At 55.4% G+C, this 57,671-nt stretch carries 49 protein-coding genes (1 of these 49 running past the window's edge); 22 read left to right on the forward strand and 27 right to left on the reverse strand.

Annotated elements, in window-relative coordinates; translation table 11 throughout:
* From AQ1_RS01915 to AQ1_RS01935, 5 genes are all read left to right on the forward strand, one after another.
* Window positions 1-1,170 (forward strand): TRAP transporter substrate-binding protein (locus AQ1_RS01915; protein WP_462686905.1); only part of this gene is annotated, 1,170 nt, incomplete at its 5' end.
* Between the two features lie 11 nt (window positions 1,171-1,181).
* On the forward strand, window positions 1,182-1,727 hold the full coding sequence (locus AQ1_RS01920; RefSeq protein WP_161760381.1) for a TRAP transporter small permease subunit: 546 nt from the start codon (window positions 1,182-1,184) through the stop codon (window positions 1,725-1,727).
* On the forward strand, window positions 1,727-3,286 hold the full coding sequence (locus AQ1_RS01925; protein WP_042083686.1) for a TRAP transporter large permease: 1,560 nt from the start codon (window positions 1,727-1,729) through the stop codon (window positions 3,284-3,286). The genes AQ1_RS01920 and AQ1_RS01925 overlap by 1 nt, the downstream gene beginning before the upstream one ends.
* 120 nt (window positions 3,287-3,406) lie before the next feature.
* A complete protein-coding gene (locus tag AQ1_RS01930; protein WP_150007174.1) occupies window positions 3,407-3,604 on the forward strand; it encodes a hypothetical protein in 198 nt (65 codons plus the stop codon).
* A 36-nt stretch (window positions 3,605-3,640) separates the two neighbouring features.
* Window positions 3,641-4,435 carry an SAM hydrolase/SAM-dependent halogenase family protein gene (locus AQ1_RS01935; RefSeq protein WP_462686906.1) on the forward strand — a complete coding sequence of 265 codons (795 nt, stop codon included), beginning with the start codon at window positions 3,641-3,643 and terminating at the stop codon, window positions 4,433-4,435.
* 26 nt (window positions 4,436-4,461) lie between these two features.
* On the opposite strand, the gene parC is transcribed toward AQ1_RS01935, so the two are convergent.
* The 11 genes from parC to AQ1_RS01990 form a co-directional block, all read right to left on the reverse strand.
* A complete protein-coding gene (gene parC, locus AQ1_RS01940) occupies window positions 4,462-6,711 on the reverse strand; it encodes a DNA topoisomerase IV subunit A (protein WP_042083549.1) in 2,250 nt (749 codons plus the stop codon).
* 65 nt (window positions 6,712-6,776) lie between these two features.
* A complete protein-coding gene (locus AQ1_RS01945; protein ID WP_042083551.1) occupies window positions 6,777-7,643 on the reverse strand; it encodes a phytoene/squalene synthase family protein in 867 nt (288 codons plus the stop codon).
* Window positions 7,640-8,194, reverse strand: a complete 555-nt coding sequence (locus AQ1_RS01950) for a gamma carbonic anhydrase family protein (protein ID WP_042083557.1) — start codon at window positions 8,192-8,194, stop codon at window positions 7,640-7,642. Before AQ1_RS01950 ends, AQ1_RS01945 begins: the two co-directional genes overlap by 4 nt.
* A 38-nt stretch (window positions 8,195-8,232) precedes the next feature.
* Complete coding sequence (gene argC / locus AQ1_RS01955; protein ID WP_042083559.1) at window positions 8,233-9,357, reverse strand: N-acetyl-gamma-glutamyl-phosphate reductase; 1,125 nt, start codon at window positions 9,355-9,357, stop codon at window positions 8,233-8,235.
* Window positions 9,358-9,427: 70 nt separating this feature from the next.
* On the reverse strand, window positions 9,428-10,300 hold the full coding sequence (gene motA, locus AQ1_RS01960) for a flagellar motor stator protein MotA (RefSeq protein WP_042083561.1): 873 nt from the start codon (window positions 10,298-10,300) through the stop codon (window positions 9,428-9,430).
* A 332-nt stretch (window positions 10,301-10,632) separates the two neighbouring features.
* Window positions 10,633-11,868 (reverse strand): methyl-accepting chemotaxis protein, encoded by a 1,236-nt coding sequence (locus tag AQ1_RS01965; protein WP_052370770.1) that lies wholly within the window; start codon window positions 11,866-11,868, stop codon window positions 10,633-10,635.
* Window positions 11,865-12,392 carry a PAS domain-containing protein gene (locus tag AQ1_RS01970; protein ID WP_042083564.1) on the reverse strand — a complete coding sequence of 176 codons (528 nt, stop codon included), beginning with the start codon at window positions 12,390-12,392 and terminating at the stop codon, window positions 11,865-11,867. Before AQ1_RS01970 ends, AQ1_RS01965 begins: the two co-directional genes overlap by 4 nt.
* A gap of 202 nt (window positions 12,393-12,594) precedes the next feature.
* A complete protein-coding gene (locus AQ1_RS01975) occupies window positions 12,595-13,245 on the reverse strand; it encodes a redoxin domain-containing protein (RefSeq protein ID WP_313981325.1) in 651 nt (216 codons plus the stop codon).
* Window positions 13,246-13,334: 89 nt separating this feature from the next.
* Entirely contained in the window at window positions 13,335-15,491 is a 2,157-nt protein-coding gene (locus AQ1_RS01980) for a protein-disulfide reductase DsbD family protein (RefSeq protein WP_081837003.1), read from the reverse strand.
* Between the two features lie 414 nt (window positions 15,492-15,905).
* Complete coding sequence (locus AQ1_RS01985; protein ID WP_042083567.1) at window positions 15,906-16,970, reverse strand: 1,9-bis(guanidino)-5-aza-nonane synthase; 1,065 nt, start codon at window positions 16,968-16,970, stop codon at window positions 15,906-15,908.
* Window positions 16,971-16,988: 18 nt separating this feature from the next.
* Window positions 16,989-18,233, reverse strand: coding sequence for a type III PLP-dependent enzyme (locus tag AQ1_RS01990; protein ID WP_081837004.1), 1,245 nt, complete (start codon window positions 18,231-18,233; stop codon window positions 16,989-16,991).
* A 758-nt stretch (window positions 18,234-18,991) separates the two neighbouring features.
* Between AQ1_RS01990 and AQ1_RS01995 the strand changes: the two genes are divergently transcribed.
* A complete protein-coding gene (locus AQ1_RS01995; RefSeq protein ID WP_042083700.1) occupies window positions 18,992-19,984 on the forward strand; it encodes an isoaspartyl peptidase/L-asparaginase family protein in 993 nt (330 codons plus the stop codon).
* A gap of 49 nt (window positions 19,985-20,033) precedes the next feature.
* Here AQ1_RS01995 and AQ1_RS02000 read toward each other — a convergent pair whose 3' ends face one another.
* The 7 genes from AQ1_RS02000 to AQ1_RS15040 all read right to left on the reverse strand — a co-directional run bounded on the left by AQ1_RS02000 (window position 20,034) and on the right by AQ1_RS15040 (window position 28,016).
* A complete protein-coding gene (locus AQ1_RS02000) occupies window positions 20,034-21,191 on the reverse strand; it encodes an osmoprotectant NAGGN system M42 family peptidase (RefSeq protein WP_042083570.1) in 1,158 nt (385 codons plus the stop codon).
* A complete protein-coding gene (ngg, locus tag AQ1_RS02005) occupies window positions 21,188-23,044 on the reverse strand; it encodes an N-acetylglutaminylglutamine synthetase (RefSeq protein ID WP_081837006.1) in 1,857 nt (618 codons plus the stop codon). The genes AQ1_RS02000 and ngg overlap by 4 nt, the downstream gene beginning before the upstream one ends.
* Window positions 23,045-23,049: 5 nt before the next feature.
* Window positions 23,050-24,855 carry an N-acetylglutaminylglutamine amidotransferase gene (locus AQ1_RS02010; RefSeq protein WP_042083704.1) on the reverse strand — a complete coding sequence of 602 codons (1,806 nt, stop codon included), beginning with the start codon at window positions 24,853-24,855 and terminating at the stop codon, window positions 23,050-23,052.
* Between the two features lie 126 nt (window positions 24,856-24,981).
* The gene (locus AQ1_RS02015) at window positions 24,982-26,289 is read right to left on the reverse strand and encodes an MFS transporter (RefSeq protein ID WP_052370775.1); all 1,308 of its coding nucleotides are present in this window, start codon (window positions 26,287-26,289) and stop codon (window positions 24,982-24,984) included.
* A 165-nt stretch (window positions 26,290-26,454) separates the two neighbouring features.
* Complete coding sequence (locus AQ1_RS02020; protein ID WP_042083571.1) at window positions 26,455-26,949, reverse strand: sigma-70 family RNA polymerase sigma factor; 495 nt, start codon at window positions 26,947-26,949, stop codon at window positions 26,455-26,457.
* A gap of 232 nt (window positions 26,950-27,181) precedes the next feature.
* The gene (locus AQ1_RS02025) at window positions 27,182-27,721 is read right to left on the reverse strand and encodes a superoxide dismutase (protein ID WP_313981292.1); all 540 of its coding nucleotides are present in this window, start codon (window positions 27,719-27,721) and stop codon (window positions 27,182-27,184) included.
* Between the two features lie 43 nt (window positions 27,722-27,764).
* On the reverse strand, window positions 27,765-28,016 hold the full coding sequence (locus AQ1_RS15040) for a hypothetical protein (protein WP_150007166.1): 252 nt from the start codon (window positions 28,014-28,016) through the stop codon (window positions 27,765-27,767).
* Window positions 28,017-28,106: 90 nt separating this feature from the next.
* Between AQ1_RS15040 and AQ1_RS02035 the strand changes: the two genes are divergently transcribed.
* Both AQ1_RS02035 and AQ1_RS02040 read left to right on the forward strand, forming a co-directional pair.
* Window positions 28,107-28,391 (forward strand): ElaB/YgaM/YqjD family protein, encoded by a 285-nt coding sequence (locus tag AQ1_RS02035; protein WP_042083577.1) that lies wholly within the window; start codon window positions 28,107-28,109, stop codon window positions 28,389-28,391.
* A gap of 2 nt (window positions 28,392-28,393) precedes the next feature.
* Window positions 28,394-28,879 carry a phage holin family protein gene (locus AQ1_RS02040; protein ID WP_042083580.1) on the forward strand — a complete coding sequence of 162 codons (486 nt, stop codon included), beginning with the start codon at window positions 28,394-28,396 and terminating at the stop codon, window positions 28,877-28,879.
* Window positions 28,880-28,926: 47 nt separating this feature from the next.
* Here AQ1_RS02040 and AQ1_RS02045 read toward each other — a convergent pair whose 3' ends face one another.
* Window positions 28,927-29,679: a M48 family metallopeptidase gene (locus AQ1_RS02045; RefSeq protein WP_042083582.1), complete on the reverse strand. Its 753-nt coding sequence runs from the start codon at window positions 29,677-29,679 to the stop codon at window positions 28,927-28,929.
* A 96-nt stretch (window positions 29,680-29,775) separates the two neighbouring features.
* Window positions 29,776-30,297 (reverse strand): 2-amino-4-hydroxy-6-hydroxymethyldihydropteridine diphosphokinase, encoded by a 522-nt coding sequence (folK, locus tag AQ1_RS02050; protein ID WP_042083583.1) that lies wholly within the window; start codon window positions 30,295-30,297, stop codon window positions 29,776-29,778.
* A gap of 131 nt (window positions 30,298-30,428) precedes the next feature.
* On the opposite strand from folK, the gene AQ1_RS02055 reads away from it, so the two are divergent.
* Window positions 30,429-31,058: a LabA-like NYN domain-containing protein gene (locus tag AQ1_RS02055; RefSeq protein WP_042083586.1), complete on the forward strand. Its 630-nt coding sequence runs from the start codon at window positions 30,429-30,431 to the stop codon at window positions 31,056-31,058.
* Between the two features lie 93 nt (window positions 31,059-31,151).
* Window positions 31,152-31,742, forward strand: a complete 591-nt coding sequence (locus AQ1_RS02060; RefSeq protein ID WP_313981281.1) for a uracil-DNA glycosylase — start codon at window positions 31,152-31,154, stop codon at window positions 31,740-31,742.
* A 31-nt stretch (window positions 31,743-31,773) separates the two neighbouring features.
* Here the strand turns inward: AQ1_RS02060 and AQ1_RS02065 are convergent, their stop codons facing one another.
* The 3 genes from AQ1_RS02065 to proB form a co-directional block, all read right to left on the reverse strand.
* Entirely contained in the window at window positions 31,774-32,973 is a 1,200-nt protein-coding gene (locus tag AQ1_RS02065; protein ID WP_042083593.1) for an LL-diaminopimelate aminotransferase, read from the reverse strand.
* A 94-nt stretch (window positions 32,974-33,067) separates the two neighbouring features.
* A complete protein-coding gene (locus AQ1_RS02070) occupies window positions 33,068-34,306 on the reverse strand; it encodes a glutamate-5-semialdehyde dehydrogenase (RefSeq protein WP_042083596.1) in 1,239 nt (412 codons plus the stop codon).
* A gap of 38 nt (window positions 34,307-34,344) precedes the next feature.
* Complete coding sequence (gene proB, locus AQ1_RS02075; protein ID WP_462686907.1) at window positions 34,345-35,517, reverse strand: glutamate 5-kinase; 1,173 nt, start codon at window positions 35,515-35,517, stop codon at window positions 34,345-34,347.
* A 340-nt stretch (window positions 35,518-35,857) separates the two neighbouring features.
* Between proB and ilvD the strand changes: the two genes are divergently transcribed.
* From ilvD to AQ1_RS02120, 8 genes are all read left to right on the forward strand, one after another.
* Window positions 35,858-37,555, forward strand: coding sequence for a dihydroxy-acid dehydratase (ilvD, locus tag AQ1_RS02080; RefSeq protein WP_042083713.1), 1,698 nt, complete (start codon window positions 35,858-35,860; stop codon window positions 37,553-37,555).
* The gene (gene ilvC, locus AQ1_RS02085; protein WP_042083598.1) at window positions 37,552-38,553 is read left to right on the forward strand and encodes a ketol-acid reductoisomerase; all 1,002 of its coding nucleotides are present in this window, start codon (window positions 37,552-37,554) and stop codon (window positions 38,551-38,553) included. Before ilvD ends, ilvC begins: the two co-directional genes overlap by 4 nt.
* Window positions 38,554-38,832: 279 nt before the next feature.
* Window positions 38,833-39,024: a hypothetical protein gene (locus tag AQ1_RS02095; RefSeq protein WP_042083602.1), complete on the forward strand. Its 192-nt coding sequence runs from the start codon at window positions 38,833-38,835 to the stop codon at window positions 39,022-39,024.
* Complete coding sequence (locus AQ1_RS02100) at window positions 39,021-40,598, forward strand: 2-isopropylmalate synthase (RefSeq protein ID WP_042083604.1); 1,578 nt, start codon at window positions 39,021-39,023, stop codon at window positions 40,596-40,598. The genes AQ1_RS02095 and AQ1_RS02100 overlap by 4 nt, the downstream gene beginning before the upstream one ends.
* 12 nt (window positions 40,599-40,610) lie before the next feature.
* Complete coding sequence (locus tag AQ1_RS02105) at window positions 40,611-41,570, forward strand: branched-chain amino acid transaminase (RefSeq protein WP_150007165.1); 960 nt, start codon at window positions 40,611-40,613, stop codon at window positions 41,568-41,570.
* Between the two features lie 45 nt (window positions 41,571-41,615).
* A complete protein-coding gene (gene leuB, locus AQ1_RS02110; protein WP_042083607.1) occupies window positions 41,616-42,680 on the forward strand; it encodes a 3-isopropylmalate dehydrogenase in 1,065 nt (354 codons plus the stop codon).
* A 49-nt stretch (window positions 42,681-42,729) separates the two neighbouring features.
* A complete protein-coding gene (locus tag AQ1_RS02115; protein WP_042083611.1) occupies window positions 42,730-44,070 on the forward strand; it encodes a homoserine dehydrogenase in 1,341 nt (446 codons plus the stop codon).
* Between the two features lie 88 nt (window positions 44,071-44,158).
* Window positions 44,159-44,725, forward strand: a complete 567-nt coding sequence (locus AQ1_RS02120) for a lipid-binding SYLF domain-containing protein (RefSeq protein ID WP_081837017.1) — start codon at window positions 44,159-44,161, stop codon at window positions 44,723-44,725.
* 27 nt (window positions 44,726-44,752) lie between these two features.
* Here the strand turns inward: AQ1_RS02120 and AQ1_RS02125 are convergent, their stop codons facing one another.
* Window positions 44,753-45,646, reverse strand: a complete 894-nt coding sequence (locus tag AQ1_RS02125; RefSeq protein WP_042083613.1) for an HAD family acid phosphatase — start codon at window positions 45,644-45,646, stop codon at window positions 44,753-44,755.
* Window positions 45,647-45,774: 128 nt separating this feature from the next.
* Window positions 45,775-49,161, reverse strand: coding sequence for a TonB-dependent receptor (locus AQ1_RS02130; RefSeq protein WP_042083615.1), 3,387 nt, complete (start codon window positions 49,159-49,161; stop codon window positions 45,775-45,777).
* A gap of 584 nt (window positions 49,162-49,745) precedes the next feature.
* Here AQ1_RS02130 and AQ1_RS02140 point away from each other — a divergent pair.
* Complete coding sequence (locus AQ1_RS02140; protein ID WP_161760384.1) at window positions 49,746-50,801, forward strand: alkaline phosphatase D family protein; 1,056 nt, start codon at window positions 49,746-49,748, stop codon at window positions 50,799-50,801.
* A 61-nt stretch (window positions 50,802-50,862) separates the two neighbouring features.
* Here AQ1_RS02140 and AQ1_RS02145 read toward each other — a convergent pair whose 3' ends face one another.
* The gene (locus AQ1_RS02145) at window positions 50,863-51,501 is read right to left on the reverse strand and encodes a TetR family transcriptional regulator C-terminal domain-containing protein (RefSeq protein WP_081837007.1); all 639 of its coding nucleotides are present in this window, start codon (window positions 51,499-51,501) and stop codon (window positions 50,863-50,865) included.
* A gap of 256 nt (window positions 51,502-51,757) precedes the next feature.
* Window positions 51,758-54,085 carry a TonB-dependent receptor gene (locus AQ1_RS02150; RefSeq protein ID WP_081837008.1) on the reverse strand — a complete coding sequence of 776 codons (2,328 nt, stop codon included), beginning with the start codon at window positions 54,083-54,085 and terminating at the stop codon, window positions 51,758-51,760.
* Between the two features lie 378 nt (window positions 54,086-54,463).
* Here AQ1_RS02150 and AQ1_RS02155 point away from each other — a divergent pair, with 378 nt between their 5' ends.
* The 3 genes in view from AQ1_RS02155 to aptA are tightly spaced (each overlapping or abutting the next) and all read left to right on the forward strand, a layout consistent with a single transcriptional unit that may run on beyond the window.
* Complete coding sequence (locus AQ1_RS02155; protein ID WP_042083723.1) at window positions 54,464-55,849, forward strand: NAD(P)-dependent oxidoreductase; 1,386 nt, start codon at window positions 54,464-54,466, stop codon at window positions 55,847-55,849.
* Window positions 55,849-57,135: an NAD-dependent dihydropyrimidine dehydrogenase subunit PreA gene (gene preA, locus AQ1_RS02160; protein ID WP_042083625.1), complete on the forward strand. Its 1,287-nt coding sequence runs from the start codon at window positions 55,849-55,851 to the stop codon at window positions 57,133-57,135. Before AQ1_RS02155 ends, preA begins: the two co-directional genes overlap by 1 nt.
* Window positions 57,135-57,671 carry the 5' end (the start) of an omega-aminotransferase AptA gene (gene aptA, locus AQ1_RS02165; RefSeq protein WP_042083626.1) on the forward strand. 798 nt of this gene lie beyond the right edge of the window, so the window shows 537 of its 1,335 coding nt (coding positions 1-537); its start codon is at window positions 57,135-57,137; the stop codon falls past the right edge of the window. The genes preA and aptA overlap by 1 nt, the downstream gene beginning before the upstream one ends.

A 57,671-nucleotide genomic window follows, 5' to 3' on the forward strand; every position in this document is an offset into this window, starting at 1 on the left:
TCCCCCCGCCCGCCCATCAGCCGACGCATGGCCCTCAAGGGTGCTGGCATTTTGGGGGCAGCCGCCACCGGCACCGCGCTGGCGGCAGGTATTATCAGCCACCCCCCCAACAGCAGCTTGGGGCAAACAGGCCCGGCAATCATCGGCAAGGCCCATCGGCGCTTACGGATGGTGACCACCTGGCCGAAGAATTTTCCCGGCCTTGGAACCGGAGCCGCCCGCCTTGGTCAGAGGATCACAGAGGCCAGCGGCGGATCATTCGACATCAAGGTTTATGCGGCGGGTGAACTGGTGCCCGCCTTGTCTGCTTTTGATGCCGTCTCCCAGGGCAATGCCGAGCTTTATCATGGGGCGGAATATTATTGGCAGGGGCTATCGCCTGCCTTCACATTTTTTACCGCCGTGCCTATGGGTTTGACCGCCCATGAAATGGAAGCCTGGATTCGCTTTGGCGGCGGCCAGGCTTTATGGGATGAATTGAGCGCCCGTTATAATGTTAAGCCCCTGATCGCTGGCAATACCGGGGTGCAGATGGGGGGATGGTTCAAACGCCCGGTTCATAAACTGGCCGATTTCAAGGGTTTGAAGATCAGAATGCCCGGCCTTGGGGGCGAGGTGATGAAAAGGCTGGGAGCCACCCCGGTGACCAAGGCAGGCGGTGAGCTTTTCCAGGCCCTTGATCAGGGCAATATCGATGCCACGGAATGGGTTGGCCCCTGGAATGATATGGCCTTTGCCTTTCATACCATTGCCAAATCCTATTATTATCCCGGCATCCATGAACCGGGGGCCACCCTTTCTTTGGGGGTCAATCTCGATCTATGGAACGACTTTTCGCCGCAGGAACGCGCCATCGTCGAAAATTGCTGTGCCGCCGAATCGCTGGTGATGCGGTCGGAATTCGAGCATCATAATGCCCTGGCGCTAGAACGGCTGATCAAGGATACCGATGTCACCTTGCGACGTTTTTCCGATGAAATATTAGAGCGCATGGCCCAGATCAGCGAAGATGTTTTAAGCGAAGTCGCCCAAACCGATGATCTGACCGCCCGGGTTTATGAAAGCTTCAAAGCAGCCCGCATCCGTGGCGCGCGCTGGGGCGAAATATCTGAACGCGCTTTCGATCATGCCCGTGGATTTTCCCCCGGCATTCCGAAAAATCTGCCCTGATGGTTATGCCCATGCCTATGTCGCCTTCCACAGCCACATGCCCCACCCGCCCCGGCTTCATTCATTTCCTTGAACGGATGAATGAAGGGCTTGGTCGCTTTCTGGGTCTGGCGGCTTTGCTTTTAGTGATCGTGCAATTCAGTCTGGTCCTTTTGGGGGCGATTTTTTCCTATGGCTCGATTTGGCTGCAAGAATCCCGGCTTTATCTCAATGCCCTGATTTTTATGGGCGGGGCGGGCTATACGCTTTTGCATGATGGGCATGTGCGGGTGGATCTGTTTTATGGCAGCGCCGACACCCAGGCCCAAAGCTGGGTTGATCTGCTTGGCGGCCTCATTTTTTTGCTGCCCTTTCTGTTTCTGATCGGCTGGGCCGGATTTCCTTATATTTTCGCAAGCGTCATGAATCTCGAAGGCTCGACGGAAACCGGGGGCATCCCTTTTGTTTATGGGTTGAAAGCACTGATCGCGGTTTTTGCCATCAGCCTTGGGCTTCAGGCTGTGGCGATGATCGGGCGCAGCTTGGCAATCATCTTGAATTCTGAAGAATCCTCATGATGGGATTGCCCGCCCTTTTTGTGGGCCTGATGTTTCTGGCCTTGCTGGGCTTTTTGCTCACCGGCTTTCCCGTTGCTTTTGTGCTGGCCGGTGTTGCCCTGATTTTTGCAATCCTTGGGATGAGCCTTGGGCTTTTGGAGCCCGGCTTCATTCTTTTGCTGCCGGATCGCATCTATGGGCTGATGCAAAATGAACTGCTGCTGGCCATTCCCCTGTTCATCCTGATGGGGGTGATTTTAGAAAAATCCCGGGTGGCCGAAGATCTGCTCGATTCCATGGGCCGCCTTTTCGGCCCGATGCGCGGCGGCCTGGGTTATTCCGTGACCATCGTTGGCGCGCTTTTAGCTGCCTCTACCGGCATTGTGGGGGCGACCGTGGTGACCATGGGGCTGATGTCTTTGCCGGTGATGCTGCGCCGGGGCTATGATCCGGCTCTCGCTTCAGGGTCGATTGCCGCAGCGGGCACCATGGGGCAGATCATCCCGCCTTCGATCGTCCTGATCTTGCTGGGCGATGTTTTATCCTCGGCCTATCAGCAGGCGCAGCGCGATATGGGGATCATCGCCACCTCGGCGCTTTCGGTGGGGGATCTGTTTGCGGGTGCCCTGATCCCGGGTTTGGGTCTTGTCAGCCTTTACCTGCTCTATCAGGGCGGCATGGCGCTGTTTTTCCCCCACAGCAGCCCGGCCATTCCGCGCGAACCTGATGAAAAGCTCGATGGCCGGTTTTTTCGCCAGATCCTTTATGCCCTGCTGCCGCCGGTGATCCTGATCATCACCGTTCTGGGCTCGATTCTGGGCGGCATTGCCACCCCTACCGAAGCCGCAGCCCTAGGGGCCGTGGGGGCGCTTTTTCTGGGGGCCCTGCGCAAGGCCAAAACACATCAGCGCCTGCTTTTGGGGGCCATCATCGCACTTGCTGCTCTTTTTGTGCAAAGCCTGATCCTGGGCCCGGCTTTAGCAGGCTGGCATCTGTTCATGGCCGCAATCCTCAGCTTTTTGACCATCGCGGGGCTGTTTCTCGCCATCTGGCGCACGGATCGGATCGGCATTTTAAGGCCCGCTTTGCAATCCACCGTGCGCATCAGCGTGATGATTTTTACCATTCTGATCGGTGCGGCGCTGTTCTCACTCGTTTTTCGCGGGCTGGGTGGCGATGAAGTGATCGAAGATTTGCTGTCGTCCCTGCCCGGCGGGGTGCGCGGTGCCCTGATTGCGGTGATGCTGGTGATGTTTATCTTAGGATTTTTCCTCGATTTCATCGAAATCATCTTTGTCGTCGTGCCGATCATCGCCCCCATCCTGATCAAGATGGGGGTTGATCCCATCTGGCTGGGGATCATGATCGCGATGAATCTGCAAACCAGCTTTCTCACTCCGCCCTTTGGTTTTGCCCTTTTTTATCTGCGGGGGGTGGCGCCAGCTTCCATTGCCACCAAGCAGATTTATCGTGGGGCCCTGCCCTTTGTGGCAATCCAGCTTCTGGCGCTTGGGCTTTTGGCTCTGTTCCCGCATTTGGCCACATGGCTGCCCACCCTGCTGGCCACACCAGCGCGATAATTTCTTGAAAGCGTGACCTAAAAGACACCTCTTTGTCTTAATTTGATGATATATTGTGATAATCGCTCATAATTTATAACTATCTATTCATATAGATCATCCATGCGGGAGGCTTTTATCATGATTTTTTTCAACAGGCGGCAAGCCCATCAGCGCCCGGATGATCATGATATCATCCAGACTGATGAAAGCCTTGCGGATATTCTGGCCCGTGCCGGATTTGATGGCGAGCGGATGATGCATAAAGCACAGAAGCGCGGCCCCTTATCGGAACAATCCGCCGAAGATATGATCAAAGCGGCGCGCAGCATTGCCTGAGCCAACGCCATTGCCTATGCTGATAAGCTATATGCAATGGCGGGGGCTGTGGCTTTTGTGATGATCGTGCTGTTTACCGATTTTGGCTGGAATGGCCCCTATGTGGGCCAGATGAAGGCTGTTTTCGCTGAACAGGCCCCGGCTGTTCCGATCATTGATCTGATGCATGATGCCCCGTCTTTCGCGCCCCAGCCATCCGCCTATCTGCTGGCCAGCCTGATCCAGGACTTGCCCGAAGATGCGATCATCTGCGCGGTTGTCGATCCCGGCGTGGGCGGCCCTCGCATCCCTGTGCTGGTAGAGGCCGATGGGCGAAAATTCATCGGCCCGGGCAATGGGTTATTTGAACTCGTTTGGCGTCGCGCCCAGCATCATCAGGCCATCATGCGCCTCACCCGTATGCCGGTGCGCCTGTCGGCCAGCTTTCATGGTCGCGATCTGTTTGCCCCTACGGCTGCGGCCCTTGCCCTTGGCAAGCCGGTGCCCATGGCGCCTTTCGCGACCCCAGAGGATGGTGCGGTCCGTGATGGTTTGGCCCGGGATGGTTTGGCCCGGGATGGTTCAGATTGGCCCGATGATCTGGCACAGGTGATCTATATCGATCATTATGGCAATGCCATCACCGGAATGCGCGCCGATAAGCTGGGCAAAGCCTCGCTCATGCTGGGGGGGCGGCGGCTACCCCATGGGCGCACCTTTGCCGATCATCCGCCGGGCATGGCTTTCTGGTATGCCAATTCCAGCGGCCTTGCGGAAATCGCGGTTACAAAAGGCAGTGCCGCCCGTCAGCTTGATCTTGAAATCGGCACGGCCATATCCCTTACGGCCTGATCAAAAGCGAAAAGGCCCGCAAGGCTTCAGCCCGAAAAGCGATTGGAACGCGGGAAGCCCGTGGGCGGCATGCGGCCACTACCCGCCCGCTTGCCAAGCCACAGGGCCAGATCGGTTTCCGTGCGGGTGCGGCCTTGGGAGCCACCCATCGGCCAATTCAAGCCATCGGCCAGATCAAGCAAACGCAGATCCGACAGACCGCCATCCTTATAGCGTTGCAAAATCACCCCACGGCCCCGCGCCAGCACCGGCACCTCATCCAAAGGAAAGAGCAAAAGCTTGCGATTTTCACCGATGATCGCCACGGTATCGCCCCGCACCGGCAGGCAATGGGTGGCCCGCACACCCGATACCACATTCATCACCTGTCGCCCGCCCCGGGTAGAGGCCAGAACCTTATCGGCTTCAACCCTGAAGCCCCGCCCTTCCGATGAGGCCAGCAATAATTCGCTGCCCGGAACATAAGGAAGGAGAGCCACGACTTCCTCGTCGCTTTCCATCTCGACCAGAAGCCGCAATGGCTCGCCATGCCCCCGGCCCCCGGGCAATTTATCCGCGCCAAGGCTGTGAATCCGCCCCATCGAGGTGAAAGCAAGAATTTTATCGGTGGTGAAGGCATGGAAACGAAAGCGTTCCTCATCGCCATCCTTGAACCCAAGGCTGGCTTCGGCGGCCATATGGCCCTTCAAGGCCCGAAGCCAGCCGCGCCGGGAGAAAACCACCGTCACCGGCTCACGCTCGATCATCGCTTCGGCTGGCACGAAATCCACATTCGGCAGATCCGCGAATGATGTCCGGCGTTTGCCTTCTAATGTTTCGGATCCGAAACTTTCTTTGACATGGGCCAGCTTTTCCCCCACCGCGATCCATTGGCGCTCAGATGATCCCAGCAAAGCCTGCAACTCTGCCTGCTGGGTGCTCAGCTTTTCATGTTCGCCACGGATTTCCATTTCCTCAAGCTTGCGCAGGGATCGCAGGCGCATATTCAGGATCGCTTCCGCCTGCACATCGGTGAGGTCAAAGGTTTTGATCAGGGTCGCTTTCGGCTCATCTTCCTCGCGGATGATGCGGATCACCTCATCAAGATTGAGATAGGCCTTCAGATAGCCTTCCAAAATTTCCAGCCGCCGAGCAATTTTATCAAGCCGAAAAGCCGTGCGGCGCTTCAGCACGTCAAGCTGGTGATCAAGAAAGGCTTCCAGCGCCTGACCCAAAGATAAAACCCGGGGGGCCCCATCCAGATCAATGACATTGAGATTGAGGGACGCCCGCACCTCAAGATCGCTGAGCCGGAACAGGCTTTCCATCAGAATGCGGGGGTCCACATTGCGGCTTTTGGGTTCCAGCACCAGCCGGATATCTTCGGTGGATTCATCGCGCACATCGGCCAGAATCGGCAATTTGCGATCATTGATCAATTCCGCGATTTTTTCGATCAGCTTGGATTTCGCCACCTGATAAGGAATTTCCGTGACCACGATCTGCCAGGTGCCATGGCCGGTCTCTTCCTGCTCCCATCGGGCACGGGTGCGAAAGGAACCGCGACCGGTGCGATAGGCTTCCAACATGCTGGCGCGCGGCTCAACAATCACCCCGCCGGTGGGGAAATCCGGCCCGGGCACCAAAGCCAGCAGTTCATCATCCAGAACCGGGCCGCGCCGCCCCAGCCGGGCTTCGATCAGGATTTGCAGGGCATCGATCAATTCGCCCGCATTATGGGGGGGAACAGAAGTGGCCATGCCCACCGCAATGCCCGCCGCCCCATTGGCCAGAAGATTGGGAAAGGCCCCGGGGAAAACCACCGGCTCTTCTTCCTCGCCATCATAGGTGCGGCGAAAATCAACCGCATCCTCATCCAGCCCATCCATCAAAAGGGCGGCCACGGCGGTCATCCGGGCTTCGGTATAGCGCATGGCCGCAGGATTATCGCCATCCACATTGCCAAAATTGCCCTGACCATCGATCAGCGGATAGCGCACGGCAAAATGCTGGGCCAATCGCACCAGCGCATCATAAACCGCCTGATCGCCATGGGGGTGATATTTACCGATCACATCCCCCACCACCCGGGCACATTTTTTATAGCCGGTGCCGGGATCAAGCTTCAGCAGGCGCATGGCATAAAGCAGCCGCCGATGCACAGGCTTTAACCCATCGCGCACATCGGGCAGCGATCGTGACATGATCGTTGACAGGGCATAGGCAAGATACCGTTCAGACAAGGCGGCATCAAACGGCGTTTCAAGGATCTGTTCGCTGGGAATATCTCTGTTCATGGGCGGACTATAACAGTGCTTTCAGGCTTTTCCAGTGCTGACTTTGATGGCTTTAGGGTGAAATTCTAATACCGCCCGCGCCAGACCGCGATCAACAGCTTTAGCTGCCGCATGGCCGCACCCCGGGCAAAATCCGCCTTGAAAGGATCATCGCCGCCGCGCTTCAGGCGCAGCAGATAATCATCGGTCAATATCCCCAAAAGCATGGGGCTGCGGGCTTTTGGGGGAAAGTGCTTTTGCCGTTTGCGGGCGGTGGCGCAGGCTTTTGCTGCCTGCGCGGCCAGTTCGCGGATGAAGGGCTTCAATTCCGGGGCAAAGTCCCCGCGATAAAGGCTTTCGGGGGCAATGCCCGCTGCATCCAGCGCCTCTTTGGGCAGGGTCGTGTATTGCATCGCTGCCTGAAAGCCCAGGGCCCGCACGATCCCGGTCAGGGCCCAGGCGCGCCCAATGGCATGGGCGGCTGCCTGATCGGCCGGATCATCAGCCCCGCAAATTTGGGCCGCCAAAGCATTGAGCCCACCCCCCGTGGCATCGGCATAAGCGATCAGATCGCCAAGGCCCTGCGGCCCTTCCTCATAAAGATCGGCGCTGCGGGCATCGATCAGCGCCATAAAGGCCGCGCGATCAAGGGCATGGCGATCCAAAACCAAAGCCAAGGCGTCCGCCACGGGATGCCTGCGTGGCCTGCCTTCATAAAGGCCATCGATGGTTTCCCGCCACCATTGCAGGCGGATTTCCCCCAGCATCGGTTCCGATATCTGCTCACGGGTTTTGGCCACCTCATGATTAAAGGCATAAAGGGCGGCCAGATCTTCGCGATCCTTGGGCGCGGCATAAAGCAGGGTCAGCCAACGATCATGATCATGATCGCGCACCATTTGGGCACAGGGGCTGAGCGCGGGCAGTTTTGAATGGTCGTTCTGGCTGTTCATGTTTGGGGATCGCGTGCACTTTTGAGATAGATCTGCGCCAGTTCGGCATAGCCCTCAGCCCCCTTTCGCTGCGCCTCGATATCCGCATCAGACAGCAGCCGCACTTTTTGCGCCGGGCGGCCCATCCATAATTCGCCGCGCTGCATCCTTTTGCCCGGAGCCAGCAGGGAGCCCGCCGCCAGCATGGCATCTTCCTCGATCACGCAGCCATCCATGATGATGGCCCCCAGCCCCACAAAGCTGCGATCGTGCAAAGTGCAGCCATGGATCATCGCCATATGGCCGATCAACACATCATCGCCAATGAAGGTGGGGTGGGTTTTTCGCGACACATGCACCACCGTGCCATCCTGAATATTGCTGCCCGCGCCCACATGAATGCTGTTCACATCACCGCGCAATACGCAATTAAACCACACCGATGAACCGGCCCCGATGCGCACATCGCCTATGATTTTAGAGCCGGGGGCGAGATACACATCATCGGCGATCTGCGGCCTTGTATCGAGGAAGGGCAATAAAAGCCCCCCGCCATGGCGGGAATGGGTCATGACAATCTCATCACAGTTTGAAGCGCTGTTTCATCGGATCAGGGGAATAAAGGCGCCTGCATCAGGCCGGTGGTTTCCGGCAGGCCCAGCATCAGATTCATTGCCTGCACCGCCTGCCCCGATGATCCCTTTACCAGATTATCGATCACCGAAACAATGATCGCCCGCCCCGCGATCCGATCTTCAAAAACATTGATCAAACACTGATTGGAGCCGCGCACATGCCGGGTCGCGGGCACCACACCCGGTTCCGCCACCCGCACGAAGGGCTCATCGGCATAGCGTTCGGCCAATATCGTGCGCAGATCATCCGCCGAACGACCACGCGCCAACCGCACATAGATCGTCTCCAACTCGCCCCGGTTCATCGGCACCAGATGGGGGGTAAAGCTCAGCCCCACCGGGCGGCCAGCGGCCTTGGCCATTTCCTGCTCCATTTCCGGCATATGGCGATGGCGGCCAAGCCCATAGGGATGCATGGCTTCGGAAATTTCGCAAAACAGCATCGATTCCTTCAGGCTGCGCCCGGCCCCAGTGACCCCGGATTTGGCATCGATGATGATCTCATCAGGGCCGATGGCTGCCGCTTCCAACAAAGGCAGCAAGGCCAAAAGCGCCGCCGTGGGATAACAGCCCGGACAGGCCACGAGGCTGGCCGAACGCAAAGCATCGCGATGAAATTCGGGCAGGCCGTAAATCGCCCCGCGCTGCAAGGCCACCGCCTGATGCGGGCGGCCATACCATTCTTCATAAACCGCCGGATCATCGAGCCGGAAATCAGCCGATAAATCAATGATGCGGATATCTTTTTGCGTGGCCGCCACCAGATCCTCGCGCCGCTCGATCAACAGCTCATCCAAAAGACTGTGGCCGGTGGCATGCATCAGCCCCATCACCACTTCCTGGCTGGCGGCATGGGGCAGCGCGCAAAAAATCAGATCAAGATCAATTCCCGGCCATTCCACCTCATCAAGGCTGATCAGATCAGGCAAGGGCAAATGCCCCAGATGGGGAAAAACCTCGGCCAAGGGGCGGCCCGCACTGCGCCCGCCTACCAGAAGCGAGATTTCGATAGCCGGATGCCCCGAAAGGATGCGAATGAGATCAGCCCCGGTATAGCCCGAAGCGCCCAGAATGCCGATACGATATGTTTGTGTGCTCATGCGCCCAGATTATGACCAGCCAGCCCCATGAGCAAGGGCAAGCTGCACCCGATGCCTGCAAATCGGCATTTCAGGCGAAATCATTGGGCAATTCCGCCAGCGACTCTTCTAATTCGATAAAGCTAGGCTGATGCTGGGCGGGCACATTGCGCCGCCCGATTTCAACGGAAATCTGTGGGGCATTGCCATGGAGATGCGAAATCAGCACGGTTTTGATGATATCGAACATCTTGCCTTCTTCATTCAAAACCTGCGCAAAGCGCCCGGCAATCGGCGCCACCATCAGATAAGACAGGAAAATCCCAAGGAAGGTCCCCACCAAAGCACCGCCCACCATGCGCCCGAGGATTTCCACCGGCTCATTGATCGCCGCCATGGTTTTGATGATCCCTAAAACCGCCGCCACGATCCCCACCGCAGGCAAGCCATCGGCCATGGTTTGCAAGGCATGCTGGGGTTCATGTTCTTCCGCATGATGGCGTTCGATATCCTGGTTCATCGCATCTTCCATCTGATGCGGATCTTCAAAATTCATGGTCATCATGCGCAGATAATCAGCGATGAAGGCAACCAGATGATGATCGGCGGCAATTCTCGGGAAATGATTGAAGATTTTCGATTCTTCGGGCTTTTCAATATGCTGTTCAATCGCCACCACGCCCTTTGTGCGCATGGTTTTGATCAGGATAAACATCAGGCTGAGCAGATCGGTATAATCCTGCCTTTGCCATTTTGCCCCCTTAAAGGCCCGGCCCATCCCGCCAAGGGCTTTTTTGATGACCCCGGTGGAATTGGCGATCACAAAAGCGCCAATCGACCCCCCCAGAATGATCATCAATTCAAAAGGCAGCGCATGGATGATGATCTCCATCTTGCCCCCGGCGAAAAGATAACCCCCAAACACCATGAAGAGCACGATCACAAAGCCAATAATGAGAAACATGCTCTTTCTACCACCATACCGAAATGTTAAAATTCCCGCGCCCGGAGAAGACGGGTAAGCCTTGAAGGCACACTATCGTGCAACAGCCTTAAAAAAGCTTAAATCTTACAGGACTTGAGCGCGCCAAAGATCGATCCCGGCCCGGGGGCTCGCCACATCCCCGCGTCATCTCTGACTCGGGGCAGACCAAAGGGATGCACCGCAGAGGCGGGATCCATCTTTGGCACGCTCAGCCCTTCAAAGATGGACCCCAGGTCTCCGCCCGGGGTGACGAAAGAGGGGGGGGCGCAACAGCGTCAGCGCTTAGTGGCGCTGGCTTCTTCTCTCCCGCGTCACCCTGCACGCACGGAGGCGAGGAAGCCCTGAGTTTCCTTATTCAGATCATCAAACAAGGTCTGCATGTCGCGCGAGGCATCCAAAACACTGCGAGCCCCTTCACCGGTGGTTTCCGATGACGTGCGGATATCGGCCACCACCGCGCTCACTTCCCGGGACCCATCCGCCGCCTGCTGAATATTCCCGCTGATTTCATCGGTCGCGCCCGATTGTTCATCCACCGCATCATTGATGGCTTTGATCACATCATGCAAAGATGTGGTTTGTTTGGTGATCGCGGTGATGGAGCTTGTTGTCAGATTCGTTGCCTTTTGCATGTCTGCAATTTGCTTGGCGATATCTTCGGTGGCTTTCGCCGATTGGCTGGCCAATGCCTTGACTTCGCTGGCAACCACCGCAAAGCCCCTGCCCGCTTCGCCAGCGCGCGCAGCCTCGATAGTGGCATTGAGCGCCAAAAGATTGGTTTGATCGGCAATATCGCGGATGAAAGAAACCACTTTTTCAACATTGGCCGCAGCCTTGATCAAGCCTTCAACCGCCGTTTCGGCAGATTTCACATCTTTCCCAACCTCATCTACGGCCATGGTCGAATTCTGGCTTTGCCGCTTGATTTCCGAGATCGATGCCGTCAATTCCTCGGAACTGGCAGCAATGGCATTGATATTGGCCGACGATTGTTCGGCCGCCGCGCTGACGGCCACGGCCTTTTCAAGGGCATCCGAAGCGCAATCCGCCAGGGTTTGCGCTGTATCCTCCATCTTGTGCGAGGCATCATTGAGCTTTTCAATACGCAGGAACACAGCTTTCTCAAAGCCATCGGCAAGCTTGTGGCGGGTATCCATCGCAGCTTTCGAGAGTTGATCCATGCTTTGTCTGGCACCATCCACAACGGCGGCAGCAATCGAAAAACTGCCGCGAAAGCCGCGTGAAAGTAGCGAACGATGAAACCGACCATCGGCGGCCGCCCTTAAAACCCAACCGGCTTCGCGCAAAAAGGCATCGGTCATATCCAGAAGCTGATTGAGGGCATCCATGCTTTTGGCCCCCGGGGCACTTTGATCGATTCCGATCAGGCGCGCTTCCAGATCGCCATGGGCGGCCGCCATGCAAACAGCCTCGATCCGCTCCAGGGTGTTTTTATAAGCATCCCTTTCCGCGATGAGGCGTGAGATTTCAGCCGACTGATCAGAACCCGCCTTGCCCTGACCCTTTGCTTTGAAAAACAGGTTCATGCCGCAGCTCGTCTATTGATCGTGGAAAAAATGAATTGATCGAATGTTTGCCCCGCCGATGCGATTTTCGCCTGCAAAGCCTGCTCGCTGGCAATCAGCCCGGCTTTGCGATCAACGGCCCCCTGCTCGATGGCCCGCAGTTCGGCAAAAAGCCGGGTCATCTCATCGATCACCGGACGATCAGGAGCCCGGCGATTGGAATGATAGCCGATGATCTGCCCGTTCTTATCCAAAGTGGGGGTAACATGCGCGAGAACCCAATAATAATCGCCATTTTTAGTGGCATTTTTAACATAAGTAAAAATTTCATCGCCCTTGGCAATGGCATCCCAAAGGGCCTTGAAAATCACCCGGGGGGTATCCGGGTCGCGAATTACATTATGCGGCTTTCCAAGAACTTCATCTTCAGTATAATCAGCAATATCAAGAAAAACGCGATTGGCGTAAGTAATATAACCCTTTATATCTGTTTTAGAGACAATAATATCCTCACGCGCAAGAAAGCGCTCTTTCCCAGCCGACATAACCCACCTCAATATTTAAAAAATAACCGCGCGCCAACATCATTTGGTTGATTTAAAAATTTTATTTAAATGATGATAGCCCTGCCATAATTGTTAGGCTAAATCTATTAATGATTTCCTAAAAATACATTATAAATAAGGTCTATCTGACTTATTGTTGAATTTTATCGTGTTATAGAAGAATAATAGGACTTGAATACAATCAAAAAGCGTATTTAACAGAACAGCCATAGGGCTTTGTTTCTGCCTCGCGCACGGGCTGGCCAGCCTGCATATCCTGAAAAGCGGCAAGAACATAATTCTTCGCCCCTTCGATGCTGCTGTGCCGGGCGGATGGCTTATCATCGATCGCACCCTGATAAAGAAGCGTGCCATCACCATCAATCAAAAACATATCAGGCGTGGTGCGGGCCTTATAAAGCCGCCCAAGATCGCCCTGGGGATCAAGAATAATATGATCGGCATAGGAACCCCGGCTGGCGGCAATGCTGTTGGCCTCATCCGCCGAAACATGCCCTTGTGTGCCCGGAGCGGATGATATGATCGAAATCCATGTCACCCCCGCCTCCACCAAAGCGCGCTGGGTTTTTTGCATATTGCCGGTCTCATAATGCTTCTTCACGAAAGGGCAATCATGATTGGTCCATTCCAAAATCACCGGATGGCCGCGCAAGGCTTCAAGGGAAATCGTCTCGCCTCTGGTGTTTTTGGCGGCAAATAATGGGGCTTCTTCCCCAATCATGGGCTGTGCCTGCGCCACAAAAGCGCCCGCCAAAAGGCCAGCCGCCGCAAACAGCAGGGCAGCACCCTTTAAAACAAAAGCCCCAGCCAGATTTGGAAACCGCATGGACATGCCAATACCTCTTTTTCTTCAACCCCAATCGATAGGATGGCCACATCATTATGGCATAATGCGCGCCGATCCTGAAGATCGCGGTTCGCTCAGCCTTTGAATTCTGCCAAAAGCAAAGCCGGGGTCAGGATTTGCGATAAAATTTTCGGAGCACTGCCATCGGCGGGATAAAACAGATAAAGCGGCACCCCATTGCGACCGAAAGCAGCAAGCTCTTTGGCGATCCGATCATCTTTGTTAGTCCAATCGGCTTTCAACACAGCCACCGAGCCATCCTGCACGGCGCTGATCACATCGGAATCAGCCAAAGCCACCCGTTCATTCACCTTGCAGGTGATGCACCAATCGGCGGTGAAATACACAAAAACGGGCCGGCCCGCTTCGCGCAATTGATCGCGCTTCTCAGGCGACCATGAGGCGACGGCAAGCTTGTCCTCATAGGAACCGGCCTTAGGTTGATCTTTTATATCCTTGACCAGGCTTCCGGCCTCAAAACCAATGAAGGTGCCCGAACTGCCGATCATGGGGATTGTCACCAGCGCCGTTAGCCCCAAAGCCACGATCTGCGCCCTGCGACCACGCCCACCGGCGATACCCCATACCCAGACGATGAAGGCCAAAGCCAAAAGCATGAGCAAGGCATAGCCAAGGGCATCGGCCCCATTTTGCCGCCCCAAAACCCATAAAAGCCAGATCACCGTGAGAAAGATCGGGAAAGCGAGAAACTGCCGAAATACCCCCATCCACGGACCGGGGCGGGGCAAAAGATGCCGCAAAAGCGGAATGAAGGCCACCGCCACATAAGGCAAGGCAAGGCCCAGACCCAGGCTGGTGAAAATGGCCAGCACCACGGGCGCGGGCTGCACCATGGCAAATCCCAAAGCCGAAGCCATGAAGGGCGCGGTGCAGGGTGTGGCCACGATGGTGGCCAAAACACCCGTGAAAAAGGCGCCGCTCAAGCCCTTTTTTTCGGTCAAACCCTGACCGATCCCGGCAAAGCGGCTGCTGAATTCAAACATCCCCATCAAATTGAGACCAAGGACAAACAGGATAAGGGCGATGATCGTGACCACCATGGGCGATTGCAATTGAAAGCCCCAGCCAACCGAAGCCCCGGCCCCGCGCAGGGCCAGAAAAACGACACCCACCGCAAAAAAGCTACACAAAATCCCAGCCATATAGGCAAGGCCATCATGGCGCGCCGCTTTTTCCCCCGCCCCATGGGCCCGGATCAGCGAAAAAGCCTTGAGCGAGAGCACGGGAAAAACACATGGCATCAAATTGAGGATGATGCCCCCCAAAAGGGCAAAGGCGATGGCCTCAAACAGACCAATCTGCAAGCCCGCAGCACTGAAACCCAAGCCATTCGATTTGGCCACCAAGGTTGTATCAAGGCTAAGGGGGGCCGCAATCTCGAAACCTTCATCAAGGCCATTGTCATTGGTGATGACCAGCACACCACGCAAAATCTGATCATGTTCGCCAAGCTGTGGGGCTGATCCCGAACGCGCCACCAAAAGCTGCAAGCCGTCCTCGCCATAAGAAACGGCCTGGGGCTTGGCATAGCCAAACAGCCCTTCATTCACAGGATAAAAATAGGCCGATTTCACCAGCGCGGCATCGTCTTTCGGCATATCCACATCAAGGGCGAAAGCAGCATTGCTGATGCGCGCGCTGGCCTGCCACGGGCTTTGATGGGGCAAGGCGGCCCGGGCTTTGGCAAAGAGCGCCGCCATGCCGGGGGCAACCGTGCCAGAACCCGGGATCATTTGAAAAGCGAGATCGCCATATTCAGGGATACACACATCGGCGCATACCAGCCATTCCGCCGAAAGGGCCAGATCGATCGGCTGATCCGGGATCGCAGCGGGCGGGGTGAGCCTGACCAAAAGGCTTTGGGGCGCTTCATAGCCATAATTCATCAAAGGCCCAACCGGGATACGATGAGGCACCGGATAAAGAGGCGCATCCGCCGTCCAGCCTTCGGGCAAGGACCAGTTGAGGCTGGGCGCCTTGCCGCTATCGCCGTAATTTTCCCAATAGGTGTGCCAGCCTTCCGATGGCGTGAAGCGCAGGGCCAGCCATAAAGGCTCACCGGCAGCAACCGTGGTTTTTTCGGCAAAAATTTCAAGCCGGGTCTGGGGATTATCGACCGCAGCCAAAGGCGTTTGTGCCTGCACGGACTGACCCATCGCCATCAGCAACAGCGAGACGATGAAGAGTCGCGATTTAAAGAGCCAGTGCATCCTGTCGCCTTCTTTTGCCGATCACGGTCCCTGTGCTTAGCATAAGCTATGCTCTGGAAAAATCACGACTGTGTTAACGCTGGGGAAAGGCCGCGGATACCCCTGCGACATTTCCGCCCAGCCCCTGACAAGAAGGATTCCGCCTTGATGCCTAAAATGACGAAAGTTGAGAGACTCCCTCAATCGTCACCCCGGCCCCCGAGCCGGGGCCGGTACTCGCATGAAGCGCGCTCAAGGCTGGGGCTACTCGTCTGCCGCCACTCAATCGTCATCCCGGGCTTGACCCGGGATCCATCTCGTGAAGCGCGAAGCATGGGAAAGAGTGGACCCCGGGTCAAGCCCGGGGTGACGAAAGACGGAGTCCCCGCCCGGGGTGACGAAAGATGAGACGAGATGACGAAAAACAAGAGACGGCTATTGCCCATCCACGGCGTCGAACAACCGGGCGAAATGGCGCGCCTCGCGCCCCTTCCAAACGCCCCGATGATAGGCATCGGAGGCAATCAAGGGCACCACGGTGGTGGCTTCGGCAAAAACCATCTGTTCATAAGCGGTTTCCACCTTGCCCCAGCTTGATGCTTCTTTCAGCGTTGAGGATGAACAGGCCCCATCGCGCACATCGGCCACGGTGATCTGGATCGCATATTTGTGCATTTCCGCTTCAACGCCCAGAATTTCCGCACAAACCACCGTATCCTGCACGAAATTCTTGGGCACGCCGCCGCCCACCATCAAAAGCCCGGTGCGGCCGGCTTTGATCTTGATATCGGTCAGTTCCCGGAAATCGGCAATGGAATCGATGGTCAGATAAGGCGCGTTCGCCTTCATCCGGTTCACCTGATGCTTCACAAGGCCAAAGCCCGCCGAGCTATCGGTGAAAGCGGGGCAGAAGATCGGCACATCATGATCAAAACAGGTTTCGATCAGGCTGCCTTTCTTTTTGGCATTGCTTTTCAACCAACGGCCCATTTCACGGATGAAGGCGCGGCTGGAATAGGCCCGTGATGGCAGGCTATCAGCGATTTCCAGCAACACATGATCACAGGCCTGCAATTCTTCCTCATCGATGAAGGTGTCATAAATCCGATCGATATAAAGATCGCGCAGATCATTATCATCGAGGGTGGAACTGCCCTGATAATGGCGGAAGCCAAGGGCCTCGAAAAAATCCATATCGATGATCGATGCGCCGGTGGCCACGATGGCATCCACCATCCCCGCCGCCACCAGATCGCGATAAACATGCATACAGCCGCCTGCCGAGGTCGATCCGGCAAGGGTGAGGATCACCGAGCAATCACGATCCGCCAGCATCCGATTATAAATCTCGGCAGCCCGGGCGGTATCGCGTGAGGTGAACGACATCTTGCCCATCGCCTCCACCAAAGGGCGGGCGTCATATTGGGTGATATCGATATGTTCCACCGGCTTTGAAAGCAATTCGGCCTTGCGATTGGTGTGTGCGGTCTGGTCAGCCATCTTCAGTCCTCTCGATCTTTATTGTGCATCGGCCATGGCAGCATCATGCTTCACAGGCAGGGGAACGACATTATTAGTCATGGCTTCCCGTGGCGCCACGGCAACGGTGAGATCGGAATGAAAGCCATTGAATTTGGTGCGCATCGACATGCCATAAGCCCCGAGATTGGCCACTTCGATCCAATCGCCTTCGGCCATATCGGCAGGCAGCATGAACGGACCCTTCATCACATCCATGCTATCACATGTAGGGCCATAAAAAATGAATGCCTGCTCATTGTCACAAGCCGCCCGGCGCAGATCAACCCGCCGCACAGGATAACGCCAGCCAATGGCCCCGGCATCATATAAAGCCCCAAAGGTGCCATCATTGAGATAAAGCGCATTGCCCTTACGCAATTCCACCTTCACCAGCACTGATCCGCCATCACCCACCAGCGCCCGGCCCGGCTCACATAAAAGCGGCAGGCCCAGAAAGCCATAATCGGCGACAGCCTGATCGATCACGCCCATGAAAGCATCCAAAGCCGGAGGCTCCATCCCCGGATAAGCAACCGGAAAACCACCGCCCACATCAAGGAGATCAATCGAGATTTCCGCTTCATCGAGCAAGGCCCGCACGGCAGCAATGGCTTTGCGGTAGCTATGGGGGTTCATGCATTGCGAACCCACATGAAAGCTCACGGCGAGATTGGCGGAAACCGCCCGCGCCGCCTGCAAAAGGTCCACAGCCGCCGCACCATCCACCCCAAATTTGCCAGACAGATCAAGGGCCGCATCGCCTTTGGGCAGGCCAAGCCGAATGAAAAGGCCCAGATCATCGGCACCATTGGTTTCTTCGATGATTTTTTCCAATTCCGCCAGGCTATCAATGGCGAAATCGCGAACCCCGGCCAGATAGGCATAGCGAATGGCCCGGCGGCTTTTCACCGGGTGCATGAAATAAAGCTTTGCCGTGGCCGATATCCGGCGCACCGCATCGATTTCCTCTATAGAGGCCACATCGAACGCAGTGATCCCCGCATGAACAAGGGTTTCCAGCACCGCAGGCGTGGGATTGCATTTCACCGCATACATCACCGTGCCGGAAAAGCGGCTCAAAAAGGCGTGCGCTGCGCGTTCCATGCTTTGACGATACAGCACGTGAATGGGCTGATCATCGGCAATGGTGGCCACCACATCCTCAATCGAATTGAAAACAGGAATATCGCGATCGACGCCGGCATCAACAGATGGATGCGCAAAGGCATAAAGTGCAGTCATGTTCATGGTCCTTAGGTGAACGAGGCCAGACCCATCTTGCCCGGCAAGAGGATCAAAAGTTCACCGGCCGCCATCCCTTGCGCATCATACAGCCTGGGAGACGTGGGGCACGGCAATGCTTCCCGCAAGGGGAGGCTATGCGAGCATCGGACTATGCTTGTCGAGAACCATGAAGCGCCAGCGCCAATAGCCCCGGTCGCTGGCAATAATTTTAAGCCCTTTGGAAGATATTCCGCCGGGGAAGCACACATCACTGGAGGCCATTGGCGACTCCCTTTATCAATCAGTGTCGGCTCATTGAAAAAGGCCGCCGACCCAACCAACAAAAAAAGCACGCATCGTTACGTAACCAGTACATAAGGGCCAGGGGCACGTGCGCGTACGTGACGCTCATATGACTGAACATTGCCCATGATTCAAGGATGAAATGATGCCTTTTGGCTCTCAACCCCAAAAAATTTATAAAGCACAATTAAAACAATGCGTTGTAAATTTTCACTCTGAGCCCTTTTCGGCCATTTTTATGGCCTCGCCGGTTCATGTCCCCAACATCGGCCCCGGCTCTCTTCTCGATCTGAGAAAAGTGCTTTAGACTATGAGGTGAATAAGACCGTTCTGACCGCGAAATCTCAAAGAATCGCCATAACACAAGGACAATCATGATGATCCCCGCGCCCGTCTCATCTCGCCATTCCCAAACGAAACGAACCGGACGCACCGCCCTTTGTCGTCTGCCGCTCGGGCTTTTGGGCGGCATCATGCTGAGCGCGCTGGCCATCAGCCCCCAAAGCCGTGCGCAGGAGGCGACAAAGGATGAAAGCAGCTATGCCATCGCCCTTCATGGCGGGGCCGGCACCATCACCCGCGCTTCCATGACGGCAGAGTCTGAAGCCGCCTATCGCGCCGCCCTTGGCGAAGCGCTGATTGCCGGGCAAAGCGTGCTCAAAAGCGGCGGCACAGCCATTGATGCGGTGGCCGCGAGCATTCGCATCATGGAAGACAGCCCCCTGTTCAATGCCGGGAAAGGCGCGGTATTCACCTATGATGGCCGCAATGAGCTGGATGCCGCGATCATGGATGGCCGCACATTGAAGGCCGGGGCGGTCACCGGCGTGACCCGGATCAAAAATCCCATCCTGCTGGCACGGGCGGTGATGGGTCAATCGCGGCATGTGATGCTTTCGGGTTCGGGGGCCGAACATTTTGCCCGCATCCAAGGCATCGACCTCGTTTCCCCCACATGGTTTTTCACCGACCGGCGTTATCAGCAGCTTTTATCCATCCAAAATCATGAAAAAGGCGCCATGCAGCTTCATTTTGATGGCGATCATCAATTCGGTACCGTGGGCGTGGTGGCTTTGGATCAGGCGGGCAATCTGGCGGCGGGCACCTCTACCGGCGGGCTGACCAATAAAGAATGGGGCCGCATCGGCGATAGCCCCATCATCGGCGCAGGCACCTATGCCGATAATAAAAGCTGCGCCGTATCGGCTACCGGCACCGGGGAATATTTCATGCGCGCCACCGCCGCCCGCACGATTTGCGCCCTGATCGAATATAAGGGCTATGATGTGCAAAAAGCCGCCGATGAAGTGATCCATCAAAAGATTGCCGGGCTGGGCGGCGATGGCGGGGTGATTGCCTTGTCGCACAGCGGCGAGATTGCTTTCAGCTTCAATACCGAAGGCATGTATCGGGCAAAATTGAGCAGCCAAAACCCCACCCCCCTCATCCTCATTTACAAGGATTGAGGATGAGGGGACTGAGAACTGAAGCCCTTTTCATGCCAGACGGGGACGGCTAGTCATCGGATGGAAAGCCGTCTGCCGCTTCTTTTTTGGAAGGGGTGATGGGTTGATGGGTAAAGCCCTTCAATCCTGAAAGCTGATCCTTGTCGCGTTCGATATGCACTTCGCTTTGCAGATAAACCCCCACAAGCTCGGCAATCGAGCGCAAGGCATGGCTATGGATTCGTTCCCACCCATGGCTGGCATCGATCCCAAAGGTGATGAGCGCGGTTCGGATATCATTGCCCGCCTCAAGGGCCGAAGCGCTATCCGAGCGATAATAGCGAAAAATATCGCGCTGATGGCGGATATCATGCTGTTCGCATAAGGCCAGCAGCTTTTGGGTGAGGTGATAATCGAAAGGCCCGCTTTGATCGGCCATGGCAATGGTCACGCCAAATTCCCGGCTGTTCTGGCCCGGTGCCGTGGTGCCATTATCGATGCTGACCATCGAGGCGATATCGCCATGGAGAATGGTGGAGGCACCGATCCCCACCTCTTCGGCGATGGAGAAAAGAAAATAGCTGTCCACCGGCAGATCGCATGGATCATCCACCAAAGCCTTGATCGCCGCAAACATGCTGGCAACCCCGGCTTTATCATCCAGATGACGGGAATTGATGAAGCCATTGACCATTTCCGGCATGGGATCGATGGCCACGAAATCGCCGATGGCAATTCCCGCCCGCATCAGATCGTTTTTGGAAAAGCACAGGCCATCCACCCGTACTTCCAGATTGCTCCAGGCCGAAGGCTGCTGATCGATTTCTTCGTTAAACGTATGGCCCGATGCCTTGAGCGGCAGGATTGTGCCGCGCCATGATCCCTTGGTGGTAAAGATATTGCACCGCGCGCCTTCGGCAAATCGCGCCGACCAATGGCCGATGGGAACGATTTCAAGGCGGCCATTGTCTTTCAGCCCCTTGACCTGTGCTCCCAGGGTATCGAGATGGGCGATGATGGCTCGCCCGGGGTGTTTTGCCTTGCCCTTGATCCATGCCCGAATGGCCCCGCGCCGGGTCAATTCATATTCAAGGCCCAGACTTTTGAGCTCCTGCGCGCAGAACCGGACGATCTCATCCGTATAGCCCGTGGGGCTGGGGATCGCCAGCAGGCGCAATAAGATCTGTTCCAGATAGCTGATGTCGATGGTTGGTCTTTTGATCGTCATGATCCTCCGCCGATGTCTTTGCTCAGTTTTAAATCCGTAGGCAATGAATGGGGAAACAACAGATCGATGAACCGCTCGGCTGTGGGCTGCGGTTCATGATTGGCAAGGCCCGGGCGCTCATTCGCCTCGATCACGATATAATCGGGCTCGCTTGGTGATTTCACGATCATATCCACACCCACCACCGGAATATCGATGGTTTTAGCACAGGTGATGGCCGCTTGACACAGATGCGGATGCAGCCGATCCGTCACATCATGCAAGGTGCCCCCGGTATGCAGATTAGCCGTTTTCCGCACAAAAAGCTGTTTTTTTGCGGGCAGGATAGTGGACAGTTCAAAGCCCCCATTGCGGATGGTGCGTTCGGTTTCCTGATCGATGGGGATGCGCGATTCACCATTCGTGGCCGCCATGCGCCGACGGCTTTGGGCCTTGATCAGCGCTTCGATCGTGCTTGATCCATCACCGATGATGGCTGCCGGGCGGCGGATGGCCGCAGCCACCAGCTTAAAGCCGATAACGATGATCCGCAGATCGATGCCATCAAAATATTCTTCCAATAGCACATGATCATCTACCCGCCGGGCGGCCTCCACCGCCTGTTCGAGATGCGCCGCATCAGTGATATTGACACTGACCCCCCGGCCCTGCTCCCCATGCCGGGGCTTAACCACGATGGCCCCATGCTCGTGCAAAAAATCGGCATTGCGATCAGGGTTTAAAGCCGCCTGCTGCTGGGCCGGCACCCGTATATTGGCCGCCCCCAAAAGCCGCCTTGTGACCATTTTATCCGCGCAGCGGCTCATGGCGATGGCACTGGTCAATTCGGTCAGGGATTCCCGGCAGATCACGGATCGCCCGCCAAAAGAGAGCCGAAAATAGCCATTTTCAGCATCCAGAACATCCACATGAATGCCCCGCCTGCGGGCTTCATTAACGATGATCAGAGCATAAGGATTGAAATTGGCATCAAAAGACGGACCGGCAAACAGCTTTTCATTGATCGAATTCTTGTTTTTGAGGGCAAAGAACGGCAGGCGCTGAAAGCCCAGCTTTTCATAAAGTGCAATCGCCTGTTCATTATCGTGCATCACCGATAAATCCATATAGGCATTGCCCCGGGCCTGAAAATGTTCGGCCAGGCGCCGCACCAAAGCTTCGCCGATACCGGGATAGGGGCTTTGGGGATCCACCGCCAAACACCAGAGTGACGCCCCGCGCTCAGGATCGTGATAAGCCTGATAATGATTGACCCCGGTGACCGTTCCCACCAATGCCCCGCTTTCATCATCCTGGGCCACATAATAGGTCAGGCTGCGGCTATCGCGGCGATCCCAGAAAAAGCTGGGATCCACCTGCACCATATTGCGCGCCGCATAGATGCGATTGATTTCGGCAATATCAGAACGATGCGACAAGCGCCGGATATGAAAGCCGCGAAAACGCCGCACCGCAGGCTGATAGGTATGGAGATCAAGGCGATAGGTATGGGATGGATCAAGGAAAAGCTCTTGAGGGGCTTTGGAAAGCGCCACATGGGGATCGCGCAGATAAAAAGCGATATCGCGCTGTTGGGGCATTTCCTGGCGCAGGGCTTCCACCACATCATCAAGGCGATCAAAGGTCTGGGCGAAATATAACCGCCCCCAGCCGCAATCGATAAAAGCATCATGGGCCATGGTTTTGTGCTGGGGCTTCAAGGATTGCGCGCGCATTTTATCAAGGCGATATTGCCGATCAGGCCGCGCCGACCCGGGCTTGCGCCCCGGCGAAGCGGATGGCTCCGCTCTGCGCTTCCCTGTCTGCTCCCCATTTGCTGGGCCATCTTTTTGATCATCGGGCGCATCACTCATGGCGATCAAAGCCCCTGTTGTTGCAGCCAATATTCCAGCAAAGCCACCTGCCACAGCTTAGACCCGCGCAAGGGGGTGATATGATCCGCCGGATGCGCCAGAAGCTCATCCACCTTAGCCCGATCAAATAATCCGCGCGCCCGGGCTTGGGGAGCATTGAGAATATCGCGCACCAGATCATGATAGGGCCCTTCTATATATTTAAGGGCAGGCACCGGAAAATAACCCTTTGGCCGATCAATCACTTCATGGGGAATGATTTTCCGCGCCGCTTCCTTCAGAATATATTTGCCGCCGTCCCGTACTTTCAATTCAGCGGGAATGCGCGCCGCCAATTCCACCAGTGCATGATCCAGAAACGGCACCCGGGCTTCCAAACCCCAGGCCATGGTCATATTATCCACCCTTTTCACCGGATCATCCACCAGCATGATCTCGGTATCGATCCGCAGGGCCTTATCGATGGGCCGATCCGCCCCGCTTTTGGCGAAATGCCCTTCGATAAAGCTTTTGGCATGATCATCACCGCGATAATCGGGGCCCAGTATTTTTTGCATTTCATGATGATCGCGATCACAAAACACCCGCATATAATCCGCCACCCCATCGCGAGACTCCATCATCGGCGGATACCAGTGATAACCGGCAAAAATCTCATCCGCACCCTGCCCGCTTTGCACCACCTTCACATGCTGCGAGACCTTTTCGCTCAGCAGGTAAAAGCCGATGGCATCATGGCTGACCATGGGTTCCGACATCGCCGCCACGCAGCGACCCAATGCGGGCAAGGCACGCGTGGAATCGATGAAAAGCTGATGATGATCGGTGGCAAAATGCCGGGCGATCAGATCGGAATACTGAAATTCATCCCCCCGTTCATTCCCCACGGTTTCAAAGCCGATGGAAAAAGTCGCCAGCCCCGATTGACCGGCTTCCGCCAAAAGCCCCACCACCAATGAGCTATCAAGGCCGCCGGAAAGCAAAACCCCCACCGGCACATCGGCAACAAGGCGGCGCTGCACTGATTGGCGCAAAACCTCGATCAGTTTGTCTTCCCAATCATTTTGGCGATAAGCCCGTTCATCCTCATGGGGGCCAAATTGGACTGACCAGTAAACAGTCTCCGTTTCCCGGCCTTCGGCATCGATTTCAAGCAAAGTGGCGGGGGGCAATTTCCGCACCCCCTTCAAAATCGTGCGGGGTGGCGGCACAATCGCATGAAAGCTCATATAATGGGCAAGGGCGATGGGATCGATATCGCAATCCACATCACCGCCCGCCAATAAAGCAGGCAGGCTGGAGGCAAATCGCAACCGCCGCCCCCCCATACCGGCGCCCCCATCGGGATCGGTTTGCTGCCATGACAGATATAAAGGCTTGATCCCCTGACGATCCCGGCCAAACAAAACCCGGCCATCATCCCGGTGCCAGATGCAAAAGGCAAACATGCCATAAAGCCGGGTGACGAAATTCTTCCCCCAATGATGATAGGCCTTCAGGATTACCTCGGTATCGCCATGGGAAAAGAATTGATAGCCCTTGGCGATCAATTCGGCGCGCAATTCGGGGTAATTATAGATACAGCCATTGAAAACAATCGCCAGCCCCAGCGCAGAATCGACCATGGGCTGTTGGGCGGCCTCGCTCAGATCGATGATTTTCAGCCGACGATGGCCAAAAGCCACCCGACCTTGGGAAAACAGGCCATGGCCATCGGGCCCGCGCGGGGCCAGCGCCCGGATCATCCGCTCAACGGCCGCAGTCTCAGCCCTTTGATGATGAAAACTGATCTCGCCTGCAATGCCACACATAGGCGCTTCATGCTCCTTCATTCATGATCATCGGATCATGCATCACAGCATAAAAGACGGCGCATTGGCCAGTTTGTTCGCGATAAAAGGCAGGTGATCCCCATTTGAACAGGATAGATAAGGCTTTTAGCGCCGCTCGTCCGCGTCAAAATCCCCATCCAAATGCCCATCAAAATCTGCTTCCGGATCGCCCGCATCCCCGGCTGCATTTTCATCCACAGGATCGTGCAATTGGAAAGCCGCCATGGTGGTGCGCGGGGTAAGTTGGAAATCTTCTTTTTCGGCATCCGGCGTGGGGGCGCGGCTTTTAATCAGCACAAAAATCACCAAAGCCCCCAGTCCATGAACAAAGGCAGTAAAGCCAAACATCATCAGCGGACCATAATATTTGATGAGCACCGCCGTCGCCAAAGGCCCGAATAGCGAACTTGCCCCATATAAAAACAAAAGCCCGCCAGAAATGCTGACAAAATTTTCCGGCCGCGCCTGATCATTGGCATGGGCAATACAGATCGGCTGAATGGTGAACGCAAAAGCCCCGAACAAAAAGCCCAGAACCATAACCGCCACCGGCGATATTCCGGCAAAAAAGACCAGACCCAAACCGCTGAGGCTGGCCGCCGCAGCGACAATACCGGCCACCATCCGCCGATCATAGCGATCTGATAAATGGCCAATGGGCCACATCAAAGCAGCCCCGCCCAAAAGGGTGAGCGCCATGAACAGGGAAATATCATCAACCGCCATGCCCATGCGGGCCGCAAAAATAGGCCCAAAAGCCCAAAAAGAGCTATTGGCAAACCCCACAGCGATCGAGCCAACCACCGCCACCCGCGACACATCAAGCAAGGATCCCATCCGCAAACGCGGTTGGGGCACCGGCACCGGCAGGGGGGCCCGCGTGAGGGCCACGGGCAAAGCCGCCAGAGCCGAGGTGATCGCCACCAATGAAAAAAGCTGATAGCCCCCCAAGGGATAGGCCATCAATAAAAACTGGCCCAGCGCCAGCATCACCATTCCCACAAGGGAATAAAGCGACAAAAGCGCCCCCCTGATATGATTAGGGGCGCGTTCATTAAGCCAGCTTTCAATGGCCATATAGGCAATCGCCAGCGACGTACCCGTTAATATCCGGGCCAGCATCCAGAAGGTTTCATCAATCACCAAGGGATAGAGCAAGGCGAGAGCGCACAAAGCCGCTAAAACCGCAGTCAAGACCCGCACATGACCCAAACGACCGATCAGCGGGGCGCCGATGATGCACCCCAGCAGAAAACCCGCAAAATAGCCCGTTCCCAAAGTGGCGATGGCCATATCGCCAAATTGCTCGGCCTGCGCCCGGATGGGAATCAGGGTAAATTGCAGACCATTTCCCAATTGCAGAATAGCCGCACATAAAAGCAGTGCGAAAATGGAAAAAACGACCGGGCGCATCGATGCTGTTTCTTTGACCTGTGTTGAAAGAGGCGAATCCCTGGATCCACAGCCTCTCCTACCCCCTTGAAGCCCCGGACGCAAATCCCGCGATCCTGCCAGCACTCAATCTCGCCGCAAAAGGCTAAAAAAGGATTTCACACAACAGCTTTGAATTATAGCCCTTTAATGCAAAGGAACAGGCTTTTGCATGTCGCGCAAAGAATCGCGCGCCCTGAACAGGCGGCTTTTAACAGTGCCCACAGCCAGGCCAAGCTGATCGGCGGCTTCATGATATTTATAGCCACACACCCCCACCAGCATCACCACCGATTGTTCCGGCTGGCTCAAGCGATCGAAACTGCGGGCAAATTCTTCCAATTCCACGATCCATGGCTGGGGAGCCGGATGCGACATCCCCTCGCCCCACTCTTCCATGGGGATATGCACCCCGCGCCGGCGCAGACTGCGGCACTGATCGATATGCATATTATGCATGATGGTAAACATCCATGACCGAAGATTAGACCCCTCGCGGAAAAATTCCTTCCGCGAGATGGCCCGTTCCAAGGAATCCTGCAGCAAATCATCGGCCTGATCCAGATCCCGCGTCAAAGACCGCGCATAGCGGCGCAGATGGGGAATTTCATGCTTTATCTGTTCCAGAATGGCGTGCTTCATAGCCCGTCCTCCTTTTTAGATCAGCAATTATAGTGTTAATTATGTCATAAAGAAGAACAGTTTAGTTAATGATAAATTCACTTCAAAATTAAAAAGCGCAATAGAATATTATTTCAAAATAATACTTTAATTTACCAAGTTAAAACAAAACGGGTGCGCCCATAAATAAGCACACCCATTCTAATTCATATCCGAACAGGCTCAAATATTCTTTGAACGTTCGGATTTAGGGTCAGGCCTTTGAAAGGCGCTCATTGACATAATCCCAATTGACCAGCTTTTCGATGAAGGTCTTGAGGAAATCCGGCCGACGATTTTGGTAATCCAGATAATAGGCATGTTCCCACACATCGGCGACCAGCAAAGGTGTTGCCCCATGAACCACGGGATTTTCGGCATTGGCGGTTTTCATGATCGCCAACTTCCCATCCTTCACTACCAGCCACACCCAGCCTGAGCCGAATTGTCCGGTCCCGGCGGCCACAAATTCTTCCGCAAAGGCTTCAACCGAGCCAAAAGCTTCAACCAGCTTGGCTTTCAAAGCTTCGGGAACGGCACCACCGCCATTGGGCTTCATGCATTTCCAGAATTCATTGTGATTATAGATCTGGCCCACATTATTAAAAAGCTTGTCATTCTTGCCGAAGCTTTCCACCATCACCTGTTCAAGGCTTTGGCCTTCATGCGCTGTGCCTTTCACCAGATCATTCGCCACATCCACATATTTTGCATGATGCTTGCCGTGATGAAAATCCAGTGTCTGAGCCGACATATGAGGCTCCAGCGCATTTTTTTCATAAGGCAGTTTTGGCAATTCAAACATAGTCAATCCTCCGGTTATTAAGGGCGATAAAAGCGCAGACCCGTGAATTCAGTGCATGCGACGCCGCAGCCATGACATTGTTTCCAATCCATGATGATACAAGGACGGCCCCGGCATTTGCATGACAAGATACTGGTTTTATAGAAAATTCTTTTGCCCGATGCACCTGTTGTTTTCTGCGAAGTTGATCATAGATGTTAAAGCCAAGGCTGATACAATATGCAAAAGCCTGGGAACGTTCCATGCTGACCCGCGTTCCTTCAATATGGCCCATGAGGGCTTTGCCGGATTTTCAATGTGAAGACCGGACCCACCTTTAAACGGAGGACTGACCATGGCAACCGAGAAAAATTATGCCACCGAAATTGATGCCATCAAAGGGGATGTTCATCAATTGCGTGAAGATATCAGCGCGCTTTTAAGCGCCTTTGGCGATGATGCCGGGGAAAGCGGTGCCCAAGCCCGGGAAGCCGCCCTTGCCAAATTACGCCAGGCCCGTGCCCAAGGCACGGCGCATTTGCAGCAGGTGGAAAAAAGCATTGAAGACAATCCCTTGATTGCTCTTGCCGGGGCTTTGGGCCTGGGCTTTCTCATCGGCGCCCTGCTCAATCGGCGCTGATCATGATTGGGGGGGAATTTTTCAAAAATATCGCCGCTGATGCCGCAAGACGTTTGCTGCTCATCCTGATTGCCGCCATTTTGTCGGCGGTCGTGATTATTTTGCTGTGCGCGGCCATGATCGTGGGGCTGAGCCATTTTGTGCCGATCTGGGCTTCTTTGCTGATCACCGCAGGCTTGCTGCTGGTGATCGCCCTCATTGCCCTTGTCAAAGCCTCTGCTGATGATCGCAAGACGCTTTCATCGCACCCAAAAAGGGCATCAACGGCCGCACCATCAAGCGAAAGCGGATCGGGCGATGCCGCCGCCAAAGGGGCAAATGCCCTTGATACCGGCATTTTTCTGGGCGAAGCCGTGAGTGCGGCGATGAAAACCCACCCCAAAAGCACGCTGGGGCTCGCATTGCTGGGTGGCGTGGCTTTGGGTGCCGATCCGGCCTTGCGCCGGGATCTGATCAATCTTTTGCAAGGGGGGCGCAATAAACCCTGATCGGATTGATCAGCAGGGATTGATCAGCGCAGATTTCCCAGATTTCATTAGGGCTGATAATAGGCCATGGCTTCGGGGATCAAGGCCTGTATCCGCTCGATTCGATCTTCGGGCAAAGGGTGGGTTGAAAGAAATTTCGGTGGCCGCTCTCCGCCCAAGGCGGCGAAATTGGTCCACAAATCCACCGCCGCATGGGGATCATATCCGGCTTTCGCCATATAAATCAAACCGATGCGGTCCGCTTCGGATTCCTGCGATCTGTTGAACGGCAAAGCCACCCCCAAAGTCGCCACCCCCGATACCATCGCCACCATTTCCTGGCTGCCGGTGCTGGCCCCCAAAACGGCCAGCCCCAATTGGGTAGCCATATCCCGGCTCATGCGTTCAGCCGAATGTTGGGCCATCACATGGGCGATTTCATGGCCCATTACCGTAGCCAGCTGAACTTCGGTTTTCGCCACTTGAAACAGGCCCGTATTCACCCCCACCTTGCCGCCAGGCAAGGCAAAGGCATTGGGTGTTTCATCCTTGAACAGGGTAAATTCCCAGGCAAATCCTTCTGCGCCCTCAACCACTTTTGCCATGGCGATCCCGATCCGCTCCACCATCCGAGCTTCGGGAGTGTTGGCCACGACCGGCAATTGTTCCTTGATCTGCTGATAGGAGGCCACACCCAAAGCGGTGGATTGCTCCTCGGAGACCAAAATCAACTGCCGCCGCCCGGTCACCGGTGCCGTGGTGCAGGAAACCAGCAAAAAAATCAGCAGAAAAGATGCCGGAACCAGTCGTTTCATCCCCATGACGCACTCCACCTAAAGGGTTCAGTCTCTCATCCCCTTATAAAGAGGATTCCCGCTTTCCAACACCGGAAATCATCGAAAGGCCGCGAGAAGATTTCATAGGCGCAGCACAGATTGATCCCCCAAGCCACGCAAAAGCTTTTGCCCCGAACCCAAAATCGGATGCTGCCAATCAGGCGCAATTTCTAGCAAGGGTTGAAGAACGAAGCGACGTTCATGAAGATGGGGATGCGGCAAAATCAGGCTTTGAGGGGCGGCATGGCTTGTGGATGCCTGCTCCCATGCCTTGCTATCGGGCAATATCATCCCATCCATATCCAAAAGATCGAGATCAAGGGTGCGCGCCTGCCACCTGACATCGCGCTGGCGGGCAAAATGGTTTTCCACCTCATGCAAGCGATGCATCAGAGCCTGGGGCGTATCCACCCATTGGATCCGGGCTGCTGCATTAATATAGGAGGGCTGATCTTTTGGGCCTATGGGAGCGCTTTCATATAAAGAAGATTTCTTTTCCACATTGATGCCAAAGTCACGGAGTATAGAAAGTGTAGTGATGATTGTATTGGCAGGGTTACCCGCTATAGTCGTGAGATTACTGCCCAATCCAATATAAATCATATGAATTTTGTGCCATTTGTTGATTTGTTTCTATTGCGAACAGCTTCAAAAATACCTATGGCTAGCAGCGCAAGGGCTGAGCTTTTGAAAATCAACAATGATCCATCCATAAAAAAACGGACGCTTTCAAGATGATATTTTATCCGAATGAGAAAATTGGCGTATTTATCGACGGTGCCAATCTGTTTGCCACCGCACGCTCGCTGAATATGGAAATCGATTATAAAAAGCTGAAAACATTTTTTGCGGAAAAAGGTCGTTTGATCCGAATTTTCTATTATACGGCCATGATCGATGATGCGGATTATTCGCCCCTGCGGCCTTTGATCGACTGGCTCGATTATAATGGCTATACCCTTGTAACCAAACCGATCAAGGAATTTACCGATGATCAGGGGCGGCGCAAGGTCAAGGGCAATATGGATATCGAAATCGCCGTCGATATGCTGGCCCTGTCGGAAAATCTCGATCATGTGGTGCTGTTTTCCGGCGATGGTGATTTTCGCCGTTTGATCGAAGCCATCCAGCGCAAAGGGGTACGGGTGACGATCATTTCCTCTAATTCCACCCAGCCTTCAATGATTGCCGATGAATTGCGCAGGCAGGCGGATCAATATGTGGATCTGGCAAAAATCCGTGATGATTTTGCTCGTCCCCGCAGCCAAAATCCGCAGCAGGCCCAAAGCATCGAAAATGATGATTTCGATGAGGATGGCGAGTATTATGAAGATGACGATGATTATGAAGACGATCCCCAGTAAAATGGGGCCTTTGTAAAAAAGGACGATCCCATCAAAACCCCATCCGATCCCCCCGCCGAAGCGCCGGCATTATGCGATCTGTGCCCCCGGCTTGTGGCCTATCGAGCGGCTAATCAGCAGAAATTTCCCGATTTTTTCAATGGCGCCGTGCCCAGCTTTGGCGATGAGGCGGCAAAGCTTTTGATCGTGGGGCTGGCCCCCGGGGTGAAGGGAGCCAACCGCACGGCGCGCCCTTTTACCGGCGATTATGCAGGCGATCTGCTTTATCCCACCATGCTGAAATTCGGCTTTGCCAAGGGTGACTATCGCGCCGATCCAAAAGATGGGCTGTGCCTGTCGGGGGCGATGGTCACCAATGCCGTGCGCTGTGTGCCCCCGGAAAACAAGCCGATCGGCGCGGAAATTTCCCAATGTCGGCCTTATCTGATCAGCCGGATCAAGGCTCTGCCGCATTTAAAGGCGATTTTTCTGCTGGGGCGCATTGCCCATGAAAGCGTTTTGCGGGCTTTTGGCCAAAAGCCGGCCCACCATCCCTTTGCCCATGGGGCGATGCATCAGATCGCGGGTTTGACCCTGATCGATAGCTATCACTGTTCGCGCTATAATGTGAATACCCGCCGCCTGACCCCGGCCATGTTTGAAGATGCTTTTCAAAAGGCGGCAAAGGCAGCCGATCAACCATAGGACCATCAAAAAACGGATGGGATCGCAGCCTTCAGGCGTTATCGATCCGGCCCTTGCCGCTTTCAAACAAGCGCTTCAGATTGCGCGCCGCCTGCCGGATGCGATGCTCGTTTTCCACCAGCGCAATCCGCACATGATCATCGCCATATTCACCAAAGCCCAGGCCCGGTGCCACGGCCACCTGCGCTTCTTGCAATAAAAGCTTTGAAAATCCCACCGACCCCAGATGGCGATAGGCTTCAGGCACAGGCACCCAGGCAAACATGGTGGCTGGCGGCGAAGGCACATCCCAACCGGCCTGAGCAAAGCGCGAAACCAGCACATCGCGCCGCGCCTGATAAATCGCGCGATGTTCGTCCACACAATCCTGCGGGCCATTCAAAGCGGCGGTGGCGGCCACCTGAATGGGGGTAAAGGCCCCATAATCGAGATAGGATTTTACCCGCGATAAAGCCCCGATTAAGCCAGGATTGCCCGCCGCAAAGCCAATCCGCCAGCCGGGCATGGAGTAGGTTTTCGACATCGACGAAAATTCCACCGCCACATCTTTGGCACCGGGAATCTGCAAAATGGATGGCGGCGGATTGCCATCGAAATAAATCTCGGAATAGGCAATATCCGAGAGGATATAAAGCCCTTCCCGCCGCGCGAAATCGACCATTTCAGCATAGAAATCAAGGCCCACCACCTGTGCCGTGGGATTTGACGGGAAATTCAAAATCAGCGCCGATGGCCGGGGAACCGAATGGCGACAGGCTTTTTCCAGCTCCCCCACAAAGCGATCAAGGGGCAAAAGCGGCACATGGCGCACCGATGCCCCGGCAATGGTGAAACCAAAAGCATGGATGGGATAGCTGGGATTGGGGCATAAAATCACATCCCCCGGGGCGGTGATGGCCTGCGCCAGATTGGCCAAACCCTCTTTCGATCCCAAGGTCACGATAGTTTCGCGCTCGGGATCAAGATCAACCCCAAAGCGGCGGGCATAAGAGCCCACCAGCGCTTTTCTAAGGCCGGGTATGCCCCGGCTCATGGAATAGCGATGGGTTTTGGGATCGCGCACCGCTTCGGTCAGCTTATCCACCACATGCCGGGGTGTGGGCAGATCGGGATTGCCCATCCCAAAATCGATGACATCATCCCCCCGCGCCCGCGCCGCTGCCTTCAGGGCATTTACTTCGGCAAAAACATAAGGCGGCAAGCGCCTGATGCGATAGAAATCGGACGTCATGACCCCATGCCACCTTTAGTTTGTTACGGATTTGCGGATTAAATTAACAGATTCATATCCCGAAATGCCCCTTTTAGATAGATTGATGCGGAAATCAAGGGCGGATATGCCCCGAACCCCGCACCCGATAATGATAGCTGGTCAAATGTTCGGCACCCACCGGGCCACGGGCATGAAGCCGCCCGGTGGCAATGCCAATTTCGGCACCAAAGCCAAATTCACCCCCATCGGCAAATTGGGTCGAGGCATTATGCATGACGATGGCCGCGTCCACTTCGCTCAGGAAGCGATCAGCCGCCGCCTGATCGGAGGCAATGATGCATTCCGTATGGCCCGAGCCGTGCCGATCGATATGCGCCAAAGCGGCATCAAGGCCATCCACCACCCGCACATTGATCACTGCATCCAGCCATTCCGTATCCCAATCCTCGTCACTGGCAGGCTCGATATCGGGGCAGATGGCCTTTGCGGCCGCATCACCGCGCACCCGGCATTGGGCATCGCTCAAAGCCTTGACCAAAGGAGGCAGATATTTCGCCGCCACGGCCTCATCAATCAGCAGGGTTTCGGTGGCCCCACACACCCCGGTGCGCCGCATTTTGGCATTCACCACCACCGCTTTTGCCATCTCCAGATCAGCCGAGGCATGAACATAGCTGTGATTGACCCCCATCAGATGCCCCAATACCGGCACCCGGCTTTCTTCCTGCACCCGTGCCACCAATGATCGCCCGCCCCGGGGGATCAAAAGATCGATATGCTCGGTCATGCGAAACAGTTCACCCACCGCATCGCGATCCTGTGTCGGCACGATATTCACCGCTTCCATGGGCAGGCCAGCCTGCTCAAGCCCTTTTTGCATGGCCGACAGGATCATCTCTACGGATCGGCGGCTTTCGCTGCCGCCGCGCAGGATGGTTGCATTGCCCGCCTTCAGGCACAGGCCCGCAGCATCGGCGGCGACATTGGGGCGGCTTTCAAAAATCACCGCAATCACCCCCAAAGGCACCCGCGCCCGTTCAAAACGCATCCCATCCTCGCGCGCCCAGGATTGATCGATGGCCCCCAAAGGATCGGGCCGCGCGGCAATCGCCTCAAGGCTTTTGGCCATGCCTTCGATCCGGCCTTCATCCAAAGCCAGCCGATCGATGAAGGCATCATCCTTACCCATCTCACGGGCCTGCGCCACATCAGCGGCATTGGCCTTCAACAGATCGACAGAGATGCCCCTAAGGGCCACTGCTGCCGCCTTCAACGCGGTTTGCCGCATCGCATGGGGGCTGCGCTGAACCACACGCTGGGCGCGCTTTGCCCCATCGCCCAAGGCGATCATCTGGTCATGCAGTTGGGATGTGGATTGGCTCGAATGCGTCACAGGGCCTCCTTTGCCGCTTTTTGCGGAACGGTTATTGCAAGATTATCCCGGTGGATGAGGGTATCCGGTCCCTGATATCCCAGCAATTCCTCGAAGGTTTCGGTGCGCTGCCCGGCGATCACCTCCACCTCGTTCGAATCATAATTGCTCAGGCCGATGGCAATATCCTCGCCAGCCATGCTGCGCACGCGCACGGGATCACCAGAGAAAAATTCCCCCTCCACCCGGGTTACCCCAACACTTAGAAGGCTATTGCCTGCATGCAAGGCTTTTATCGCCCCGCGATCCACGATGAGCGTGCCCGAAGGGGCCACGGTGGCGGCAATCCATTGCTTTCTCACGGTCAGTGGCTCGGATGAAGGGATGAACCATGTGGCCCGCGCATCCCCCCGCGTCAAAGCCCCCAAAGCCCCCTCTTCGCGCCCATTAGCAATGGCCATATGCGATCCCGCTCCCAAAGCCAGGGCCGCTGCCGCAATTTTTGCCGCCATGCCGCCGGTGCCAAGGCTGGTTCCGGCATCCCCCGCTTTTGCCTTGATTTCAGGGGTGATAGCCCGCACCACCGGAATATGCCTCGCCCCGGGCACCGAGCGGGGATCGGCATCATAAAGTCCATCCACATCCGATAACAGCACCACCAGATCAGCACTGATCAATTGCCCCACCCGCGCGGCCAGCCGATCATTATCGCCAAATTTATGCTTATCGAAAGCCACCGTATCATTTTCATTAACGATGGGGACAATCGCGCGCGACAGCAGGGCTTCCATGGTCGAGCGGGCATTTAAATGGCGCAGGCGATCTTCGGTATCCCCCGGGGTGAGCAGCATCTGCGCCCCCACCGCCCCATGGCGGGCCAAGCTGCGGCGATAGGCATCAAACAAGCGGATCTGGCCAATTGCCGCTGCGGCCTGACGATCCGCCAGATTTTGCACCCCACCCGCGAGCGCTGAACGGCCGATTCCCACGGCCCCCGAGGTCACCAGCACCACCTGCTGCCCCCGCGTCCGCATGGCCCCGATATCCGCCGCCAAAGCATCCAGCCAGCGCCTTCTCAGGCGGCCATTTTCCACCAGAAGCGCCGAGCCGACCTTAATGACCACCCGATGGGCTTCTAAAAGCATCCGGGATGGGTTCGCTGGATCGGCCGTTTCATTTCCCTGCTGCATCAACAGATTTCCTCAATTTATCGTCTTCATATTGCTAAATATCGTGCGCATTGGTAATTTTTCTCTCATATCTGTGTTGACAGCGACAGAAACATGCATATCCTGCACCCATGAATTTTGCAACGCACACACCGCGCTCGAACGCCCATGTTCAAATTTTTCCCTCTCATCAGTTGGCGGGAGCTTTTGCCCATGGTCAAACCCTTCTTGTGGGGATTGTGATCGTGCTGCTTATCAGCGGCGCGATGGGGCTGCCTTCCTGAAAACAACGGATCAGACAAGGAACACCAGCCCCGCTTTGCCCACCGCAGCGGGGCTTTTCTTTGGCCAAGGACAGAAAATGACCAATAAGAACCGACCAAGCGACGCGATCAAATCCCAGGCCCCGGCCCGCGCCATGCTGCGTGCCACCGGCATGGATGATGATGCTTTGGCAAAACCGATGATCGGGGTTGTCAGCACCTGGACCGATGTTTCGCCCTGCAATCTGCATTTGCGTACCCTTGCCGAACCGATGAAGGATGGCATTCGGGCAGCAGGCGGAACGCCGGTGGAATTCAATACCATTGCCGTCACCGATGGGATCGCCATGGGCACGGCGGGGATGCGGGCATCTTTGATTTCTCGCGAAGTGATCGCTGACTCCATTGAGCTTGCCGTGCGCGGACATTGTCTGGATGCGGTGGCGGTTCTCGTGGGATGCGATAAAACCATCCCCGCAGCGGCGATGGCGCTGGCGCGCATGAATTTACCGGGCATCATCTTATATGGCGGTTCGATCCGTCCGGGGTTTCATAAGGGGAAGTTCATCACAGTTCAAGAGGTGTTCGAGGCCGTGGGGGCGCGCGCTGCGGGTAAAATCGAGGCCGAAGAGCTCGATGCCATCGAGCGTGTGGCCTGCCCCGGGGCCGGGGCCTGTGGCGGCCAATTCACGGCCAATACCATGGCTATGGTCCTGACTATGCTGGGTCTTTCCCCCATGGGGGCGAATGATGTGACAGCCACCGATCCGGCCAAGCCCGAAACCGCCGCCCTGTGCGGTCGGCTGTTGATGGAACTGCTCGAAAAAGATGTGCGCCCGCGCGATCTCATCACCCTTGAAAGCATCGCCAATGCCGCCACCATCGGCGCAGGCACGGCGGGGTCCACCAATCTGGTGCTGCATTTGCTGGCCATTGCCCGGGAAGCGGGGTTGCAAATCGATATCGATGAATTTGATAAAATTTCGGCCCGCACCCCGGTGATCACCGATCTGAAGCCGGGCGGGCGCTATACCGCCGTGGAAATGAGCGAAGCGGGCGGCACGGCTTTGGTTGCCCGCCGTTTGATGGAAGCCGGACTTTTGCACGATGGCCCCACGGTGAGCGGTAAAAGCCTGTTCGATGAGCTTGAAGCGGCCGAGGAAACACCGGGTCAGGCGGTTGTTCGCACGGTGGATGATCCATTTAAACCACGCGGCGGCTTTGCGATTTTGCGCGGCTCCCTTGCGCCCGAAGGGGCAATCGTCAAGCTTGCGGGCCATGATGGGGATCGTTTCAGCGGCCCGGCTCGGGTTTATGATGGCGAAGAAGCCGCCTTTAAGGCTGTGCAGGATGGGGCGATCAAGGCAGGCGATGTGATCGTGATCCGCAATGAAGGCCCCAAGGGCGGCCCCGGGATGCGGGAAATGCTGGCGGTCACCGCCGCTATTCAGGGCCAGGGGCTTGGCAATGATGTGGCGCTGATCACTGATGGTCGCTTTTCAGGCGCCACCCATGGGTTCATGGTGGGCCATATCGCGCCGGAAGCCGCAGTGGGCGGCCCCATTGCCCTCATCCGCGATGGCGATCGCATCACCCTTGATGTCAGCGCCCGAACAATCGATGTGGAGGCCGATCTCGCCGCCCGCAAGGCGGAATGGACCCCGCCCCAACCCGCTGCCCTCACCGGCGCTTATGCCAAATATGCAAAACTGGTGTCTTCGGCGTCCGAAGGTGCCGTTACCGCTTTTCCCTACTCACCCATGCAAAAACAAGCAACAGAGGATACGCGTTCATGAAACTTTATAATAATTCCGATGTCGATCAGGCCGCCCTCAAGGGCAAAACGATTGCTATCATCGGCTATGGCAGCCAGGGCCGTGCCCATGCCTGCAATCTGAAAGACAGCGGTCACAAGGTCGTCGTCGGCGTTCGCGAAGGGGGCAAGGGCTGGCAGGCCGCGCGCCAGGATGGTCATGATGTGGCCGAGCCCGCCGCCGCCGCCAAAGCCGGTGATCTGATCGCCATCCTAGTGCCCGATATGGCGCAGGAAGCGCTCTATCGTGAAACCATCGCCCCCGCTTTGGAGCCGGGCAATACCCTGCTGTTTGCCCATGGTTTTTCCGTGCATTATGGCCGCATCACCCCGCCCGAAGGCATCGATGTGGTGATGATCGCCCCCAAGGCCCCCGGTGATCTGGTGCGCCGCGAATATGAAATCGGCCGGGGCGTGCCCTGCCTTTTGGCGGTGCATCAGGATGCCAGCGGATCGGCCAAGGCCCGAGCTTTGGCCTATGCCCATGGCTTGGGCGGCACCCATGCCGGCGTTTTGGAAACCACCTTCCCCGAAGAAACCATCACCGATCTTTTCGGCGAACAGGCGGTGCTCTGTGGCGGCATGAGCGAACTGGTTTTGAAAGGCTTTGAAACCCTCACCGAAGCCGGTTATCAGCCCGAAGTCGCTTATTTTGAATGTCTCCACGAACTGAAGCTGATCGTTGATCTGATGCAGGAAGGCGGCCTTGCCAAAATGCTCAGCTTCATTTCTGAAACCGCCAAATATGGCGATTTCGTTTCTGGCCCACGAGTGGTGGATGAAACCACCAAGGCGCGGATGAAGGCGGTGCTCACCGATATTGAAAACGGCACCTTTGCCCGGGATTGGATTTTGGAAAATCAGGCCGGTTTGCCGCGCTATAAGGCCAGCCTGCAAAAAGATCTCGATCACCCGATTGAGAAAACCGGCAGTGCCCTGCGTGCGCGCATGGCGTGGCTCAATCCCAAACATAACGCCTAAGCAAAAAACACATGGTGCACAGCCTCTCCACATCCCCAATCAAGAGCAGAGCCAACAAGGCCGGCGGGAAAGGCAAAAGCCTGACCGGTGCGCAATGGCGCATGCATGCTCTTGAGGCACAGGATGTGGAGAGTGCGTTCGGCCATCCGGGCGGGGGCTATCCGGGCGGCCCGATCATGCCCTATATAAAGATCGCCCCCCCAAATCACACGATGCCAATATCTAACCATTGGTGCCGCATCAGATGATGCACCAGATTATCAATGAGGAGACACCATCATGACCTACAAACTGTTAATTATTCTGGATGGATCGAAAGGTGCGCTTCTTCGGCTTTTGGGCAGCATCGAACATTTGCGACACCAGATCTCCAAGCTTTTTCCCGTGCTTTCCTGTGCCGAGCACGATAAGGCCAGTGTAAGCATCGCGATGGATAGCCCCAAAACACAATGGGCAGGAGCGGTAAGATGACCGAGCAGGACAAAGTTCTCATTTTCGATACCACCTTGCGCGATGGCGAACAGGCGCCGGGCTTTTCGATGGATCATGAGCAAAAGCTGCAATTGGCGCGGGCTTTGGCAGAGCTTGGTGTCGATATCATCGAAGCCGGTTTTCCCGCCGCCTCGAAAGGTGATTTCCGCGCCGTCAACAGCATTGCCAAGGAAATCGAGGGATCAACCATCTGCGGCCTTGCGCGCGCCCTTGAAGGGGATATTCGCGCCACCGCCGAAGCCATTGCTCCGGCCCGGAAAAAGCGCATCCACACCTTCATCGCCACCAGCCCCATTCATCGCAAACACAAGCTGGCCATGGACAAGGAAACGGTTGTCCGCCGCGCGGTCGAGGCCGTGCGGCTGGCACGATCCTTTGTTGATGATGTGGAATTCAGTGCCGAAGATGCTTTGCGCACCGAGCCTGAATTTCTGGTGGAAATCTTTTCCGCCGTGATCGAAGCCGGGGCCACCACCCTAAATGTTCCCGATACCGTGGGCTATGCCACGCCGGAGGATATTTTTCGGGTTTTTTCCCATTTGCGCAGCCATGTAAAAGGCGCGGATCGGGTCGTTTTCTCGGCCCATTGCCATGATGATCTGGGCTTGGCCGTGGCCAATTCCCTTGCCGCCGTGCGGGCCGGTGCCCGGCAGGTGGAATGTGCGATGAACGGGATCGGCGAACGGGCGGGCAATTGCGCCACCGAAGAAATCATCATGGCCCTGCGCACCCGGGCCGATCATTATCAGGCTCAGGCGAGAGTGGATACAAAGCGGCTTTATGGCGTTTCGCGCCTGTTATCGGGGCTGACCGGCCATGCCATTCCGCGCAATAAGGCGATTGTGGGTGAAAACGCCTTTGCACATGAATCAGGAATTCATCAAGATGGGATTCTGAAGAATGTGGAGACCTATGAAATCATGAAGCCTGAAGACATTGGCGTTCCCAAAAGCCAGCTTGTGCTGGGCAAGCACAGTGGCCGCCATGCCTTTGCCGAACGCACCCAAATGCTGGGCCATAAGCTGAGTGCCGAGCAGATCGATGCCGCCTTCACCGCCTTCAAGGCTTTGGCGGATCGCAAGAAAACTATCACCAACAGCGATATCGAAGGGCTTATTCTGGGGCGTGAAATGGGGATGCTTGGGCCATGGCATCTGAAATCCCTGCAGGTCTCCACCGGCTCTGGCGATCATGCCATGCACACATCTGCCGTTCATCTGGTGCATGATAATGGCCGGGTGGTGCGCGAAGCCTCGATCGGCAATGGCCCACTCGATGCCGCGTTCCGGGCCATCAAACGCGCCACCAAAATGCAGGCGACACTTGCGGATTTTTCCGTGCGCTCGATCGGTTCCGGGGCCGATGCCCAAGGCTGGGCCGATGTCAGATTATCTCATGATGATGTCTCTGTGCATGGCTCCGGGGTGGATACTGATATTGTTCACGCTTCGGCAAAAGCCTATCTTGATGCCCTTAATCGTCTCGTGCGTGAGACCCAATCAGACCCCATCCATAGCGCGCCCGCAGACGATGCCCGCGCTTTATCCGCATAAGGAAGTTTGAAAATGGCCCTGACTCCGACCCGTTTCATCTGGATGAATGGCACCCTGAAGCCGTGGGAGGAAGCCACCACCCATGTGCTGACCCACGCCCTGCACTATGGCTCGGCGGTTTTCGAGGGGATCCGTTGCTATGAAACTCCTGACGGACCGCGCGTTTTCCGCGTTGGGGATCATATCACCCGGATGTTTCAATCGGGCCGGGTTTATCATATCGATATCCCCTTCACCCGGCAGGAAATCGGCGATGCCTGCAAGACGGTGCTCGCGTCCAATGAACTGGGCAGCGCCTATATTCGCCCCATTGCCTATCGCGGCTATGGCAGTATTGGTGTGGTCAGCCCCGATTGCCCCATCGATGTGGCCATTGCCGCCTTTCCCTGGGGGGCTTATTTAGGGGAGAACGGTTTGGCTGATGGGATTGATGTGTGCATCGCAAGCTGGCAGCGTATGGCCCCCAATACCGTGCCGACGGGCCTGAAGGCAGCGGGCAATTATCTATCAAGCCAATTGATCAGCATGGAAGCCAAATCCCGTGGCTTTGCCGAAGGCATAGGCCTTGGCACCGATGGATTGGTGAGCGAAGGTGCGGGGGAAAATCTCTTTCTCGTTCATCGCGGCAAAATCCTCACCCCCCCGGCCGCGGCCTCGATTTTGGCAGGCATCACCCGCGATACGGTGATCACTTTAGCCAAAGATCTGGGGTTCGAGGTGATCGAACAGCCGATCCCCCGGGAAATGCTGTATATCTGCGACGAGATGTTTTTCACCGGCACCGCTGCCGAAGTCACCCCCATCCGGTCGATTGATCGCTTCAGTGTGGGGACCGGCGAACGCCCGATCACCAAGCAGATCCAGGATGCCTTTTTCGGTTTATTCAATGGCCAGACCGCAGATCGCTGGGGCTGGCTGGAGCCGATTGAAACCGCCACCGCCAAGCATCCCATCACCGCCCTGCATAAATGATGGGGCTGATCCCACTTAAAATAACCGGAAAGGGCTTTTGATAGAATGTCCCATCGTATCTTGCTTTTACCCGGCGATGGTATCGGCGCGGAAGTGCTCGAAGCCGGACGCCATGTGCTCGATCAACTGGCTTTGGCCCGCGGCTTATCGATTAATTACGAAACCGGGCTGATCGGCGGTGCGGCCATTGACGACATGGGCGAACCCCTGCCCGCCGATGTGCTGGAAGCCGCCCGCCGCGCTGATGCGGTTCTTTTGGGCGCCGTGGGGGGGCCGAAATGGCATGATCTTCCGGGGAACAAGCGCCCGGAAGTGGGGCTTTTGGCGCTGCGCAGTGCTTTGGGGGTTTATGCCAATCTGCGCCCCATCATCGTTCGCCCCGGGGCTGTTGATCGCTCGCCGGTGAAGGCCGAAATCGCTTCGGGCACCGATATCTTATTTGTGCGGGAACTCACCGGCGGCCTATATTTTGGCGACAAGGGCACCGAAGGCGATAGTGCCTATGATATCTGCCGCTATAGCCGCCACGAGATCGAGCGCGTGGTGCGCATGGCGGCCATCGCCGCGCGCCAGCGTCGGGGCAAGCTGAGCCTGGTTGATAAAGCCAATGTGATGGAAACGAGCCGCCTGTGGCGCGCCGTGACCCAAGAGATCATCAGCCGCGATTTTCCCGATATCGAGCTTGAAATTCTGCTGGTGGATGCCGCAACCATGCATCTGATAACTCGGCCGCGGGATTTTGATGTAATCGTTACGGAAAATCTGTTTGGCGATATTCTCACCGATGAAGCCAGTGTACTGACCGGCTCCATCGGGCTCATCCCCTCTGCATCATTGGGGGCGAGCGGTGCCGGGCTTTATGAGCCGGTGCATGGCTCGGCCCCTGATATTGCGGGGCAAGGCAAGGCAAACCCCATCGGCATGATCGAAAGCATTGCAATGATGCTGGATCATAGCCTGGGCCTGCCGACAGAGGCAAAAGCCCTGCGTGCGGCCATTGGGGCTGCCATGGCACAGTGTGTCACCGTCGATCTGGGGGGCACGGCCTCCACCATGGATATGGCACGGGCCATTGCCGATCAACTGGATAGGGCGCTTGCCCTTGCCTGATGCCTCTTCACCCTTTTCTTCCCAATATCTGTTACATGAAGGGTCCGCTATGACCAGAAACGCAGCCGAAACTGTATCGCGAAAACCAGATGAGGCAAAACCGCAGCCCATCCGCCTTGCCATCGCAGGCCTTGGAACCGTGGGATGCGGCCTGCTGGCGGTTCTGGCCAAAAACGGGGCGCTGATCGCTGATCGCTCTGGCCGGGACTTTCAGGTTGTCACCGTTTCGGCGCGCGATAAAAATCGAGAGCGCGAGGCCGATATCAGCGCTTATGAATGGCATGATGATCCGCTTCAACTGGCCGATCCCCAAAAGGTGGATGTGGTGGTGGAACTGATCGGCGGTGCCGAGGGCACGGCCCTTGATCTCGCCCGGGCGGCTTTATCCAAAGGAATTTCACTGGTCACCGCCAACAAGGCGATGATCGCCCATCATGGCGACGAACTGGCCAGATTAGCCGAGCAATCAGGCGCTGTTTTGCGTTTTGAAGCGGCCGTTGCGGGCGGCATTCCCATCGTGAAAACCGTAAAAGAAGGCTTGGCCGCCAATCGTATCGACCGGATGCACGGCATTTTGAATGGCACCGCCAATTTCATCCTCACTTTGATGGAAGACAGCGGCGCAAGCTTTGACGATGCGCTAGGACAGGCGCAGGCCTTGGGCTATGCGGAAGCCGATCCATCCTTTGATATCGATGGCGTGGATACGGCCCATAAAATCTCGATCCTGACCAGCCTTGCTTTTGGCGCCCCGCCCTCGATGGATCTGCCCATCGAAGGCATTCGTGCCATCACCGATATCGATATTGCCTATGCCCGCGAATTGGGTTTTCGGATCAAGCTTTTGGGCATTGCCCGCATCACCGATGATGGCAAGCTCGATCAGCGGGTTCATGCCTGCCTTGTGGATGCCAATGAAACCTTATCGAAGGTGGGCGGGGCGGCCAATGCCATCGAAGCCCATGGCGATTTCGTTGGCCCCTGCATGATCGAAGGGTTGGGCGCGGGCGCAGGGCCCACGGCCTCTGCGGTGATGGCCGATCTTATCGAACTGGCCCGGGGCAATCGCAATTCCACTTTTTCAATGCCTGCCTCCAAGCTGAAACCCCTGCCCCTTCTGGAAACAGGGACGCGCCGGGGTGAATTTTATGTGCGCCTGCGGGTGGCTGATAAAGCCGGGGTGATGGCGGAAATCGCTTCGGCGCTCCGCGATGAAGGGGTATCGGTGGAGCGCCTGATCCAACGCACCCGGGCATCCGATGATAGCGTGCATCTGATCATGACCACCCATCAAACCACGGAAGCCCGGATGCAGGCCGTGCTCAGCCGTTTCCACAAGATCGATGATGTGCTCGATACGCCTTGTATGCTGCGGATTGAACCGATCTGATGATGGCCTTGTTTTTGCGCGGCTCTGTCTTCAAAATGCCGTCTTTATCCGGCAGATAAGCACAGAAAGCATTTTTGGGGGAACGTTGATGCCAATCTCAGCACTATTCAGAAAAATCGCGGCTTTTTCATTGGTCGCGGCTTTTATCATTATCGGTTCGGCCTCGGTTGTCGATGCCGCATCGAAGAAGAAAATTGATCGCCGTGTGGCCGAAACCATGGCCGAATTTCGTGAAAAATACGATGGCGCCCAATCGCTGCTGGATAAATCCGTTGGCGTTCTGGTGTTTCCCAGCATCAAAAAAGCCGGGATCGGCATTGGCGGCGAATATGGCGAAGGCGCGCTTTTGGTGAATGGCTCTGCAGTGGGCTATTATAGCACCGCCGCCGCATCGATCGGCTTGCAGCTTGGCGGGCAGGTACGCAGCCAGGTTTTGCTGTTTATGGAAGAAGGGGCGCTAAATAATTTCCGCAATAGCGATAAATGGGAAGTGGGCGTTGATGGCTCGGTGGCCATTGCCACCATCGGCGCAGGTGGCTCTATTGATACCACCAATCTCGATGCGCCGATCATTGCCTTTATTTTCGGCAATAAGGGGCTGATGTATAATCTCTCCCTTGAAGGTTCCAAAATATCTGAGATCGAGCGCAACTGATCTGCGCTCGCGCTCGTTTTTCAGGCTTCAAGGCTGGGATGGCAAAGCGGCTGCCGGTTTCAGGCGGCTTTCCCAGCTTCCATAAACGGGATTGGGCAAAAGCACATAATGCGGATTGGCCATCACCGCCTGCATGGCCTGTGGATCTTCGGCAATGCTCTCGGTCAAAGCGGGGAAATCCTTGATATTATCCCCCACATACATCAGGATTTCGTGCGGCTTCGCCCATGATGCCTGATAGTGCTCACGGGCATCACCGGCTTGCCAATCCCAGCAGGCTTCGGCCTTGCCCTCCATGATCAGGCGACGCCGGCGATCCTTATCATTGCCATAGCCAAAAGCTTCCCATTCCTTCGGATTAGCATCCTTGCGATCTAGCGCCCCCCGGCCAAGGATGCACAGATCGGCGCGATCCGCATCAAACCCCAATGCGCTGAGATTAGCGCGGCTATGGCTCGTTACATTCTGATCGCGATTGGTGATGATCACCAGCTTGCCCCCGCGCTTGCGGATATGATCAAGGAATGAGAGGACACCGGGCACGGCGGTGGCTTCTTCGCGTTTCACCCAAGTCCTCCAGGCCACAGGATCGAAATCCTTTGCCCCGGCCTGTAACGCTTCCACCTGATATTGGCTGTTATCAAAGATTGTTTCATCGGCATCGAGCACCACGACCCATGGGCGCTGATCCGCACCCCGCTGGCGGGTGATGGCATCGAGATCGGTTTTGGCCTCTTCATATAAACGGGCGGTGATGATGGCATATTCCGAAGATCGGCGAACCCACATCAGGCCGGGCTGCCGGGCCACAACATCCTTGGCCACCACATCATGCGGCGGCAAGACCGGTTGTTCCTGCGCATTGGTCGTGCACCCGATCAGCAGGATGGCGGTAATCGCCAGGCTGATCTGTTTCAACATTGATCGATGCTCCTTTATCGAAAGGTGGGGCCTTGCTCAAAAGACCGGGCCTTGATGGAAAGAACGGAGGCCCAAAAGCAGAAGGCGGCCGCAGCCGCCTTCTGTCGTCCGGTTATCCGATCATCAGATCAGAAGCTGTAGCGAATACCAACCTGCAAGCGCCAGATGGTTGATTCCACATTGATATTGCGGTTCGGATTGAACCCGAAAGCCGATGTATCCGAGCCACCGGGATTGAAATTGCTGAAAACGAATTGCGAACCATCCGCATTCAGACCGGCATCCAGAACGGGGACGCCTTCAAACACATCGCCCCGATCGAAAGACTGGAACACATTGGCACCGCTATCGATGAAGTTCAGGAAGTTTTCGATATCAAAGAACAGCTCGAACTTATGGCCGCGCCACGGTGTTGGCAGATCCTGCTGGAAGCGCAGATCAAGATCCTTGGTCCAATCATCGCGGAAGGCATTGCGCGGTGCAATCTGACCGGCATATTTGCTCAGACCCGTTTCATCGAGGAAGTTGAAGAACGCATCAAGTGTCCCTGCTGATTGCAGAGCCGAAAGATCAACACGGGGATCATTCGGGCCGGATGGCACATAGAACAGATTGCGTTCTTCATTATCGCTATCACCAAACAAAGTGGTTGGCGTGTTGTTATCGAACACGAAGCTGAACGGACGACCGCTGCGCGCTTGGAAGAACACGCTGAGCGTGCTGCTCAGATCTTCAAAGAAATCATGGCTGAAGGTCGCTGCCACAGTGATATTGTGCTTATTGGCAAATTGCGACGATGCAAGCTCGGGATCATTGATATTCGTCAATGCGATTTCTTCAAAGTTCGATGTCGCTGTGGAGCTTGTGGTTGGATTCTTCACCTTGGCATCCGTGAAAGCATAGCCAAAGTTGAAATCAAACCGGGCCGGGCGATTAAAGACGGTATAATCCCAGCTATTATTGAGCAACAAGGAGATCGACGTGGTGCCGCCTTCTTTGCCTTTGGTATTGGTGAGAAGGATATCCTGATCATCGCCACCGGCATCACAAGGACCGCCCTGCGCCGTATTCCCCGAAAAGCCGATGCGCGGCCCAAGGAAGGAGGCATTGCAACCCGGAAGCAGCGGATCAACGGCATTGAACAGCAAGCGGCCATCAGGGGCAAAACCAACCGGGGTCAGGGTCAGATCCACGAAATCGGCTGAATTGCGACGACGATCATGGATGATGTCGAAATCGACCCGCCAATTATCCAGAAGACCCCCCACAGCGCCATTAAAATCGGTGAAGTGGGTGAAGCCCCAGCTTCCGCGAACCACCGACGGCAGCTTGAAATTGGGATCAACCGCATCCACACGTCCATCAGCGCCCGTGGCTTGGGCGATCTGTGCCTGAGCCAAACAGGCAGGCGTGCCCGTGAAATTGCCATTGGCATCAATCACCTGAAGATCGGCTGCGGTGCAAGGCGAATCCTGGCTGGTTGGGGTGATCGAACCAAAGCCAATTCCGGAACCGAAGTTCGAGAAGGCATTCGAGAACCACACGGTCGGATCACCGCCCGAGAAGATGCCCGCGCCGGCCCGGAAAGTGGTTTGGCCATAGAAATCCCATGGCGCTTCATAGGTGATGCCAAAGCGTGGCAGGAAGATATCCAAGCCATCGAAAGCCTGATCATTGGCGAAACCAAAGCGATCGACAAATTGCTGGCTGACCCGCGGATTATCCGACGATGTATAGAAATCATAGCGCAAGCCAAGCAGGAAAGTGAGATCGTCAGTCGCTTGCCATTCATCCTGCAGATAAAGGGAATGAATGGAGCGTGAGAAATTCGCCGCCGCATCATTGATATCGCCGGTGAATGAGCCATTGCCCTCGATGCTTGATGCCCGACCGGCCTGCAGATCTTCAATCGAATCGAAGGTGATGGTGCCGGTGGCATCGGTGACAAACAGATTGAATACATCGATCTGATCGAGTTCATAACCGGCGGTGATCTTATGCGCACCGGTCAGATATTCGGCATTCAAACGAAGCTGGTTGATCTGGGTATCAAGGGCATTAGCAGAGCGGAATTCACCCGGACCTGACAGCAATGTGCCCCCCGGCGTATCGACAAAAATACGCGGAACAGGATTGGCATCCTGCGCTTCGCCGCCACCAACAGGATCCTGGGAATCGGTATTATCAGTGCGGGAAACCCAGAATTCCGTGGAAAGCTTATCGGTCCATTGCGAGAAAACGCGAACGGAATAGGTTTCAATTTCGCTGCCTTCTTCCAAAAAGTTATTGCGGAAGGCAAAATCATTCCCGAAACCGAAATCATCCTGCTGCTCAAAGGTTTCACGCAGGCGGGTATAGGTACCGGCAACACGGTGATCATCATTGATAAACCAATCGAGACGACCAAGAATGCGGCGATTATCCCGCGCAAGGCTACGCGCAATGCCTAATGTTTCGATACCGAACTGATTTTCAAGAATGCCTTGTACCTGCTCCACCTGGGCAACGGTCGGACCTTCTTCGGTGCCAAAACCGCCACCAATGGGGCCATTATCCTGAATGCCGGAATCATCGGCTTCTTCATAGGCGACATAGAAGAACAGCTTGTCCTTGATGATCGGGCCACCAAGCTCGGCACCCCAGTTTTTATCTGTGAAAGGATCGGTAATGGCCTGCTCGCCATCGATCCGCTCGCCGGTCAGATCGTCATTGTTGAAAACGAAAAAGGCCGAGCCATGGAAATCATTGGTCCCGGATTTGGTGACGATGTTGATATTACAGCCGGTAAACTGGCCATATTCAACGCTATAGGGCGCAAATTCCACCGATGTTTCACGCACCGCATCGAAGGGGATCGGCATGTTATTGCGGCTGGGCAAACCCGACGCATTCAAACCAAAGCCATCGGAAGCGCGCACCCCATCGATGGTCACGCTGTTGAAGCGATTATTCCCGCCCAAACAGGAAATGGAATCGTCATTGCCTTCATTGATGCTGACGCGGGGATCGATCCGAATAATATCGCGGAAATCGCGGCTGATCGACGGGAAGGATTCCAGCGTTTCGAGACCAAAAGAGCGGCCCGGACCAATCGCCAGCTGGCTCATCACAATGGGGGCTGCCGTGACGACGATTTCTTCCATCTGACCCGAAGTGAGGGAAATCGACAGATCTGCCATCTGCGAAATATTGAGGAAAAGTCCCTCGATGCGCTCGGCACGATAGCCGCTGCTCTCAACCGTCACCGTGTAGGGACCACCGGTTTCCAGACCCGTTGCGGAAAAGCGCCCCTGAGCCGATGTTTCTGATGAGATCGTTCTGCCCGTACGACTATCGGTGATGCTGATCGCCGCATTCGCCAAAGGCTGACCCGATGGATCGGTAACAACACCCCGAACGCCTGATGTCGTTTGCTGTGCTTCAACCTGCTGGGCCACCATCATGGCGGGCAAGGATGCCGACAGCAAAAGCAGTGCTTTCGCAGCCCCTAGATAATTTTGTCTGAACCTCTTCATCGTGTCATTCCCTCCTGCTTTACATATTTTATGGGCAGTTAATCGGACGCAGCCTTTGCCCTTGGCTTCGACGGACCATGCACAGAAGCTTTTGCAATTCTATGACAAAGCCCACAGGTTTTATGATCAGCCTTTTATTTTTATAACCGTTTGGTCAAGTTATCTTGCAAAGTCGTGTGCTTACAACGCTTTTTTCGGACCTGGGCAAGGACTAAAAAACAATTTGATGCATGATATTTCAGCCGAAAGCAGCGCAGGACGATCCGTATCTCGCGAGGACCTTGAAAAATTTCTATGAGAAAACATAAGCTTGTGTTTTCAAACGCCCCTTCATTGGGAACAAATTGTGCGCCTGACTTGTTGCAGCGCAATAAATATTTTGAGTATTTGATCAAGGATGTTCTGAAAAGTTTAAAACGATGTGTTGTAAAATTCACACAGATGCGCGCGCACAGAGTCTATAATCTCGAAAAGGACGAGGCCGGGACCAGACAGGCCTGCCCATTCACTGAAAAACGGGAGGAAGACCAGTGAAATTTTCTATTAATCATCTATTTGCAATCAGTTGCTTCATGCTGGCAGGCATGATCCCGCATCAACTCAGGGCAGAGGATGGCTTATCGGACCGCGCACCCTTCCCTGCTGAAAGCAGCGCCATCAGTCGAATCGCTTTTGGCTCTTGTGCCGATGAAACCCGGCCACAGCCCTTTTGGAACAGCATTGCGGCACAAAATCCTGATCTGTTTCTGTTCACAGGCGATAATGTTTATGCCGACCAATATAAAGGCGAATGGATCAGGGAACCGGCTTTAGAACCCATCAGCTACGCCTATGCGCTTTTGGGCGCCATCCCCGAATTCAAGGATTTTCGCCGATCTGTCCCCATCATAGCCGGCTGGGATGATCATGATTATGGCTTGAATGATGCCGGTGCCGAATTCCCCTTAAAAGAAGGCTCCAAAAATATCATGCTCGATTTTTTTGGAGTGCCAAAAGATGCACCGGTGCGCCAGCGTGATGGGCTTTATCATGCCCGCATCATGGGGCCGGTGGGGCAAAGGGTTCAGATCATTTTTCTCGATACACGCTGGTTCAGATCCGATCTGCGGCCCACCGATGAACGCGGTGCGGTGGGAAAAGAACGCTATCTGCCCGATCCCGATCCTGCCAAAACCATGCTGGGAGAAGCGCAATGGACATGGCTGGAACAGCAACTCCAAAAGCCTGCCGATCTTCGGATATTGGTATCGTCCATTCAGGTGCTGGCCGATGGCCATGGCTGGGAAGGTTGGCACAGCCTGCCTCTTGAACGGCAAAGGCTTTATGATCTGATCAACGACAGCGGCGTCTCATCCCTGCTCATTTTATCGGGTGATCGCCATGTGGGCGGGCTTTATCGGCGCGATGATATTGCCGCTTTTCCGCTTTATGAAATCACCTCAAGCTCGCTTAATCTCAGCTTTGCCAAAGGCCCGGTTACCGAAACCGGCCCGCATCAGATGGGGCAGCTTTATGGGCCGGAAAATTTTGGGATGATCGAAGTGGATTGGGATCGGCGCATTCTCAGCTTTGATCTACGCGATATGGCTGGCGATCCCGTGCGGGGCATGACCATTGCTCTCGATGATCTGGCGCCTTGATGAGCAGCAATTTGGGCCCTGATCTTTTCTGAACCGCCCCGCACCGGCTTGCCATTAAGATTTACAGCCTTTGCAAGCCGGTGCCGCGCAAAACCAGCTGCACCAGATCTTCGGTGGCTTCGATAAAGGCGCGGTCGCTCATCGGAGTTTCTGATGCTTCTGGGGATAGCTTTGAAATCTGCCAATCATGGGTCGCATGATAATGCGTGCTCGCCCAGATCATATGGAACAAAATGGCCGGATCGAGCATGGGCATCTTTGCCGCAGTGATCCAGCCTTCGATCTTTTGGCAATGATCGGCCAGCCACGCCTTTAAAGGCTCCATCACATCATCGGGCAAATCCTGGCCCCGCGATGCGACCGCCATCCCCCACACCCGCAGGGCATCCGGGCGGTTACGCGCCAATTCCATATGGCTGACCACGAAATCGCGCAGGGCTTCCGCCGGTTCAGGATTGCGATCAAAAGCTGCACAAGCCTCTATAACCGCATCAAAAACCCCGGCCATCACCCGCTGATAAAGGCGCTTTTTATTGGCAAAATAATAATGCACATTGGCTTTCGGCACGCCCGCCGCTTCGGCGATACCATCCATGGTCGCCCCACGATATCCATATTGGGCAAAGACCTGTTCCGCCGCCTGCAAAATATGCGCTTCATTGGCACGACGGATCTGCTCTTTTGGATTTCGTAGCGGCACAATCCCAAACCCTTATCCCATAAATTTAAATGAGCGCCCGGGATCATCCTGATCCTGGTTCAGGGCCATTAGGCACTCACCAAACCAGAGATAAGCATGCGGTGTTACAGCCATATTTCATTGATATGACAGCTTGGCTATAAGCCTGTTTTCATCAATCTCGATCAAAACCCTCATAAAAAACTCTCATAAAAAACCCGGCCCCCTTTTGATGGGAGGCCGGGTATTTGTAACGCAAAAGCGAATGGAGATCAGATCAGAAACGCTTGTTGAATTTCAGCCCGAATTCGCTGCGATCATTGTTCAAGATCACTTCGGTAAAGCCGGAAAAGGCCTGATCAAGGCGGCCCACATCATATTTCTCGTTCCAGACATTGTCGCCATAAAGGGTTGCCGACCAGTTATTGGCCAGATTTTCATAGCGGATCGAGAAATTGAGCAGATCGCGGGCATCGAGCTTATTGAGCTCATTATTGACCGATTGCCCAAACATGGTGCTGCGATAAGAATAATCAGCCCGCATGGTGATCATATCGCCATTTGGCAGCACGAACTGATATTGCGGGCCCACATTGACTGTCCAGTCAGGGGTCAGCGCCGGGGTATCGCCCACAGCCACGCCCTGAGTGCCCGGATCAATCCGCTTGATTTCGCTATCCAGATAACCAACCGAAGTATTGAGCGAAAAACCACCAAACTGGAAGGTGTTTTCAAGCTCGAAACCCAAAGCTTCTGATTTCCCGGCATTGGCGGTAATGGTCACAAAACCTGCCGCCGAAGGGCTGGAAAAGGGCAAGGCCAGATCGGTATATTCAGTAAAGAAGAACGCGACCGACGATTGCATGAAATCAAAAGGCTGCCCCTTGAAACCAAGCTCGTGATTGCGGGCTGTGGTGGGATCGAAATTGACGAAGGTATTCGGCCCGCCAAAGGGACGCGGGGGGAAACCGCCGCTTTGATAGCCTTTGGATTCAGCAAAATACACATTGAGATTTTCGGTCAGATCATAAGTAAGGGACGCATTCCACGTGATCTCATTCCAATCTTCAGACCGGAACACCCGCTGTGCGGAACCTGGTGTGCCATTGCCCGAGCCAACGGGCGGTGCCAGAAACCATGGATTATTGGTGAACAGCGCATCGGCGCTCTTTTTATCATAGCTATAGCGCAGCCCGCCCGAAAGCTTCAGGCGATCCGTAACCCGATAGCCCACATGGGCAAAAGCCGCATAGCTGTTGGTTGTTTGATTGATATCAAAGGTATCGCCCGGCGTGATGAAGGTATTGGGGCCGGAAAAGGTATCACCTTCTTCACGGAAATAATAAAGGGCGCTGACAAAATCAAAACGACCGATTTCACCATTCAACTGTGCTTCGATAGAAACCTGATCCGCTTCGCCGCTTTCCGGGAAAGATTGAAAATCCTGGAAGGCCGCATCATCATCCAGGCCACCCGTATAGGATGAATGACGGAAGCTCGCCAGAACCTTGGTGCTGAACATGTCATTGATGATATAATCGGCGGTGAGCGAGGTCCCGAATCCAGAATTGGACTGATTGAGCAGATTGCCCTCAGCGGAATTGGTATCATCGGGATCAGCCGCAATATCGCTGGCTTTCAAAGGACCGCCGGCCAGATCAACCGCCGGGCCAGTGGGATCGGTGAAAAAGCCCAAACCGGTTTCCGCAAATACGCCGGGCTGATCAAGGCCGGGAATGATTTCTGCGGTCATGGGCGATTGGCCATTTTCGCCTTCCACCATATCAGCCGTCCATAAAAGCGAGAAACGATCATTCACCTGCCAATCAAGGGCCACACGGCCCGAAGCCTGGAACAATTCGCCCACCTGCCGGGTTGGCTCCACCACATTCAGCGCCTTACCAAATCCATCGCGGCGGGTGATGTTGCCTGAAGCCGACATGGAAATATCTTCGGTCAGCTTGAAATTGCCATAGAAATTCGCTGCCACGCGGGCTCGCGTACCGCCCTGCAGGCCAAATTCGAAATGATCCTCATCCCCCGGTTTTTGAGTGATGATATTGACCGCGCCGCCCAGGGTATTACGACCATAAAGGGTGCCTTGGGGGCCGCGCAGCACTTCGATGCGTTCGATATTCACCAGATCGAGATTGGCCCCCATCTGCCGCCCCAGATAGACCCCATCCACATAAACCCCAACGCCGGGATCGGTGGTGATGATATGATCCTGCAAGCCGATGCCGCGAATGAAAATGGCGGCATGGGCAGGATTGCCAACCCCAAAGCGGGTGACATTCAGATTGGGCACGGCCCGATCAATATCCGCCAAACTATCAATGCCGCGCATCTGAAGATTTTCGCCAGACAGCGCCGTGATCGCCATGGGGGTGGAATACACCCCTTCCGAACGCCGCTGTGCCGTCACCACGATTTCTTCCAAAGAGAAAACCTTGGGGCCATCGGCATTATCTGCATTTTGCGCCATGGCCGAAGAACCACCAAATAGCGCCGATAAGGCAACGGATGCCAGCAATGCCTTGCGAGCCGATGATCCTTTTTGCCGCGCTATGGGGCCGTGATCGCCTGTGTTTAAATAGGTTTTCATGTGATTTCCTCCCTTGATGATGATGGCGCGGCGCTGAAAAAATGGCTTCGAAATTCTGCCGTAACGTTAACCAATGGTTAATGCCGCAACATTCAGACATGTCTTTTGTCCTAAACGCTCACAAAAGCTTTATCAATATTTTATCAACAGGATAAAGTTTGATCGAAATAATTTTTCAAACATGTTGCATTTATGCTTCATATTGAAATTTTATTGATCAATCAGTTTATGACATTATTGTCATATTCTGATCATTCGGACAAAATTTTCTTGATCAATGCGCCCACATATCTGATGCTTGATCCAAAGATGGTCACAAGCTTGGATAAGAGACTGCACCAAACAGCTTGGGGCCGGCATAAAGGAGCTAGAATCGCCATGCGCAAAAAACAGCTATCGCCCACCCACAAGCGGGATATGGATATCGAACGCGCCTTCAGCGATCTGCATCCCCCGCTCGATGCGGGTGCAGCTTTTATCGAAGCCAGCCGCTGCCTTTATTGCTATGATGCGCCCTGCATCAATGCCTGCCCCACGGCCATTGATATCCCCACCTTCATCCATCAGATTCGCACCGATAATCTGGATGGATCGGCCCGAACCATTCTGGATGCCAATATCATGGGCGGCACCTGCGCCCGCGCCTGCCCCACCGAAATTCTGTGCGAAGGGGCCTGCGTGCTGAACAAAGGCGATGAAAAACCCATCCGCATCGGGGCTTTACAAAGGCGCAGTGTGGATCATCTGATGGATAAGGTCGCCAAAAATGGCACCCATCCTTTTCAGCGCGCCCCCCAAAGCGGGCGCAGGCTGGCAGTGATCGGCGCGGGGCCCGCGGGATTATCCTTTGCCCATCGTGCTGCCATGCTGGGCCATGATGTGACGGTCTATGAAGCCCGGCCCAAGCCCGGCGGGCTGAATGAATATGGCCTTGCCGCCTATAAGATGGTTGATGATTTCGCCCAGAAGGAAATTGATTTCCTGCTCGGCATCGGGGGTATCAGCATCAAATATGGTAAAAAACTGGGGGAGGATTTCAGCCTTTCCGATCTCAAGAAACAATATGATGGAGTTTTCATCGGCATCGGCCTAGGCGGCTCGGGCACTTTGGGCATTCCCGGTGAAGATCTCGATGGGGTGGAGCCCGCCCTCAGTTTCATTGAACATTTGCGTCAGGCCAAGCAGAAATCCCACGTCAAATGCGGGCGTCATGTGGTGGTGATCGGCGGCGGCAATACCGCCATTGATGCAGCTATCCAATCCAAAAAGCTGGGGGCCGAAACGGTGACGCTGGTTTATCGCCGGGGTGATGACAGCATGAGTGCGACCGCCTGGGAGCGCGATCTGGCCCGGCTCAATGATGTTCAGATCCGCACATGGGCGCGCCCCAGTTCCATCGGCGGCGATCAAAAAGCCGATCATATCATGTTCGAGCGAACGAAAATCATCGATGGCAGGCTGCAAGGCACAGGCGAAACATATCGTCTGACCGCCGATCTCATCTTAAAGGCTATTGGCCAGAAAATGCTGCCTTTGGGGCTTGGTGATCTTCAGATCAAAAATGGCCGGATCGTGGTTGATGACCAATATCAAACATCGATGCCCGGCATTTATGCAGGCGGCGATTGTATCCAATCAGGTGATGATCTGACCGTGCAGGCGGTGCAGGATGGCAAGCTGGCAGCCTTGGCAATCGATCAGGCTTTAACACGGAATGATGCGCAGCCACCGGTGGCGGCCCATTCCGGCAAAGGGGGTGCATGATGGCGGATCTTTCATGTCGTATCGCGGGAATTGATAGCATCAATCCCTTTTGGCTGGCCTCAGCCCCGCCCACCGATAAAAAATATAATGTGGTGCGCGCCTTTCAAAAAGGCTGGGGCGGCGTGGTGTGGAAAACCCTGGGGGTTGATCCGCCGGTGGTCAATGTCACCAGCCGTTATGGCCTGCACAAGGATTTCAAGGGGGCCACCATCGGGATCAATAATATCGAATTGATTTCTGATCGGCCGCTGGATGTCAATCTGCGGGAAATCGAGGAATGTCGCCGGGAATGGCCGGATCGGGTGATCATCGGCTCGATGATGGCGGAAATGGATGAACAGGCCTGGAAAGAACTGGCCATCAGGATCGCCAATTCCGGCGTGCATGGGATCGAGCTTAATCTGGGCTGCCCCCATGGCATGTGCGAGCGGGGCATGGGTTCGGCCATTGGGCAGGTGCCCGAAATGGTGGAAAAAACCACCCGCTGGGTGCGCGAAGTGGTGGATCTTCCCGTGTTCACCAAGCTCACCCCCAATATAACCGATATTCTGGTCCCCGCCGAGGCGGCCCTTGCGGGCGGTGCCCATGCCGTCTCGCTGATCAATACGGTCAATTCCATCGTCTCGGTCGATCTTGATGCCATGGCCCCCGATCCGATGATCGATGGCAAAGGCACCCATGGCGGCTATTGCGGCTCGGCGGTCAAACCCATCGCCCTCAATATGGTGGCGGAAATCGCCCGCAATGCGGCCACCCGCGATCTGGAAATTTCGGCGATTGGCGGGATCAACACATGGCGCGATGCTGCTGAATTCATCGCCCTTGGGGCATCGGGGGTGCAGGTATGCACCGCCGCCATGCTTTATGGCTTTCGCATCGTGGAAGACATGATCGCCGGTTTATCGGCCTTCATGGATGAAAAGGGCTATAAAACGCTTGATGATTTTCGCGGCCGGGCGGTGGCCAATACCGTTGATTGGAACGAACTGAATATGAATTTCGATCTGAAGGCACGGATCGATGAAGAAAGCTGCATCGAATGCGGGCGCTGCCATATCGCTTGCGAGGATACATCCCATCAGGCCATTCGGATCGAAGCCAAAGACGATGGCGGGCGCCGCTTTGTGGTGATCGATGATGATTGTGTGGGCTGCAATCTGTGCATGCATGTGTGCCCGGTGGATCAGTGCATCGAGATGGAGCCGGTGGCCAATGGCCTGCCACATCTGACCTGGCCCGACCATCCGAAAAATCCGGCCCATAAAGCCGTTGCGGAGTCAGTATGATGAGCGAAGACATCGCCAATTCCCGGGCCAATAATTCCCTCGATGCCTATTGGATGCCCTTTACCGCCAATCGCCAGTTCAAGGCCAATCCACGTATCTTTGTGGGGGCCGATGGCATGTATTTCAAAACCAGCGATGGCCGCGATGTTCTGGACGGCATTGCCGGTTTATGGTGCTGCAATGCCGGGCATAAGCGCCCGCGCATCATCGAAGCCGTGAAAAAACAAGTCGAAGAACTGGATTATTCCCCGGCTTTCCAGATGGGCCATTACAAGGCTTTCGAATTGGCTGATCGGCTGGCGCGGCTGATGCCCGGCGATCTTGATCATGTGTTTTTCACCAATTCCGGCTCTGAATCCGTGGAAACGGCACTGAAAATCGCCCTCGCCTATCACCGCGCACGAGGCGAAGGCCATCGCACCCGTCTGATTGGCCGGGAAAAGGGCTATCATGGGGTGAATTTTGGCGGCATGTCGGTGGGGGGAATGCCTGCCAATCGCAAGATGTTCGGCTCTCTCGTCGCCGGTGTCGATCAT

It is taken from the genome of Iodidimonas nitroreducens, assembly GCA_000710935.1.
Lineage (GTDB): Bacteria > Pseudomonadota > Alphaproteobacteria > Sphingomonadales > Rhodothalassiaceae > Iodidimonas > Iodidimonas nitroreducens.

What these genes read in the sequence shown, in the direction of transcription:
- AQ1_RS01920 (WP_161760381.1), top strand. Translation starts at nt 1,182, where the DNA reads ATGCCTATGTCGCCTTCCACAGCCACATGCCCCACCCGCCCCGGCTTC.
- AQ1_RS01925 (WP_042083686.1), top strand. Translation starts at nt 1,727, where the DNA reads ATGGGATTGCCCGCCCTTTTTGTGGGCCTGATGTTTCTGGCCTTGCTG.
- AQ1_RS01930 (WP_150007174.1), top strand. Translation starts at nt 3,407, where the DNA reads ATGATTTTTTTCAACAGGCGGCAAGCCCATCAGCGCCCGGATGATCAT.
- AQ1_RS01935 (WP_462686906.1), top strand. Translation starts at nt 3,641, where the DNA reads ATGGCGGGGGCTGTGGCTTTTGTGATGATCGTGCTGTTTACCGATTTT.
- parC (WP_042083549.1), bottom strand. Translation starts at nt 6,711, where the DNA reads ATGAACAGAGATATTCCCAGCGAACAGATCCTTGAAACGCCGTTTGAT.
- AQ1_RS01945 (WP_042083551.1), bottom strand. Translation starts at nt 7,643, where the DNA reads ATGAACAGCCAGAACGACCATTCAAAACTGCCCGCGCTCAGCCCCTGT.
- AQ1_RS01950 (WP_042083557.1), bottom strand. Translation starts at nt 8,194, where the DNA reads ATGACCCATTCCCGCCATGGCGGGGGGCTTTTATTGCCCTTCCTCGAT.
- argC (WP_042083559.1), bottom strand. Translation starts at nt 9,357, where the DNA reads ATGAGCACACAAACATATCGTATCGGCATTCTGGGCGCTTCGGGCTAT.
- motA (WP_042083561.1), bottom strand. Translation starts at nt 10,300, where the DNA reads ATGTTTCTCATTATTGGCTTTGTGATCGTGCTCTTCATGGTGTTTGGG.
- AQ1_RS01965 (WP_052370770.1), bottom strand. Translation starts at nt 11,868, where the DNA reads ATGAACCTGTTTTTCAAAGCAAAGGGTCAGGGCAAGGCGGGTTCTGAT.
- AQ1_RS01970 (WP_042083564.1), bottom strand. Translation starts at nt 12,392, where the DNA reads ATGTCGGCTGGGAAAGAGCGCTTTCTTGCGCGTGAGGATATTATTGTC.
- AQ1_RS01975 (WP_313981325.1), bottom strand. Translation starts at nt 13,245, where the DNA reads ATGTCCATGCGGTTTCCAAATCTGGCTGGGGCTTTTGTTTTAAAGGGT.
- AQ1_RS01980 (WP_081837003.1), bottom strand. Translation starts at nt 15,491, where the DNA reads ATGCACTGGCTCTTTAAATCGCGACTCTTCATCGTCTCGCTGTTGCTG.
- AQ1_RS01985 (WP_042083567.1), bottom strand. Translation starts at nt 16,970, where the DNA reads ATGGCTGACCAGACCGCACACACCAATCGCAAGGCCGAATTGCTTTCA.
- AQ1_RS01990 (WP_081837004.1), bottom strand. Translation starts at nt 18,233, where the DNA reads ATGACTGCACTTTATGCCTTTGCGCATCCATCTGTTGATGCCGGCGTC.
- AQ1_RS01995 (WP_042083700.1), top strand. Translation starts at nt 18,992, where the DNA reads ATGCTGAGCGCGCTGGCCATCAGCCCCCAAAGCCGTGCGCAGGAGGCG.
- AQ1_RS02000 (WP_042083570.1), bottom strand. Translation starts at nt 21,191, where the DNA reads ATGACGATCAAAAGACCAACCATCGACATCAGCTATCTGGAACAGATC.
- ngg (WP_081837006.1), bottom strand. Translation starts at nt 23,044, where the DNA reads ATGAGTGATGCGCCCGATGATCAAAAAGATGGCCCAGCAAATGGGGAG.
- AQ1_RS02010 (WP_042083704.1), bottom strand. Translation starts at nt 24,855, where the DNA reads ATGTGTGGCATTGCAGGCGAGATCAGTTTTCATCATCAAAGGGCTGAG.
- AQ1_RS02015 (WP_052370775.1), bottom strand. Translation starts at nt 26,289, where the DNA reads ATGCGCCCGGTCGTTTTTTCCATTTTCGCACTGCTTTTATGTGCGGCT.
- AQ1_RS02020 (WP_042083571.1), bottom strand. Translation starts at nt 26,949, where the DNA reads ATGAAGCACGCCATTCTGGAACAGATAAAGCATGAAATTCCCCATCTG.
- AQ1_RS02025 (WP_313981292.1), bottom strand. Translation starts at nt 27,721, where the DNA reads ATGTCGGCTCAGACACTGGATTTTCATCACGGCAAGCATCATGCAAAA.
- AQ1_RS15040 (WP_150007166.1), bottom strand. Translation starts at nt 28,016, where the DNA reads ATGGAACGTTCCCAGGCTTTTGCATATTGTATCAGCCTTGGCTTTAAC.
- AQ1_RS02035 (WP_042083577.1), top strand. Translation starts at nt 28,107, where the DNA reads ATGGCAACCGAGAAAAATTATGCCACCGAAATTGATGCCATCAAAGGG.
- AQ1_RS02040 (WP_042083580.1), top strand. Translation starts at nt 28,394, where the DNA reads ATGATTGGGGGGGAATTTTTCAAAAATATCGCCGCTGATGCCGCAAGA.
- AQ1_RS02045 (WP_042083582.1), bottom strand. Translation starts at nt 29,679, where the DNA reads ATGGGGATGAAACGACTGGTTCCGGCATCTTTTCTGCTGATTTTTTTG.
- folK (WP_042083583.1), bottom strand. Translation starts at nt 30,297, where the DNA reads ATGATTTATATTGGATTGGGCAGTAATCTCACGACTATAGCGGGTAAC.
- AQ1_RS02055 (WP_042083586.1), top strand. Translation starts at nt 30,429, where the DNA reads ATGATATTTTATCCGAATGAGAAAATTGGCGTATTTATCGACGGTGCC.
- AQ1_RS02065 (WP_042083593.1), bottom strand. Translation starts at nt 32,973, where the DNA reads ATGACGTCCGATTTCTATCGCATCAGGCGCTTGCCGCCTTATGTTTTT.
- AQ1_RS02070 (WP_042083596.1), bottom strand. Translation starts at nt 34,306, where the DNA reads ATGATCGCCTTGGGCGATGGGGCAAAGCGCGCCCAGCGTGTGGTTCAG.
- proB (WP_462686907.1), bottom strand. Translation starts at nt 35,517, where the DNA reads ATGCAGCAGGGAAATGAAACGGCCGATCCAGCGAACCCATCCCGGATG.
- ilvD (WP_042083713.1), top strand. Translation starts at nt 35,858, where the DNA reads ATGACCAATAAGAACCGACCAAGCGACGCGATCAAATCCCAGGCCCCG.
- ilvC (WP_042083598.1), top strand. Translation starts at nt 37,552, where the DNA reads ATGAAACTTTATAATAATTCCGATGTCGATCAGGCCGCCCTCAAGGGC.
- AQ1_RS02095 (WP_042083602.1), top strand. Translation starts at nt 38,833, where the DNA reads ATGACCTACAAACTGTTAATTATTCTGGATGGATCGAAAGGTGCGCTT.
- AQ1_RS02100 (WP_042083604.1), top strand. Translation starts at nt 39,021, where the DNA reads ATGACCGAGCAGGACAAAGTTCTCATTTTCGATACCACCTTGCGCGAT.
- AQ1_RS02105 (WP_150007165.1), top strand. Translation starts at nt 40,611, where the DNA reads ATGGCCCTGACTCCGACCCGTTTCATCTGGATGAATGGCACCCTGAAG.
- leuB (WP_042083607.1), top strand. Translation starts at nt 41,616, where the DNA reads ATGTCCCATCGTATCTTGCTTTTACCCGGCGATGGTATCGGCGCGGAA.
- AQ1_RS02115 (WP_042083611.1), top strand. Translation starts at nt 42,730, where the DNA reads ATGACCAGAAACGCAGCCGAAACTGTATCGCGAAAACCAGATGAGGCA.
- AQ1_RS02120 (WP_081837017.1), top strand. Translation starts at nt 44,159, where the DNA reads ATGCCAATCTCAGCACTATTCAGAAAAATCGCGGCTTTTTCATTGGTC.
- AQ1_RS02125 (WP_042083613.1), bottom strand. Translation starts at nt 45,646, where the DNA reads ATGTTGAAACAGATCAGCCTGGCGATTACCGCCATCCTGCTGATCGGG.
- AQ1_RS02130 (WP_042083615.1), bottom strand. Translation starts at nt 49,161, where the DNA reads ATGAAGAGGTTCAGACAAAATTATCTAGGGGCTGCGAAAGCACTGCTT.
- AQ1_RS02140 (WP_161760384.1), top strand. Translation starts at nt 49,746, where the DNA reads ATGATCCCGCATCAACTCAGGGCAGAGGATGGCTTATCGGACCGCGCA.
- AQ1_RS02150 (WP_081837008.1), bottom strand. Translation starts at nt 54,085, where the DNA reads ATGAAAACCTATTTAAACACAGGCGATCACGGCCCCATAGCGCGGCAA.
- AQ1_RS02155 (WP_042083723.1), top strand. Translation starts at nt 54,464, where the DNA reads ATGCGCAAAAAACAGCTATCGCCCACCCACAAGCGGGATATGGATATC.
- preA (WP_042083625.1), top strand. Translation starts at nt 55,849, where the DNA reads ATGGCGGATCTTTCATGTCGTATCGCGGGAATTGATAGCATCAATCCC.